Source organism: Marinobacter sp. (genome assembly GCF_034669625.1).
GTDB lineage: Bacteria > Pseudomonadota > Gammaproteobacteria > Pseudomonadales > Oleiphilaceae > Marinobacter.
In genome coordinates this window covers 115344-164090 of sequence record NZ_JAXMOY010000007.1, presented here as the reverse complement: position 1 = coordinate 164090, position 48747 = coordinate 115344, and the positions used below count along the sequence as shown (strand labels likewise).

The 48747-nt window shown below is 55.7% G+C and carries 50 protein-coding genes and 1 other RNA gene (1 of these 51 cut by a window edge); 30 read left to right on the top strand and 21 right to left on the bottom strand.

Annotation, left to right across the window (positions count from 1 at the left end):
• From VOI14_RS08800 to pedF, 4 genes are all read right to left on the bottom strand, one after another.
• Positions 1-554 (bottom strand): aldehyde dehydrogenase family protein (locus tag VOI14_RS08800; protein WP_323751666.1); only part of this gene is annotated, 554 nt, incomplete at its 3' end.
• 206 nt (positions 555-760) lie between these two features.
• Entirely contained in the window at positions 761-2536 is a 1776-nt protein-coding gene (locus tag VOI14_RS08795) for a PQQ-dependent methanol/ethanol family dehydrogenase (RefSeq protein WP_323751665.1), read from the bottom strand.
• Positions 2537-2681: 145 nt separating this feature from the next.
• Entirely contained in the window at positions 2682-3638 is a 957-nt protein-coding gene (locus VOI14_RS08790) for a substrate-binding periplasmic protein (RefSeq protein WP_323751664.1), read from the bottom strand.
• 72 nt (positions 3639-3710) lie between these two features.
• Entirely contained in the window at positions 3711-4139 is a 429-nt protein-coding gene (gene pedF, locus VOI14_RS08785) for a cytochrome c-550 PedF (protein ID WP_416361401.1), read from the bottom strand.
• Positions 4140-4500: 361 nt separating this feature from the next.
• Here pedF and VOI14_RS08780 point away from each other — a divergent pair, with 361 nt between their 5' ends.
• Both VOI14_RS08780 and VOI14_RS08775 read left to right on the top strand, forming a co-directional pair.
• The gene (locus VOI14_RS08780) at positions 4501-6348 is read left to right on the top strand and encodes a methanol/ethanol family PQQ-dependent dehydrogenase (protein ID WP_323751663.1); all 1848 of its coding nucleotides are present in this window, start codon (positions 4501-4503) and stop codon (positions 6346-6348) included.
• Positions 6349-6422: 74 nt separating this feature from the next.
• Complete coding sequence (locus tag VOI14_RS08775; protein ID WP_323751662.1) at positions 6423-7079, top strand: pentapeptide repeat-containing protein; 657 nt, start codon at positions 6423-6425, stop codon at positions 7077-7079.
• Positions 7080-7104: 25 nt separating this feature from the next.
• Here VOI14_RS08775 and VOI14_RS08770 read toward each other — a convergent pair whose 3' ends face one another.
• The gene (locus VOI14_RS08770) at positions 7105-7761 is read right to left on the bottom strand and encodes a response regulator transcription factor (RefSeq protein ID WP_323751661.1); all 657 of its coding nucleotides are present in this window, start codon (positions 7759-7761) and stop codon (positions 7105-7107) included.
• Positions 7758-8972: an ATP-binding protein gene (locus VOI14_RS08765; protein WP_323751660.1), complete on the bottom strand. Its 1215-nt coding sequence runs from the start codon at positions 8970-8972 to the stop codon at positions 7758-7760. Before VOI14_RS08765 ends, VOI14_RS08770 begins: the two co-directional genes overlap by 4 nt.
• A 163-nt stretch (positions 8973-9135) precedes the next feature.
• Between VOI14_RS08765 and VOI14_RS08760 the strand changes: the two genes are divergently transcribed.
• From VOI14_RS08760 to VOI14_RS08740, 5 genes are all read left to right on the top strand, one after another.
• The gene (locus VOI14_RS08760; protein WP_323751659.1) at positions 9136-10323 is read left to right on the top strand and encodes an ABC transporter substrate-binding protein; all 1188 of its coding nucleotides are present in this window, start codon (positions 9136-9138) and stop codon (positions 10321-10323) included.
• A gap of 40 nt (positions 10324-10363) precedes the next feature.
• Positions 10364-11338 (top strand): YVTN family beta-propeller repeat protein, encoded by a 975-nt coding sequence (locus tag VOI14_RS08755; RefSeq protein ID WP_323751658.1) that lies wholly within the window; start codon positions 10364-10366, stop codon positions 11336-11338.
• Positions 11335-12057, top strand: coding sequence for an ABC transporter ATP-binding protein (locus VOI14_RS08750; protein WP_323751657.1), 723 nt, complete (start codon positions 11335-11337; stop codon positions 12055-12057). The genes VOI14_RS08755 and VOI14_RS08750 overlap by 4 nt, the downstream gene beginning before the upstream one ends.
• A 2-nt stretch (positions 12058-12059) precedes the next feature.
• Entirely contained in the window at positions 12060-12863 is an 804-nt protein-coding gene (locus VOI14_RS08745; protein ID WP_323751656.1) for an ABC transporter permease, read from the top strand.
• A 319-nt stretch (positions 12864-13182) separates the two neighbouring features.
• Positions 13183-13860: a response regulator gene (locus VOI14_RS08740; RefSeq protein WP_133007681.1), complete on the top strand. Its 678-nt coding sequence runs from the start codon at positions 13183-13185 to the stop codon at positions 13858-13860.
• A gap of 32 nt (positions 13861-13892) precedes the next feature.
• On the opposite strand, the gene VOI14_RS08735 is transcribed toward VOI14_RS08740, so the two are convergent.
• The 4 genes from VOI14_RS08735 to VOI14_RS08720 form a co-directional block, all read right to left on the bottom strand.
• Positions 13893-16166, bottom strand: a complete 2274-nt coding sequence (locus tag VOI14_RS08735) for a NahK/ErcS family hybrid sensor histidine kinase/response regulator (protein WP_416361400.1) — start codon at positions 16164-16166, stop codon at positions 13893-13895.
• Entirely contained in the window at positions 16141-17301 is a 1161-nt protein-coding gene (gene nosP, locus VOI14_RS08730) for a nitric oxide-sensing protein NosP (RefSeq protein ID WP_416361399.1), read from the bottom strand. The genes VOI14_RS08735 and nosP overlap by 26 nt, the downstream gene beginning before the upstream one ends.
• Before the next feature lie 232 nt (positions 17302-17533).
• The gene (locus tag VOI14_RS08725) at positions 17534-18631 is read right to left on the bottom strand and encodes a porin (protein ID WP_323751654.1); all 1098 of its coding nucleotides are present in this window, start codon (positions 18629-18631) and stop codon (positions 17534-17536) included.
• Positions 18632-18805: 174 nt separating this feature from the next.
• The gene (locus VOI14_RS08720; RefSeq protein ID WP_323751653.1) at positions 18806-20185 is read right to left on the bottom strand and encodes a WS/DGAT domain-containing protein; all 1380 of its coding nucleotides are present in this window, start codon (positions 20183-20185) and stop codon (positions 18806-18808) included.
• A 307-nt stretch (positions 20186-20492) separates the two neighbouring features.
• Here VOI14_RS08720 and VOI14_RS08715 point away from each other — a divergent pair, with 307 nt between their 5' ends.
• Both VOI14_RS08715 and VOI14_RS08710 read left to right on the top strand, forming a co-directional pair.
• Positions 20493-21416 carry an alpha/beta hydrolase gene (locus tag VOI14_RS08715; protein WP_323751652.1) on the top strand — a complete coding sequence of 308 codons (924 nt, stop codon included), beginning with the start codon at positions 20493-20495 and terminating at the stop codon, positions 21414-21416.
• Between the two features lie 83 nt (positions 21417-21499).
• The gene (locus tag VOI14_RS08710; protein ID WP_323751651.1) at positions 21500-22249 is read left to right on the top strand and encodes an FFLEELY motif protein; all 750 of its coding nucleotides are present in this window, start codon (positions 21500-21502) and stop codon (positions 22247-22249) included.
• A 6-nt stretch (positions 22250-22255) separates the two neighbouring features.
• Here the strand turns inward: VOI14_RS08710 and VOI14_RS08705 are convergent, their stop codons facing one another.
• Positions 22256-22534, bottom strand: a complete 279-nt coding sequence (locus VOI14_RS08705; protein ID WP_323751650.1) for a polyhydroxyalkanoic acid system family protein — start codon at positions 22532-22534, stop codon at positions 22256-22258.
• A gap of 116 nt (positions 22535-22650) precedes the next feature.
• Between VOI14_RS08705 and ubiE the strand changes: the two genes are divergently transcribed.
• The 10 genes from ubiE to VOI14_RS08655 all read left to right on the top strand — a co-directional run bounded on the left by ubiE (position 22651) and on the right by VOI14_RS08655 (position 29242).
• Positions 22651-23433: a bifunctional demethylmenaquinone methyltransferase/2-methoxy-6-polyprenyl-1,4-benzoquinol methylase UbiE gene (gene ubiE / locus VOI14_RS08700; RefSeq protein WP_323751649.1), complete on the top strand. Its 783-nt coding sequence runs from the start codon at positions 22651-22653 to the stop codon at positions 23431-23433.
• Positions 23433-24074, top strand: coding sequence for a ubiquinone biosynthesis accessory factor UbiJ (locus tag VOI14_RS08695; RefSeq protein ID WP_323751648.1), 642 nt, complete (start codon positions 23433-23435; stop codon positions 24072-24074). The genes ubiE and VOI14_RS08695 overlap by 1 nt, the downstream gene beginning before the upstream one ends.
• The gene (gene ubiB / locus VOI14_RS08690; RefSeq protein ID WP_323751647.1) at positions 24071-25714 is read left to right on the top strand and encodes a ubiquinone biosynthesis regulatory protein kinase UbiB; all 1644 of its coding nucleotides are present in this window, start codon (positions 24071-24073) and stop codon (positions 25712-25714) included. The genes VOI14_RS08695 and ubiB overlap by 4 nt, the downstream gene beginning before the upstream one ends.
• A gap of 32 nt (positions 25715-25746) precedes the next feature.
• Positions 25747-26211 carry a DUF1643 domain-containing protein gene (locus VOI14_RS08685; protein ID WP_323751646.1) on the top strand — a complete coding sequence of 155 codons (465 nt, stop codon included), beginning with the start codon at positions 25747-25749 and terminating at the stop codon, positions 26209-26211.
• A gap of 54 nt (positions 26212-26265) precedes the next feature.
• Positions 26266-26682, top strand: a complete 417-nt coding sequence (gene hisI / locus VOI14_RS08680; RefSeq protein ID WP_323751645.1) for a phosphoribosyl-AMP cyclohydrolase — start codon at positions 26266-26268, stop codon at positions 26680-26682.
• A gap of 12 nt (positions 26683-26694) precedes the next feature.
• Positions 26695-27024, top strand: a complete 330-nt coding sequence (locus VOI14_RS08675; protein WP_114334747.1) for a phosphoribosyl-ATP diphosphatase — start codon at positions 26695-26697, stop codon at positions 27022-27024.
• Positions 27025-27109: 85 nt separating this feature from the next.
• Positions 27110-27337: a Sec-independent protein translocase subunit TatA gene (gene tatA, locus VOI14_RS08670; RefSeq protein ID WP_323751644.1), complete on the top strand. Its 228-nt coding sequence runs from the start codon at positions 27110-27112 to the stop codon at positions 27335-27337.
• An 11-nt stretch (positions 27338-27348) separates the two neighbouring features.
• Positions 27349-27744, top strand: a complete 396-nt coding sequence (gene tatB, locus VOI14_RS08665; RefSeq protein WP_323751643.1) for a Sec-independent protein translocase protein TatB — start codon at positions 27349-27351, stop codon at positions 27742-27744.
• Positions 27741-28526 carry a twin-arginine translocase subunit TatC gene (gene tatC, locus VOI14_RS08660; protein WP_323751642.1) on the top strand — a complete coding sequence of 262 codons (786 nt, stop codon included), beginning with the start codon at positions 27741-27743 and terminating at the stop codon, positions 28524-28526. The genes tatB and tatC overlap by 4 nt, the downstream gene beginning before the upstream one ends.
• Positions 28523-29242 (top strand): 16S rRNA (uracil(1498)-N(3))-methyltransferase, encoded by a 720-nt coding sequence (locus VOI14_RS08655; protein WP_323751641.1) that lies wholly within the window; start codon positions 28523-28525, stop codon positions 29240-29242. The genes tatC and VOI14_RS08655 overlap by 4 nt, the downstream gene beginning before the upstream one ends.
• Here VOI14_RS08655 and VOI14_RS08650 read toward each other — a convergent pair.
• The 5 genes from VOI14_RS08650 to VOI14_RS08630 all read right to left on the bottom strand — a co-directional run bounded on the left by VOI14_RS08650 (position 29239) and on the right by VOI14_RS08630 (position 34655).
• A complete protein-coding gene (locus VOI14_RS08650; protein ID WP_323751640.1) occupies positions 29239-30153 on the bottom strand; it encodes a DUF808 domain-containing protein in 915 nt (304 codons plus the stop codon). The two genes, VOI14_RS08655 and VOI14_RS08650, sit on opposite strands and share 4 nt — an antisense overlap.
• A gap of 66 nt (positions 30154-30219) precedes the next feature.
• Positions 30220-31443 (bottom strand): FAD-dependent oxidoreductase, encoded by a 1224-nt coding sequence (locus VOI14_RS08645; protein ID WP_323751639.1) that lies wholly within the window; start codon positions 31441-31443, stop codon positions 30220-30222.
• Positions 31433-32704, bottom strand: a complete 1272-nt coding sequence (ubiH, locus tag VOI14_RS08640; RefSeq protein ID WP_323751672.1) for a 2-octaprenyl-6-methoxyphenyl hydroxylase — start codon at positions 32702-32704, stop codon at positions 31433-31435. Before ubiH ends, VOI14_RS08645 begins: the two co-directional genes overlap by 11 nt.
• A gap of 19 nt (positions 32705-32723) precedes the next feature.
• Positions 32724-34043, bottom strand: a complete 1320-nt coding sequence (gene pepP / locus VOI14_RS08635) for a Xaa-Pro aminopeptidase (RefSeq protein ID WP_323751638.1) — start codon at positions 34041-34043, stop codon at positions 32724-32726.
• 12 nt (positions 34044-34055) lie between these two features.
• Positions 34056-34655 (bottom strand): UPF0149 family protein, encoded by a 600-nt coding sequence (locus tag VOI14_RS08630; protein ID WP_323751637.1) that lies wholly within the window; start codon positions 34653-34655, stop codon positions 34056-34058.
• A 181-nt stretch (positions 34656-34836) separates the two neighbouring features.
• Between VOI14_RS08630 and VOI14_RS08625 the strand changes: the two genes are divergently transcribed.
• Positions 34837-35394 (top strand): ZrgA family zinc uptake protein, encoded by a 558-nt coding sequence (locus tag VOI14_RS08625; protein WP_323751636.1) that lies wholly within the window; start codon positions 34837-34839, stop codon positions 35392-35394.
• Between the two features lie 2 nt (positions 35395-35396).
• Here VOI14_RS08625 and VOI14_RS08620 read toward each other — a convergent pair whose 3' ends face one another.
• Entirely contained in the window at positions 35397-35912 is a 516-nt protein-coding gene (locus VOI14_RS08620; RefSeq protein ID WP_323751635.1) for a DUF3299 domain-containing protein, read from the bottom strand.
• 69 nt (positions 35913-35981) lie between these two features.
• Between VOI14_RS08620 and VOI14_RS08615 the strand changes: the two genes are divergently transcribed.
• From VOI14_RS08615 to VOI14_RS08590, 6 genes are all read left to right on the top strand, one after another.
• Complete coding sequence (locus tag VOI14_RS08615) at positions 35982-36683, top strand: ABC transporter ATP-binding protein (protein ID WP_323751634.1); 702 nt, start codon at positions 35982-35984, stop codon at positions 36681-36683.
• Positions 36680-37957, top strand: coding sequence for an ABC transporter permease (locus VOI14_RS08610; RefSeq protein WP_323751633.1), 1278 nt, complete (start codon positions 36680-36682; stop codon positions 37955-37957). The genes VOI14_RS08615 and VOI14_RS08610 overlap by 4 nt, the downstream gene beginning before the upstream one ends.
• Before the next feature lie 119 nt (positions 37958-38076).
• Positions 38077-38283 carry a TIGR02449 family protein gene (locus VOI14_RS08605; RefSeq protein ID WP_323751632.1) on the top strand — a complete coding sequence of 69 codons (207 nt, stop codon included), beginning with the start codon at positions 38077-38079 and terminating at the stop codon, positions 38281-38283.
• Positions 38283-38579, top strand: a complete 297-nt coding sequence (locus VOI14_RS08600) for a cell division protein ZapA (protein WP_323751631.1) — start codon at positions 38283-38285, stop codon at positions 38577-38579. Before VOI14_RS08605 ends, VOI14_RS08600 begins: the two co-directional genes overlap by 1 nt.
• A 61-nt stretch (positions 38580-38640) precedes the next feature.
• Positions 38641-38820: non-coding RNA, 6S RNA (gene ssrS / locus VOI14_RS08595), on the top strand.
• A gap of 4 nt (positions 38821-38824) precedes the next feature.
• Positions 38825-39421 (top strand): 5-formyltetrahydrofolate cyclo-ligase, encoded by a 597-nt coding sequence (locus VOI14_RS08590; RefSeq protein WP_323751630.1) that lies wholly within the window; start codon positions 38825-38827, stop codon positions 39419-39421.
• Here VOI14_RS08590 and VOI14_RS08585 read toward each other — a convergent pair.
• Positions 39406-39570: a hypothetical protein gene (locus VOI14_RS08585; protein WP_323751629.1), complete on the bottom strand. Its 165-nt coding sequence runs from the start codon at positions 39568-39570 to the stop codon at positions 39406-39408. The genes VOI14_RS08590 and VOI14_RS08585 overlap by 16 nt on opposite strands.
• A 253-nt stretch (positions 39571-39823) precedes the next feature.
• Complete coding sequence (gene ilvA, locus VOI14_RS08580; RefSeq protein WP_323751628.1) at positions 39824-41359, bottom strand: threonine ammonia-lyase, biosynthetic; 1536 nt, start codon at positions 41357-41359, stop codon at positions 39824-39826.
• Between the two features lie 133 nt (positions 41360-41492).
• On the opposite strand from ilvA, the gene rpiA reads away from it, so the two are divergent.
• The 3 genes from rpiA to ppa all read left to right on the top strand — a co-directional run bounded on the left by rpiA (position 41493) and on the right by ppa (position 44153).
• On the top strand, positions 41493-42173 hold the full coding sequence (gene rpiA / locus VOI14_RS08575) for a ribose-5-phosphate isomerase RpiA (RefSeq protein ID WP_323751627.1): 681 nt from the start codon (positions 41493-41495) through the stop codon (positions 42171-42173).
• 132 nt (positions 42174-42305) lie between these two features.
• Positions 42306-43445, top strand: a complete 1140-nt coding sequence (locus VOI14_RS08570; protein WP_323751626.1) for an acyl-CoA dehydrogenase family protein — start codon at positions 42306-42308, stop codon at positions 43443-43445.
• 180 nt (positions 43446-43625) lie between these two features.
• Positions 43626-44153 (top strand): inorganic diphosphatase, encoded by a 528-nt coding sequence (ppa, locus tag VOI14_RS08565; protein WP_323751625.1) that lies wholly within the window; start codon positions 43626-43628, stop codon positions 44151-44153.
• 198 nt (positions 44154-44351) lie between these two features.
• On the opposite strand, the gene VOI14_RS08560 is transcribed toward ppa, so the two are convergent.
• Both VOI14_RS08560 and VOI14_RS08555 read right to left on the bottom strand, forming a co-directional pair.
• Positions 44352-45404 (bottom strand): DUF2333 family protein, encoded by a 1053-nt coding sequence (locus VOI14_RS08560; RefSeq protein WP_323751624.1) that lies wholly within the window; start codon positions 45402-45404, stop codon positions 44352-44354.
• Between the two features lie 7 nt (positions 45405-45411).
• The gene (locus VOI14_RS08555) at positions 45412-47412 is read right to left on the bottom strand and encodes an EAL domain-containing protein (protein WP_323751623.1); all 2001 of its coding nucleotides are present in this window, start codon (positions 47410-47412) and stop codon (positions 45412-45414) included.
• A 211-nt stretch (positions 47413-47623) separates the two neighbouring features.
• Between VOI14_RS08555 and VOI14_RS08550 the strand changes: the two genes are divergently transcribed.
• Positions 47624-48747, top strand: the 5' portion of a protein-coding gene (locus tag VOI14_RS08550) for a diguanylate cyclase (protein WP_323751622.1). The gene runs 487 nt beyond the window's last position; 1124 of the gene's 1611 nt are visible here — the first part of the coding sequence; its start codon is at positions 47624-47626; the stop codon falls past the right edge of the window.

Genomic DNA, 48747 nt, shown 5'->3' with positions numbered 1-48747 from the left:
GTGCAGTTACCTGCAGCCAGGCACGGACCCAGTTTCCAGGCGGCCATCAGCAGCGGGAAGTTCCAGGGAATGATCTGTCCAACCACACCCAGCGGCTCGTGGAAATGATAAGCCACGGTGTTGTGGTCGATCTCCCCCATGTGGCCTTCCTGAGCCCGCAGACAGCCGGCGAAGTAACGGAAGTGGTCCGCGGCCAGAGGAATATCGGCATTCAGGGTTTCACGAATCGCCTTACCGTTATCCCAGGTTTCTGCGACCGCGAGGGCTTCAAGGTTGGCTTCAATACGGTCAGCGATTTTCAGCAGAATATTGGAGCGCTCGGTGGGTGAGGTCTTGCCCCAGGCCGGCGCAGCCTTGTGCGCAGCATCCAAAGCCAGCTCAATATCTTCGGCGCCAGAACGCGCCACTTCGCAGAAAACTTCGCCGGTGACAGGTGTGATGTTCTCAAAGTACTGACCTTTCACCGGAGCTACAAATTCACCGCCGATGTAATTTCCATAGCGGGACTTGAATGAAACAACGGAGCCTTCTTTACCGGGTTGTGCGTAGATCATGACGTTGACCTCTTTTGTTGTGTTTGTCGCTTAGTAGCAAAGCTGTTCACGCTTACCTGTTCAATGTAGTCGTGACACTCTGATCCGTGAATGATTCGTTAGAGGGGAACGGCTGGTACCTTGGTAGTAGATGTTCTGAAGCAGATGGTTTCGGCGGCTAAAAAAAGGGCCGCACGAAGGCGGCCCAAAGAGACACAAAACTCAGATCAATTGGCCGCCACTCGATCTTTCGGCAGCTTGAAAGTCCAGACCAGACCACCTTGATTGAAGTTCTTGACCACCTTGGCGACTTCGCCACCCCACAGCGGTACGGCACCACCCCAGCCGGAGAGAACAGAGACGTACTGTTCGCCATCCATAGTCCAGGTCACTGGCGTACCAACAACCCCAGAACCGGTATTGAACTTGTACAGCTCCTCGCCGGTTTTGGCATCAAAGGCTTTCAGGTAGCCTTCCGGGGTGCCGGTGAAGACCAGATTACCGGCGGTGGTCATTACGCCACCCCACAATGGGGCCGGGTTCTCGTAACGCCAGACTTCCTCACCGGTTTTCGGGTCCATCGCCCGGAGCACGCCAATATACTCGTCGTTAGTAGGCTTGATGGTAAAGCCTGCTCCCAGAAAGGCCGCGCCTTTTTTATAGGAAACCGGCTCGTTCCAGATGTCCATAGACCACTCGTTCGACGGTACGTAGAACAGTTCGGTTTCAGGGCTGTAAGCCATGGGCATCCAGTTCTTTCCGCCCAGGAAAGCAGGCTGAGCAACGACGGTTTCGCCTTTACCAGCTTCGGCCTCGGATGGATCACCGGGGCGACCATTCTCCGCATAGATGGGTCGACCGGTGTCTGGGTCCAAACCTTCCGCCCAAGTAATTTTGTCCACAAACGGAAATCCACGGATAAAACCGCCATTCTCGCGATTGAGCACGTAGAAGAAACCATTACGGTCTGCGGTTGCAGCGGCCTTGATGGTCTTACCGTTTTCCTTCAGATCAAACGAGATCAGTTCGTTTACACCATCGTAATCCCAGCCATCGTGGGGCGTGGTCTGGAAGTGCCATTTGATGCTTCCATCGTCGGGATCGATGGCCAAACGGGAGGCGGAGAACAGGTTATCGCCCGGACGCAGGTGGGAGTTCCAGGGCGCGGGGTTGCCGGTACCAAAGAACAGCGAATCGGTTTCTTCATCGTAGGTGCCGCCCAACCAGGTTGCTGCGCCGCCATTTTTCCACATATCACCCGGCCAGGTTTGCCCTGCCTTGCCACCGGAAATGCCATTCTCTATTTTCTTGCCATCCCGGTAGACATACCCCATATGGCCCTCGACCGTGGGGCGAGTCCACACCAAATCACCGGTATTGGCGTCATAGGCTTCGACCTTGCCGACAATCCCGAATTCACCACCCGACACACCCGTGATCAACTTGCCCTTAACAATCAAAGGCGCCGCGGTAATGGCGTAACCGGCCTGGTAATCTGCCACTTTTTTAATCCACATAGGCTTGCCGGTGTCTTTGTTCAAGGCCACGAGCTTTGCATCCAGGGTGCCGAAGATCACCTTGTCGTCATACAGTGCCACACCCCGGTTCACCACATCGCAGCACGGCATGATGCCATCTGGCAAACGGGCATCGTACTGCCAGATTTCCTCGCCGGTTTTCACATCAATCGCATAAACCCTAGAATAAGAGGCGGTTACATACATCACGCCGTCTTTGATCATGGGCTGGGCTTCCTGGCCCCTCATTTTCTCCCCGCCAAAAGCAAAACCCCACACGGGCTGCAGGTGCTTCACGTTGTCTGTGTTCAGATCAGTCAGGGGGCTGAACCGTTGACCTTGCAAGCCCATACCGTAGCTGACGATATCATCAGTGGTCTCGGCATCTCTCAAAATGTCTGCGTCTGTCACCGCGTGGGCGCCGCATGACACAGCCAACGCCAATGCGCTGGCCGCAATGCGAATCCCGAATTTGTTCGATCTCATGGTTGCGCTCTCCTACTCTGTTGTTGTCAGTTGTGAGCCGAACCGGGAAGTTTTCCCGACCCTGAACTGATTTTTCGCAAAGACCGCAAGATCAACAATTACCCCCACGGACAGGTTTTCTCATCACTTGGTAGTACGACCGCCTTTATTCCTGCCCTTCGGCACGAGCGACCGCTTCCTCGCTCAGAAAACTCCGGTAGTAGCCCGGCACGCTGTACGCCAAGTCCATGCCACCGAACAGGTCGTTCAGGGCTCCCTCGGTTACCAATCGATTCACTATGGCCTCGATCGCATAGCCAAGCTGCCGATGGGTGTGTTTGATCGCCATTCCCACATCCCAAACCTGCTTAACAAGACCGGGGAAGCCATTCTGAGCGGCCACAAATCCTTCGTTCTCAGGCTGTGCCAGCTCATGGTGAATCTCTGCCCGCATCCCCATGACCGCACGGACTTCGCCCTGACGCATAGCTTCAAACGCAGCCTTAACGTTGGGGTAGTGGCGCACCTGGTTACGCATGCGACCGCCCAGCGCCGAACTGAAATAAAAGTCCGGCAGGGTATCAATCTCGACACCGATAGCGTGGTACTGGAACACCGCGACCGTATCCACGGCATCAAGCATTGCCGGGTCATATGCTATCTGCCAGGTCTCCTGCTGATAGGGCCCAAACAGCACCACCTGCTCGTTAATATATTCTCCGGTGGAGTCCTGCATGTAGGCATATTGTTTGTCGTAGGGCACGCGCATCATCACATCGGCCAGGCGCTGCTTATCCAGATAATGCCCCTTCCACACGTTGTTCCGAAGATCATCCCCCAGTTCTTCGTCAGGGATGATCCAGTGCACACGAAACTCCACCCCCATTTCTTTTGCGATCAGTTTGCCGAGTTCAACATCAATACCGCGGGGTTCGCCATCCTGCTCATAGGAGTAGGGCGGAAAATCCCGATACACCCCGACTTTCAGATAACCCGACTCCAGAATAATGTCGTAAGTACGATCGGATGGCCGGTTCAGCAGTTCATCGCCATCGTCGACCTCCTGCCCCCAAGCGGCCAGCGACAACAGAAAAGTGATCACAAACGTAAGGATTATTTTCATTATTGGTTTCCCCCAACGACCAAGAGCCGGCACAAGGCCGGCTCTGTTCAGAGCGATTCGAAAGTCATGGTATTACTCAGGCTTGGGCAGAGACTCAACATAGGTCCGGATGGCCCACATTGCGCTCTGATCCATACTTTTCTTCCAGGATGGCATGCCCCGATCTGTGCCGTTACGCACCCGGGTGATGTAGTACTCATCGTCCCACTCGGTCAGCTCCCGCAAATCCGGGGTCAACCCGCCGGACATGGCACGAATACCGTGGCAACTGGCACAGTTACCTGCGTAGGCACTCTCACCGATCTTCACGGCTTCGCCCTGAAACTCGCCCAGCTCGTTACCTTCACGGAACGGATTTTCCATATAAATTTCGTCACCGAGCGCCGGCAAGTTGCCAGTATTTACCGGCTGCGGTGTCACGTTGCCATGAGCCATGGCCAAACCAGCAGCACCTGCCAGCACGGTGGCAATAAACGATGTGATTAAACGCGGCATTGTCATTGTTACTACCTCTGTTTGGTTGCCCCTACGTTGGCTATTGGATTTGTCGTTTACCAACTCGCTGCCAGACAGTCTAAGAATCTGCGTCTCGGTTCCCTATTCCACTTTGGGGGTTTAGGCCTAGTTCCTTGGTAGTACGCGGTCCGAGCAAGAGCGAAAGCACACCCCCCCTTAAAAGCGAACAAAAAAACGCCACTTCTCAACAACAAACCGGCTTTTCGGGAACTTTTCCCGACTTTTCCGCCTATTTTCCCGACTTCCATCTGACTTTTTCCGTCGCTCAACTGCCCCCCACTTGCCAATACTCGGAACGTCAGCGCACAGACCGTGCTGTTCACAACAACAATCATGGGGAACGAATATGAATCGTCGCAAACACCCGCTGATCAGGGGCATCAGCTTGGCTCTCGCCATTGGCACCGCAGGTGCGTTCAGCGTGACCGCACAGGCAAAAGAGGTTACTTGGGAAGATATCGTCAACGATGCCGAAACCACCCAGGATGTTCTCGGATACGGCATCGGGCCAAAGGCCCAGCGCTACAGCCCAATGACCACCATCAACAAGGACAATGTGGAAAGGCTGGTTCCCGCTTGGTCGTTCTCTTTCGGGGACGAGAAGCAACGGGGGCAGGAATCCCAGGCACTGCTGCATGATGGCGTAATCTATGTGACCGGTTCCTATTCGCGCCTGTACGCCCTCGACGCCAGAACCGGCGAAAGACTCTGGGAATATAACCACCGCCTTCCAGAGGGCATTCGCCCCTGCTGTGACGTGGTCAACCGAGGCGCAGCCATCTTTGGCGATAAAGTGTTCTTCGGTACGCTCGATGCAGGCATCGTGGCACTCAACAAAGACACGGGGAAAATCGTCTGGCGCAAGAAGTTCGCCGATCACGAGGCAGGCTACACCATGACCGGCGCCCCGACGCTGGTCAAAGATCAAAAATCCGGCAAGGTTTTGCTGATTCACGGCTCCTCAGGCGATGAGTTTGGTGTCGTAGGCAAACTGTTTGCCCGTGACCCGGACACCGGCGAGGAAGTCTGGATGCGGCCCTTTGTTGAAGGCCATTACGGTCGACTGAATGGTGAGAAAAGCACGCCAACCGGCGACCCCAGAGCCCCCAGCTGGCCTGATGATCCAAACCACCCGACCGGCAAAGTCGAAGCCTGGAGCCATGGCGGCGGTGCACCTTGGCAAAGTGCCAGTTTTGATTCGGCAACCAATACCATCATCGTGGGTGCGGGTAACCCGGCCCCCTGGAATACCTGGGCCAGAACATCCCCCGGTGGCGATCCTGCAGACTACGACAACCTGTATACCTCCGGGCAAGTCGGTGTAGACCCGTCGACCGGCGAAGTGAAGTGGTTCTATCAGCACACCCCGAACGATGCCTGGGACTTCTCCGGCAACAACGAGCTGGTACTCTTCGAATACACGGAAGACGGTGAAAGCGTTGCAGCAACGGCTCACGCGGACCGAAACGGCTTCTTCTACGTGGTGGACCGCACCAACGGCGAGTTCAAGAAGGGCTTTCCGTTTGTAGACAACATCACTTGGGCGAAAGGTATCGACAAGAGCGGCCGCCCAATCGAGGCTGAAGGTCAACGTCCACCACCCGTTGCAGAAGGCGAAACCCGGGGTGAATCCATCGAAGTGTCACCTCCCTTCCTGGGCGGCAAAAACTGGAATCCAATGGCGTACAGCCAGGATACCGGCCTGTTCTACATTCCCGCCAATCACTGGAAAGAAGACTACTGGACCGAAGAAGTCAGCTACAAGAAGGGCGCCGCATACCTGGGTCAGGGTTTCCGCATTAAGCGTATGTACGATGACCACGTCGGCATTCTGAGAGCAATGAATCCGCTCACCGGCGAGATTGAATGGGAGCATAAGGAAAAAATGCCGTTGTGGGCAGGCGTACTGGCCACTAAAGGCGGACTGGTCTTTACCGGCACAGGTAACGGATACCTGAAAGCCTTTGACGCCGAAACCGGTGAGGAACTCTGGAAGTTCCAGACTGGCTCGGGAATCATTTCCCCACCCATCACCTGGGAAATGGACGGTGAGCAGTACATCGGCGTGACCTCGGGCTACGGCGGAGCCGTTCCTTTGTGGGGTGGTGACATGGCGGAACTGACCAAGCCGATCTCCCAAGGCGGATCGTTCTGGGTGTTCAAACTTCCCTCTTGGGCCCAGGCTTCAAACTGATGTTCGCTACCACAAAGGCTCGGCCATGCCGGGCCTTTGTGGTGCCTCGTTATGCATGGCAAAGAGCGCTCAATATGAAAACACTGATCTCAGCAACCCTGTTGGCTATCGCAGCTTTTCCGGCCACGGCCACAGATGACATGGCTCATTTAGACACCGTTCCTGTTATTAACGACTGCAAACTGCAGACAGAAACCGTCTGCCCGAAAGCGGATCTTCAGGGCGCAGACTTGTCGCACATGGACCTCCGCTCTGCAGATTTTCGGGGAGTCAATCTACAAGGTGCCAATCTCAGCCACACAAATCTCCGGGGAGCCAACCTGGACGGCGCCAACCTGGACGGCGCAACTGGCTACCGACTCCAGCTTTACCGCGCGTCGATACGAGGTGCAAAAGCACGCAATGCAACATTACCCGGACTACAGGGAGAGTACCTGTTTGCCCAAGGCGCCGACTTTAGTGGTTCGGATCTGTCAGGCGCCAACTTTGCATTTTCCCGCTTCTCCGGAGCAACGCTCATCGAGACCAAAGCGCCGTTTAGCAGCTTCGAAATAGCGTGGCTCCCGAAAGCCAATCTACAAGGTGCGGACTTGACCGGGTCGGATCTTCAGGAGGCTAAATTCGGGCACGCTAATCTGGCCGGAGCACGGTTATCCGGGGCGAGAATTCATTTTGCCACTTTCGAAGGCACCTTCATGGAGGGCTGCACAGATTGCCCACATGACTGGTAAACGAACAGAAGCGGGCGAGGCCGATTCAGGCTCGCCCGGCGCGACCCTCCTGCCCTAAACGCAACAACCCGGCATCCACCGCCAGATGCACCAGCTCAATCGACGATTCCACCTGCAATTTGCTTTTCAGTAGTGCCAGATGATTGGACACGGTTTTATTACTGATGCACAAGCGCTCTGCCATTTTCGACACTGAGTCTCCACGGGCAAACATGAGCAGAACTTCCATCTCACGCTGAGTCATGTCCCGAAGACGATGATCCACGGGGCGCTCTTGATTTAACGCCAGCCGGGTTGCTATAGGGTGTTCAATGTAGGGTTTCCCCGCGGCCACCCAACGCACTGCCTCGGCCAGCTCCTCCGGCGCGCAGTTCTTGGAAACAAAGCCCATGCCGCCCACTTCCAGCGCCTGCCTGACCATGGGCAGCTCATCATGCATGGTAAAGAACAAAATTGCCGCGCCCCGCCAACGCTGACGAATCCGGCGAGCCACCTCCAGACCGGAGACATCCGGCAAGCCCATATCCAGCAGCAGCACATCAGGCTGTACGCTGCCATACCGAGCAATGGCATCCAGCCCGGCATCCAGCTCGGTGATGGCCACCGCCGGTAAAAGATTTCGCAACAGATTGGCGATGCCCTGCCGAACCACCTGGTGATCATCCACAATCATCAATTTCATACATTAACCTCCGGCATCACCAGTAAGACTCGAGTGCCTTTGCCCGGTTGACTAAGCAGCTTCATCTGGCCTCGCAAACAGCGAGCCCGCTCTCGCATAGAACGCACGCCTAACCCCTTTGAGCCGGCATGCTCACCAACCCCCTGACCGTTATCACAGACCTCCACTTCAAGTGCGCCGTTTGATCGGGACACTGTCAGGGACACCCTCGTGGCTTTGGCATGACGGGATATGTTGTTCAACGCTTCCTGTAAGAAACGGTATAAATGCGTCTGCTGTTCACCGGTCAGAGCCGGCAAACCGTCATCCACCGTCAGGTCACAGTTCAACCGGCTTAGTTGTTGCCATCGTTCAGTCAGGTGCCGGATGGCCGCCCCTAACCCCAGTTGCTCCATCACCAGTGGGTGCAGGTCCTGCAACAAATGGCGAAAATGCTTCTGCACTGTTTCGCAATGCTGCCCCAGCTCGCTCGCCTGTTTTTTCTGTTCACTATTGAGCTCCGGGTCATAGAGCCAGGCACGCGCTTGAGCACGGATGCCGGTTACGTACTGCCCCAGGTCGTCATGCAATACCCGCGCAATATGCTCCCGCTCACGGTCCTGAACCTGCAGCAGCTCGGTCATCAACTCCCGAACGGTGTTCTGTTCTTGCTCCAGAGCTTCCGCCATGGAATTGAAGCGCGACACCAGATCATTCACTTCCTGCAGCTCGTGCCGCTTCAGCCGCGAGGTCAATTGCCCATTCTCAATCGCCACCATGGCCTGACCCAGTTCTGCCAAAGGCCGCAGTCCTTGCCTGACGGCCCAACCTAACGCGGCAAAGCACAGCAACATACCCAAGAGAAAGGCACAGGAGATCAGAACGAAACTTTCCCAGATCTCGCCGACCTCGTCCGAGGGCGCAAGTTGCCAGCCGTTGGTCGTCGGGAGATGGAGATCGCCGGCCAACAAACGGGCAAACCATGCCGGCACGTCACCAGAGAGCTCGACCTCCTGACCACCGACAGTAACCGGTCGAAGGTGCCGTATTTCACGAACCAATTCAGGCGCTAACTGGGCTGGAGCCGGCAAACTACTCGCCAGTTCCATGACAGAAACCAGTTCCCGCTCAATATCCGCCCTCGCCTGCACCGTATAGAACCATCCCCCCACCGAATAAACCAACAGGAAAACGACCAACATCAGCAAGGAAATTTTCCGGTAGGCAGTCATATTCTTATCCATTTGGCGGTATTGAAGAGCTTCACACTCATCCTAATCCGGCCAGATTTCACAGGAATAGTTCTTTAGTACCGGCACTTTCCTACTTTATGAATATTTCCGGGACGATTTCCCTCTCATAAGCTGGAAACAAAACAAGATCCGGGAGAAACCCATGAACGGCTTAAACCGACACAGCCTGATAAAAGCCTTCTCAATCGGCACTCTGGCGGGCGCACTGGCAGTCGCTACGCCTGCCGCTGCTCTGGACATTCGTATCGGTTATATCCAGTTCGTTCCGGATCAGGGGCCGGTGCTCTCCAATGTCATACCGGAACCGGAAAATGCCGGCGCCATCGGCGCGGAACTGGCAGTAAAAGACAACAATACAACCGGGAAATTTCTGGGCCATAACTACACGCTGGAGACCCGTGTGGTTGACTCCGAAGAGTCTGCCCTGATCGCCTTTACCGAACTTCAAAACACCGACATCGATCTGTTCGTTACCCGCGTTCCCCGAACGGTCCTGGGCAACATCAGCGAACACGCTGACGACGACACGCTGTTATTCAACGCGGGAGCAAAGGACGACAGCCTCCGAACCCTCACCTGCCATGCCAATCTGCTACACACCATGCCCAGCCACGCCATGCTGGCTGATGCCCTCGGTCAGTGGTTAAGGCAACGACGCTGGCAAGAGGTCTTCCTCATTACCGGCCCGACAGAGGAAGATCAGGCCTGGGCCGCCGCCTTTCGCCGTGCCAGCCTGCGCTATGGTCTGGACATTGTAAAAGACAAACCCTGGACCTTCGATGCCGACCTGCGCCGGACCGCATCAAAGGAGCTGCCTTTATTCACCCAAGCGAGCGACTACGATGCCGTCGTCGTGGCCGATGTCCGGGGCGACTTTGGCGAATACATTCCCTTCAATACCTGGCTACCACGCCCGGTTGTCGGCACTCAGGGCATGATGCCGGTTGCGTGGCACAGGGTGGTTGAGAGCTGGGGCGCGGCCCAATTGCAGAGCCGCTTTACCGATCTTTCCGGACGTGACATGACCAGCGAAGACTACGCGGCCTGGGCCGCTGTTCGCGCCATTGGTACCGCAGTGACCGCCATCAGCAGTGCAGAAGCCCAAGCCATCAGGACCTTACTGTTCAGCGATGATTTCGATCTTGCCGGCTTCAAAGGCCGGAAGCTCAGCTTCCGGGACTGGAACGGACAGCTGCGCCAACCCATTCCTCTGGTACACCCACGGGGTTTAGTGGCCCAGGCGCCATTCGAAGGTTACCTGCACCCGACCAGCGAGCTCGACACCCTTGGTTACGACAAGCCAGAAAGCAAATGCCGGATCAACAACTGACCGCACCGGCGGCAGCTATCACAACAACAAGGAGTTACCCATGAGAACCGCGTTTACTCAAACAATACTGGCAGCCATGATCGGACTATCAACACCCGCTCTGGCCAGTCTGGCTTACGTTTCCAACGAGAAAGACAACACCCTTTCAATCATTGATACCGAAACTCTTGAGGTCGTAGACACTATCGATGTCGGCCAGCGGCCCCGCGGCATACTGCTGTCCAAGGACTCCAGCAAACTCTATATCTGCGCCAGTGATGATGACACGGTGCAAGTCTTCGACCTGGCTACCCGCAAGATCATCGATACCTTGCCCTCCGGAGAAGACCCTGAGCAATTTTCATTGCACCCCAACAACAAACATCTCTACATCGCCAATGAAGATGATGCCATCGTGACGGTCGTGGATGTTGAGACCAAAGATGTTCTAGCGCAGATTGATGTTGGCATCGAACCCGAAGGCATGGCGGTTAGCCCAAATGGCAAATGGGCTGTGAACACCTCCGAGACCTCCAGCATGCTGCACTGGATCAACACCGAAACCTTTGAGATTGAGAAAAACATCGTCATTGGCCAGCGCCCGCGCCATGTGGAGTTCAGCAAAGACAGCAAAATCGCTTGGGCCTCGGCTGAAATCGGCGGGACGGTTCACATCATAGATGTAGATAAGCTGGAACAAACCCATGAGTTGTCGTTCAAGGTGCCCGGGGTCAGCCCGGATCGCGTTCAGCCGGTTGGCATTGAGCTCACGTCCAACGGCGAGTATGCCTTCGTCGCTCTGGGGCCTTCGAATCACGTTGCGGTAGTGGATGCCAACACTTACGAGGTTCTGGACTATCTGCTGGTCGGCAGCCGGGTATGGCAACTGGATCTGGACAAGGACGAGAAACGCCTCTACACCACCAACGGTGTCTCAGGTGATGTGTCAGTCATCGATGTCGATACGCTGAAAGTCATCAAATCCATTAAAGTAGGCCGCTACCCCTGGGGTGTGGTGGTCGACCCGAATTCATGACTGTCGAGGCCATTAATCTCAGCTTTCGCTACGGAGACAAGACGGTGCTCGATGAGGTCAGTTTCACACTGACCTCTGGCCGCTTTCATGCTCTGTTAGGCCCCAATGGTGCCGGTAAATCGACACTTTTTGGACTGCTCACCCGGCTTTTGGCACTGCACCAGGGGGATGTACGCTTAGCCGGGCAATCCCTGCAGAAACAGCCGGCCGATGCCATGCGCCAGATTGGCGTGGTGTTCCAGCAGAATGCTCTGGACTTAGACCTGACCGTGAGCCAGAACCTGCACTATCATGCCGCGCTACACGGCCTGTCCCGCAAGGAAGCACGCGCGCAAGCAGAACTTGAACTGGAACGTGCCGGCCTGCAAGACCGGGCCAACGACACCGTGCGCACCCTCAATGGAGGCCATCGCCGGCGAGTGGAAATTGCCCGCGCGCTGCTACACCAGCCTTCCTTGCTGTTACTCGACGAGCCCACCGTCGGTCTGGATGTCGCCAGCCGCAAAGCCATTAATAACCATGTCCGAACCCTCTGTGAACAGGATGGCCTGACGGTGCTCTGGGCGACTCATCTGATAGAAGAGGTCCGCCAAGACGATCAGGTGCTGATTTTGCATCAGGGCCGGCTGCTGGCCAATGGCCCTGGCCACACCATCTGCAAAGCCGAGGGCACCTCGAATCTGGCGGAAACTTTCCACGCCCTGACAGGAGCCGGATAACCATGAAAGCCGCTCATTATTGGCGCTGTTTTATCGGCATTCAGGCCCGAGAATGGCTGCGATTCTGGCAACAACGCACTCGCTTCACTAGTGCGCTGGTGCGGCCACTGCTCTGGCTGGTGGTGTTCGCCGCCGGCTTCCGCGCGGTACTGGGCATTTCCATCATTCCGCCCTACCAGACCTACATTACCTACGAAACCTATATCGCCCCTGGCCTCTGCGGCATGATCATTCTGTTCAATAGCATGCAAGGGGCCTTATCGATGGTCTACGACCGGGAATTGGGCAGCATGCGGGTATTGTTGATGAGCCCTATGCCACGGCCATTCCTACTGGTCACCAAACTACTGGCCATGGGGGTAGTGTCGATCGGACAGGTCTATGTGTTCCTGTTGCTGGCACTTCTGGTGGATGTCGAGCCTCCGCTGTGGGGCTATCTGACTGTGTTACCCGCTCTGATTCTCAGCAGCCTGATGCTCGGTGCCTTTGGGTTGCTGATCGCCACGTGGGTCAAGCAGCTGGAGAACTTCGCCGGGGTAATGAACTTTGTCATTTTTCCGATGTTCTTTATGTCCTCGGCACTATACCCGTTGTGGCGTATGAACGAAGCAAGCCCTTGGCTTTACTGGATCTGCCAGTTCAATCCGTTTACCCACGCCGTAGAAGCCATCCGGTTTTCACTCTATTTGGAATGGAACCCCATGGCCTTCGGCATCACAACCGCTGTCACCGTCGTTCTGACGTTACTGGCGACCGCAGGATTCCGGCCCCATCGCACCAAAATACTGGGCACCAAATCAACTTGATCGGACAAAAGCCCAAAACTTGGTCAAATCCGGGTTATAGAAGACAGACTTCTACCTGCGCGACGCCAACGCCGAAGGCCTCAAAAGCATAGTACTTTAGTGCTTGTTTTTTGGTGCGATGGTCGCATTCAACCCAAGGCGCAGATGGCGTGTAATGACACCATCACAATAATAAACAGTGAATCGACACCCTCTCCGGCGATTCTCTGTAACGGAGGCCGCCATGCTGAACAAGCTCGATGCCGCACTCTCTTCCGAAAACCGTTATCATAATTCGGAAGCCATCCCTCATAATGAAAACAAACAGGTAGAACCGCCCATGGAGCCGGCTTACAAGATTCTGATTGCCGACGACCACCCGCTGTTCCGGGAAGCCATCAGCAGTGTCATCGCGTCTGGCTTTGAAGGCAGCGAGATCCTTGAAACCGCGGATCTGGACAGCGCCCTCGAAATCACCCGAGAGAATGACGATCTGGACTTGATTCTGCTCGATCTGAACATGCCGGGCATGCACGGCTTGAATGGGCTGATCACACTGCGCAACGAGGCACCCACCATTCCGGTGGTGATTGTCTCTGCGGAAGAAGACAAGCAAGTGGTGCTTCAGGCGATCACTTATGGCGCGGTCGGTTTTATTACCAAATCGTCTCCCCGCCCCCAGATGACGGAAGCCATCCAGCAGATATTGAATGGTAATGTCTATCTACCTTCAGACATCATTCGTACCGGCAAGGAAAGCACGCAGCGGCGCACCCGCAGCGAGGAGAACTTGATTTCACCGGAACTGCTGAACTCCCTCACTCGCCGCCAGCTGCTGGTACTGGAGCGCATGGCCAAGGGCGAATCCAACAAGCAGATTGCCTATAACCTCAACATCGCAGAAACCACCGTTAAGGCGCATGTATCTGCAATTCTGAGAAAGCTCGGCGTTCATAACCGGGTACAGGCCATCCTGTCGGCAGGCGATGTGGACTTCAGCCAGTACCTCAAACGCTGAAGGCGGCCAGCCTTACCCGCCGGCGGTTGTGCTCAACGGCGAATAACATGGTTGAGCACACTCCGCAGCTTCAAGGGTTTTACCGGCTTGTTCATCAATAGATAACCCAGCTCACGAATGTGCTGTTTCAGTTCATTGCTGTAGTTCGCAGTGATCATCAACACCGGCGCAGGTTGTGAGCGCTGGCCATTAATCACGGCAACGGCATCCACGCCGTTATCATCGTTATCCAAATGATAGTCCGCCAGCACCAAGTCTACCGGGGCATCCGCGACGTCCACCTGTGTTTCCAGATCGTCGGCGGATACCGCGGTAATTACTTGGCAGCCCCAGCCTTCGAGCAGGGTTTTCATGCCTTGGCAGATAGCCAGATCGTTATCGATCACCCAAACTCTGGCGCCGACCAGGCCGCTGTCGTGCACCACTGGCTGAGGCCTTGGCGAAGCTGGCAGCCTGTGCCGGCGTTCACCGACAGGCACCCGCACCGTGAACACCGAGCCCTTGCCTTCCACCGACGACACTGAGACCTCGTGGCCGAGCATACGGGCAATCTTGTCCACGATAGCCAAGCCAAGCCCCAAGCCTTTGTCGGCGGGTGCGCCATTGGGACGAATCCGTTTGAACTCCTGAAAGATCTCGGTGAGCTTGTCGGCGGGAATGCCTGGGCCAGAGTCCCACACCTGCAGCAGCACATGGTCTCCCTGACGACGGCAACCCAGCAGAATTCTGCCTTGGCCCGTGTAGCGAATGGCATTGGTCAGGAAATTCCGGAGGATGCGGGCCAGCAATTGGGAATCGGATCGCACCACCGCAGAGCTGGGCACAAAATCCAACTGCAGCCTCTCGGCTGAAGCCATTTGCCGGAATTCACGGGCAATGTTGTTGAGTAGATCGCGGAGATCAAAGGCGGTGACATCCGGTGTAATTACCCCAGCATCCAGCTTCGAGATATCCACCAACGTACCCAGCAGGTTTTCGACATCGTCCAGAGAGGTGCTGACCGAGCGTACCAACCCTTCGGCTTTCGGCCCGAAACTGTGTTCCAATAAAGCACTGGTGAACAACCGGGCGGCATTCAGCGGTTGCAGCAGGTCATGGCTAACCGCGGCCAGAAATTTGGTTTTGGACAGGTTCGCCTGTTCGGCTTCTTGCTTAGCTTCCCGCAGCCTGGCTTCCACCGCGGAACGCTCGGCAATTTCTTCTCGAAGTTGCTGGTTCAAGCCGGTCAGCGCCGCAGTGCGCTCTCGAACCCGGTGATCCAGATCATCGTAAGCCTGCTCCAAAGCAATCGAGGTCTTGCGCCGATCGGTAATATCCCGAATCAAGACAAAGAAACCAGTCACCGCGCCGGTGCAATCACGATTAGGCACATAAGATCGCAACATAAAGCGTTGCTCTCCGTGCTCGCCCGCTTCCTCAAATTCGAAGTTCACGCTGTGCCCGTCCAGCACTTCCATAATCTGAGGCAGCAGGCGCTGATAAAACTCGTCAGAATGCACTTCCTCGAGGTGTTTCCCCAAAGGCGACACCCCGTTGCGGCCGTACCAGGCCTGATAGACCTTGTTGCAAAACTGAACCCTGAGATCTGCCCCGACATAGGCTATCAACGCCGGCACATGATCGGTAACCACCCGTATCCAGCGCTCGCTTGCTTCGAGTGCCTTGATGCGTCGGGTCATTTCACTGTTTTTGACGTCGGTAATGTCGGAGTACAACACCACCAAGCCCCCCTCACGGGTAGCTCGTTCGGTCATCTGCACCCAGCGGCCGTTGGAGAGCAGGAAAAGTACCCCCTCAGCATCCTCCTGACGATGCTCTTCCACAATCAAACCGGAACTCTCGGCCAGAGCTTTTACCGCATCGATATGAGTGCCCGCTTTCGGCACAGACACACGGGCATGGCGCCAGTAACTCCGAAAACGGCTGTTGGTTTGAATCAGGCGATGATCACAGTCAAACAGTACGAAGCCATCGGCAATGTTCTCAATGGCATCGCTCAGCCGCTGCCTCGAGGTTTCATCCTCTTCCCGAGCCCGGCTCAGCGCTTTATGACTCGCTTTAAGCTCATCCATGGCCAGATTCAGGGCTTCGGTTCGTTCCCGCACCTGCTCGGCAAGAATGACCGAGTGCTCAAACGCTGCATAAGGCGCAGGCTTGTGCCCGGCACCGGATTCCACGCGAACAATCAGGGCATCGCGGATGCTTCGAAGCCGCTGATTCTCCGCTTCCAGCTCGGCAATCCGGCGGTCTTTATCATCCGGCAGGGGCTGCCCGTTCACACTATCCGGGGAAGTCAGGCTGACCAATGACCACCCCCGTAAAAGTCTGGTTTATGTGCATTCCGTTGAACTGCTCCCCGTAGGAGTTAAAACCAACCACCTTATGTTCCCTCAGAAACGCCGAGACGGCATCCGACTGCTCGGTCAGCTCGGCTTCCAGACGCCGTAAAAAACAGTCACAGGCAAGTGTCACCAAAGGCTTACCGACCACCCGCTCGGAGGCATCAAGCTGCGCCCGCACACTCTCAAGCAAAGACCCCGGATTCATGGCGGTCATCACAATGCCGGTCTCAACCGCACAATAAAACGTGAGGCTGCCATCCGGGTTCACTCGCTGTATCGAACGGACAAAATAATTACCCCCGACCTTTACCCCCAAGGGCTGCAACGCAAACACCTTCCGGTCCAGTTGAGCAACGGGAACACCGACGGTGCGAGCGTATACCTCTGCAGCAGGCTCCGCGTTCAACTCAAAGACGGTACGGGTCTCTGGGCAAGCCCGGGTTACCACAAGCTTATCCGCCTGTTCCTGCATGTGGTGCGTCGAAAACACTCGAAAATCCAGCGGCGTATTCACCAGCATCACCGTTGCCGCACTGCTGTGAAAGCGCCCGTCGAAAAACACATGGGTACCAGCCAGGCGTTCATCGTCTCCGGCAGAACCACCGAACTGGGGTATCGAACCCAAAGCCGCATTCAGGGTTGCCAGGACCAGCTCTTCCCGACTCGAAAGGCCATCAAGCATGGTTATCGCGAAGGTATTGCCTTTTACGGGCGCCAAGCGGGCTTCACGACAAGTATTAAGCAACCGGTCAATCACGCTCTGTGCGTTCTGCAGCGTGAAACCGTCAAATTCATCGATCAGCGCGCAATCAATGGCAAAGTAACGGGCATCAAACCCCAGCGCGCTGATGCAACCCCGGTCATACCCCTGCTCGGTGATCTCTCCCGCAGACGTACAGCCGTAAACACGCGCATCCGGAAACGCCGCTTGAATCGCAGGCCCAAGACGTTCCAGATCAAATTCAACAGAGCAAAAGAACAGCACGCACCCGAGGTTTGCATGCTGAAGCTGCTCGGCAAGATGCGCAGCGGCAAGCTCTGGTTCCCGTATGCTGACGCTGGCGGTTCGAACCGCCGGTTCCTGATTGTCTGCGTGCATTGAAAGGGCCCTTGGGCAACGGGGAGATTGCTCCGATTCTACGCCGTTGCCAGAACAGGGAAATTCGACTTCAGTGCTTTTTATTGGTTCGCCAAAACGGTGATAACCCATTGATTATTAACCCCAAAAATCAATGACCGGTGACACAGCCTGGTTTCGGCACAAGAAAACCGGCACTTTAGTCGGAAAAACAGGCGGGTGCCGGTGCCAGAACTGGCACCGGCCGGGCGGATCAGAAGGTTACAATTGCGCCCACAGCCAGGGTGTCAGTATCGACGACAGTGACATCCGATGACTTGGTTTTCTGCTCAAACAGGTTGTATTCGGCCACCAGCTTGAAGCTGCTGTTGACGTCGTGGAACACGGCAAACGAGGTGTTCTCGGTGTCAAAATCGCCCTGTTCCGAATCCGTTTCGCCATAAGACACCACAAACCGGTTCGCGCCCAGCGTGTAAGAACCCTGTAGCAAGTAACCATCCGCATCGTCTTCTGACGCCAGAGCGGAGTCGCTGATCAACACCGGCACATCCCCTTCCGATTTAAAACCGGACGCAGTCACCGAGAAACCCGCTACCGCGGCTTTCAGACCATAACCGACGCCCCGACTGTCAATTTCCGTTGTTGCATTCTCTGAGCTCTGGTGACGACCATTTAACCAGCCGGTCAGAGCCAGCCCTTCAACATCAACACTGTAGGTAACCTCTGCTTCAAAACGAGGAAGCGATTGTTCAGAGCCCGCGCCGGTTGTATTGGCCGGTTCAAAGATACCCGTAGCCACCTTCAAGCCACCCAAGTCCGGTGATCGATAGGTAATCTGCGCCGAAGGGTTTGGATAGGGATAACCGGTGCGGATATTACCGAAGGAGACCCCCGTCGCCGCGCCGGGAGAACCAAACCCCATCAGTAATTCATCAAGGAAAATGTTGGAACGGGCATACAACCCAAAATCCTTACCGATCAGTACCTGACCAAAGTCACCGTCGACCGTGGCGTAGAGCTGGCGCACGTCAATACTGGTGTCGGTAGGCGACTGCAGACTGTCGTTAATGGTGCTCCAGAATGAAGAACGGCCACCAAGAGTCAGATCTCCTACTTCTTTACTGAAGTTGAAGCCGATGGTGTTGGGCAGAAAACCCATTTTGACATCGGAATTGCGAACATCGCCGACCTTGTCATCACGATTCACATAAAAAGCATTGAAATAACCATCTGCGGAAAAAGCGGTTCCATCCTGATTGTAGATCTCAACGGCGGCCTGAGCCCCTGCGCTCCCTCCCATCACTGCGGCTACCGCAAGTAACAACCCTGACTTTCTCATCTTATTGTTCATACATCCCCCGGTTATTGTTTGAAATCTGGGATCAGGAGCCGCCGCACGGAACAGCAGCTCCAGGCACAATTGCGCGCCTGAGGACCATAGTCAGGGAATGGAAAGTCAGAGAATATTGTTCGTGAGAGCAGGTTGCCTGCTCATTTGGGAGGCATGAAATATGGAACTTTCGACTTACGACTCGCCCGAAAGTTGCGCCAATTCAGACAGGCAATCGTCTAAAAACTCATCAGGTGCCATCAGAACAGCCTCATCGGCCACCACACCAAACTGCACCTGATCCGCGTAACTGACAACGCTCACACCCAAGCCGATATCGCCGGCCTGGGGCACCCAGAACATCTGCTCTTTAATGGCGCAACCGGCCAGATACCGAGTTTCCGGCGTGCCTCGCACATTGGAAACCACCGCCGAGGCTTTGCGGAAGAACAAATCGGCCAGCGGTTTTCTACCGACTTCCGGCAACAACGGAGCACAAGCGGTCAGCCCCCAGGAAAGACCCGGCTGAATGCTTTTCTTAAGTTTTCGGGTTTCATGCTTTACGCGGAACAGGCGCTCCGGAGCGCTTTCCCCGTCCACGGGCAGCGGCACGAAGACCGTTCCGAAGCAATTGCCGAGCTCACCGGCTTCCGGCTTTATACCTTTGGGCATCTGAACGCGAATATCCACAGGCACCGCTGCGTGCATCACCGCGTCGTTGAGCTGTTCCGGGGTCATACCGAGCTTGGGGCGAACAGCGGCAGCCACGCAAGCCAACAACACATCGTTGATGGTCGTATGGGTGGCTTTGGCGATCTTTCGGAAGCGCTCCAGTTCAACCGGCGCCGACCAACTGCAGCTGCGGCGCCCAAGTAATGGTTGTTTGAGGTCAGAGGGGGTTTCTTCTTGTTCGATCAAAAACTCACTGATCTTGTGCACAATGCGTGCACCGTTATGCACCGCCTTGCTCACCTGCTTTTGCGCCGAGCCGGCGCCTCCGCCAGGCATGTCGGCGGCTCCTGACTGGGGCAACATGGAACCCAGCCATTGCTGGGCTGTTTCCATCCACTGACCTAGCTTTGGCAGCTCCGGAGCACCGTATAAGGCAGGGTACTGTCTCGGAGAAGACGGACACAATTGATCAAAAACCCCCAAGAGTGACAGGCCATCGGCGTAGCAATGGTGAATTCTCAGTAACAGCGCCGCCCCACCTTCTGCGTTCGGTGCCAGCCAGAACTTCCAGAGGGGTCGATACAAAGGCAAAGGATCATTCAAGCGGGTAGAAACCCAGTGCTTTAGCTCGGTTTGGTTAAACCGATCCTGCACCACATCCAAATGACGAGCGCAGTTGAAGGTGGGGTCAGCCTGCCAATACCAAGCAGGTGCGCGCCAGACGGGACGATAATGAAAGCGCTGCCAAGACGCCCAATACACATTCAAAAACTCCCGGAAGCGACTGGCCGTGAGGCCGTCAACCCGGAGCATGACGGTGATGGTCATGGGGTTATCCGGCTGTTCCAAAGCCAGCCAGGCCGAATCCGAAGGCAGCATTAAATGCGATTGCTCTTGGCTCAAACCTGAAGTTCCCCGATGATTGTCTTGTTATTGCGAGTCCCGCATTGTGCCAGAGTCAGAGTACCGTCTCCATAATCTAACCACCCCGCACGATTACAAAAAATTACGTTACTCTTCGGTTTCACTCTATACTCAAGCTATCGCTTGGTGCGATTGTTATACAATAGGTCAGGAGCACAGCGCTTGACTCAAAATATGGCGCGGCTCGGGCTCAGGTGCCAATTCGCACATGAAACCATCGCGCTATAACGGAAACACAGGCTACCAACAACCAAACAACAGGTAGCTGTGCCGGGAGAAACAAACTATGAAAGCCAGTCACATCCGCAAACTGATCAAACCGATCGATATCGCCTATTCCGAGATGTTCTCGGGACGAGTCTATCGGGTCGGTAAAGGTGCGGTGTCCACTCGCAACCATAGCAGCGCGGCTGAACACACGGTTATTGGCGTGCATGGTTTTCTGGAAAACCATTGTTACTTCACCCAAACATACGATGCCCCGACCACCGAACTCATCCTGCTGACCTGCAGCAACTACCACATTCCAGTCAATGGCGTGACGCCTGAACAGGCGGAGTGGGAAGTGCCCATCAAATTTCTGGAAGGCACCATCGAGTACGATGCCTGCATCCTGAACCAGGCACTGCAAAACCTGCCCACAACCCCCAACATTCGCCTTCATGGCCATTCCCGCGGCGGCGCTGTGATTCTGGAAGCCATTCGTCAGTGGCCCGAGCTGTACGAAGATGTCGAAGTTGTTCTGGAGGCACCCGTGCTTCCGCAAGGCAAGCTGCACGCACTCGTGACAACGTTACTAGAACCCGTCAGCCATGGCATGTGGCCCTGGATCATCCGTCTAATTAACAGTGCCCCGCAATCAGCCTACGGCCAGACCTTTTTTGGCAAAATGAATCCACGCAAGCGCCAGCTTTTAAGTAAGCTGTTCTGTGCCACCAAAGATCACCTGACCATTGTCCGCAATATCGAGGACATCATGGAGTGGATGGCCCGTACAGACTGCTCGGTCTATCAGAACATTCGCTACGGCACCTTCCTGATTCCGGCAACTGACCGTATTCTGGACCGCACAGCCATGCTAGCCAGTGCCAAAACCAGCCCGACCACCATGCGCATTGTCGAGACCAATGCACCCAGCCACTTCGTCACGCTCGACAGCACCGAGTGGCTACCTGACTTCGAACCGATCCCGAAAACCGCTCAGTCCTGACTCCAGGCCGCAAGTGACGGGTGCGCCCGTCGCACAGCTTCGCTAAACTGAGCGCCTTCAAGTTCAGCCTAGTGGAGCCCGGCATGTATCGTGAACGCCTGATCGCAACCGAAGTGCATACCGAAAATGCACACAGGCTTCAGCGTCTGCTGCTCGAGTACCACGATTTCCGCCAGCTCAAATCAAACCATCCACTGCAAGAAGTGACTCTCAAGCTTGCGGATTGGCAGGCTGAACGTCTAAAGAACACCCATCAAGATCTCTATCAACACCCGGGCTACCACAACGGTCTGGAATTCCTGCTGTCTGACCTCTACGCACCCGCCGGTATGACCTGCCGCGATGACAACGTTGACCGGATTTTCCCGAAGATGGTGAAGTGGCTACCCGATCACCTGCTGGGCACCTTTTCGGGGCTCGTCGAGCTGAACCTGGTCACCCAAAGCCTTGATTTAGAGTTGGCGGAATGGTTTCACGACAACCAACGGAACCCCGAACACATCACCATCAAAGACTGGTGCGAAGGCTATCGCGCCAGCGCTCAACTAGAGATTCGAAAACGCCAACTGGAGCTGGTTTCCAGCACCGGCCAGCAGCTGGATCAGTATGTGCGTAATCGAAGCTTGGGGTGGCTGCTGTCGATGACCCGAGGCGCAGCGGAAAGAGCGGAGTTAGGAGATTTGCACAGTTTCCTGCACCGCGGCTACAGCGCTTTTCGGAAGATGGACAAGGTAGATGTGCTGATAGAGCGACTGATCAGCCGAGAACAGAAAGTGATGGAAAACGTACTGGCAGGCCACCCGGAACCCTTCTCGCTCTCGGGTAACCTGTAATTTGGCTTACGCTTTGATGATCTGGTCCAGCTGGGAGTGTATTTCCTGCTCAATGCGAGATTTGAACGGCCGAAGCATCATGCCCAACTCCAGGTGAATGTGCAGATCGGATTCAGCGATATTGAGCTGACCTTTCACGCCACTGCGTTTGAACTTGAGCTGATCGCCTTCCCACAGATAATTCACATCAAACTTCTGCGATAGATCTTTGGCCAAGGTTTCAGCCGCATCGCGAGCGTGTGCTTTGTCCAGCTCATGGGCACGGTGGATATCAATAACAGACATGAATCAGTTTTCTCAGCTATTTGGAAACGGTTTTATAGTGTAAGCCGGTAATAAACTTGTAGCCAACACCTCAACAGTTAGAATACAGCATTCAGATTCTGACAGGACAATCTCCCATGAGCGAGCAGCAAACGCCAGGCACCCCCGGCGACAGCCAGGACGACGTGACCCATTTCGGCTTCCGAAACGTGCCGAAGAGCCAAAAAGCAAGCCAGGTGGCCGAGGTTTTCCACAGCGTCGCGGGCAAGTACGATCTCATGAACGACTTGATGTCTATGGGCATCCATCGTCTGTGGAAGCGTTTCACCATTGAACTGAGCGGCGTTCGCCCCGGCCATCAGGTACTGGACATCGCCGGCGGTACCGGCGACCTGACCATGAAGTTTTCCGATCTGGTGGGGCCATCAGGCAAAGTCGTTCTGGCCGACATCAACGCCTCCATGTTGCAAGTTGGCCGTAGCCGCCTGACCGATCGCGGCTACGCCGGCAACATCGAGTACGTGCAGGCGGATGCCGAACATCTGCCGTTCCCGGACAACAGCTTCAATGCCGTATCCATCGCCTTCGGCCTGCGCAACGTCACCGATAAAGATCAGGCCCTGCGCGACATGACCCGCACCCTGAAGCCCGGTGGCAAATTGATGGTTCTGGAGTTCTCCAAGCCGACCAACCCGCTGCTGAGCAAGGCCTACGACACCTACTCATTCAGTGCGTTGCCGCTGATGGGCCAGTTGTTTGCCGGTGACAGTGAAAGCTACAAGTATCTGGCGGAATCCATCCGTATGCACCCGGATCAGGACACGCTGAAGGGCATGATGGAAAACGCCGGACTGGTGAACTGCAAGTACTACAACATGACCGGCGGCATTGTCGCTCTGCACGTGGGAATCAAGCCCTGATGTTTCCCGGCCCTACGCTCTTGTCTGCGGCCAGCGCCATTGTCGAAACGGCCTTAAACCGGGCATTGGCACTGGACCCCAGCGGTCGTGATGCGTTGTTAAAGGCCCTCGCCGGCCCCGTACAATTCAACATCACCGCCCCGCTTGCCACGAGCTGGACCTTGGGCCGGGTAGGCGAACAGGTGCAGGTGCGAAGCCAACCCGATGATGAGGCCGCGTTAAGCATTTCCGGCAAACCGGTTGCCTTCGCCGCCCTGGCACTGGGAGACGATCGTGTCTTCGCTGACGAACGGTTAAAGGTGATCGGTGACACCGCTCTGGCGCACCAGTTACAGAGGGCTCTGGATCAGCTCGAACCCGACTGGGAAGCCGCCATGGCGCGGCATATTGGCGACCTGCCGGCGCATTTGCTGGGCAAAAGCCTGCGCAACGCTGTGCACTGGAGCCGGAACGCGTTCAACACCATGAACGCCAACGTTGAAGAATACCTCCACGAAGAAAGCCGCGCCCTGCCCGGGCGCCGCGAACTGGAAGCCACTTTTCAGGACATCGACGAGCTTAACCTGCGCACTGAACGTCTCGAAGCCCGCCTGAACCAACTGGAATTGTCCGGTAGCAATACCGATACGGAGAACCTGTGACACGTCTGCAACGCCTGTTCCGAATTGCCTGGGTATTTTGCCGCTATCGGCTGGACACCTTTTTACCTCTGGCGGAACTGCCGACGCCTCTAAAGATTTTTTTCCTGCTGGCCCCCTGGCACCTGTTTCCTCAGCCCAAATTGAGCCGTGGCGATCGATTGCGCTTAGCACTCGAAGAGCTGGGACCAGTGTTCGTAAAGTTTGGCCAAATCCTTTCTACCCGCCGGGATTTGCTGCCCGACGACATGGCCGCATCGCTGAAACAGCTGCAGGACCGGGTGCCGCCTTTCCCCAGCGACCAAGCCCGAGACATCATCGAATCCTCTCTCGGTGCGCCCGTATCAGAGCTCTTTGCCGAATTCGGCGCGGACCCGATGGCCTCTGCCTCTGTGGCTCAGGTTCACCCTGCTACACTGCGCAATGGCCAGAAAGTGGTGGTCAAGGTTCTTCGCCCGGGCATCGAAAAAGTGATTCGCCAGGACCTTGCGCTGATGTACCTTATGGCCGGATTGCTGGAGAAGTATTGGTCCGAAGGTAAGCGCCTGCACCCGGTCGAGGTCGTTGCCGATTACGACGCCACCATCCACGACGAGCTGGACCTGCAACGGGAAGCCGCCAACGCCAGCCAGTTGCGCCGCAACTTTGAAAATTCGCCGCTTATCTACATCCCGTTTATAGATTGGGATTACACCCGCAAGTCCGTGCTGGTGATGGAGCGCATCCACGGCATCCCCATTGCCGACGTAGAGTCGCTTCAAGCCGCTGGCGTGAATATGAAAGTGCTGGCAGAAAAAGGCGTCGAGATCTTCTTTACCCAAGTGTTCCGTGACAGTTTTTTTCACGCCGACATGCACCCGGGCAACATTTTTGTCGACGTATCCAACCCGGCTGACCCGCAATACATCGCCATCGACTTCGGCATTGTCGGTACTCTGGCTCCGGATGATCAAAGCTATCTGGCACGCAACCTGCTCGCGTTCTTCCGACGCGATTACCGCCAGGTCGCTCAGCTGCATGTTCAATCCGGCTGGGTCCCGCCGGAAACTCGCATCAACGAGTTCGAGGCCGCCATCCGCACCGTGTGCGAGCCTATTTTCGAGAAACCACTGAAAGATATCTCGTTCGGGCATTTCCTCTTACGCCTGTTCCAGACCGCTCGGCGTTTCGATATGGAAGTGCAACCGCAATTGGTCCTGCTGCAAAAGACTCTGCTCAACGTGGAAGGACTTGGCCGCCAATTGTATCCAGATCTCGATTTGTGGAGCACCGCGCAACCGTTCCTTGAAAACTGGATGCGTAAGCGGATTGGCCCCTCCGGTCTGATCAAATCGCTACAAACCCACTTGCCATCATGGCTAGAACAGTCGCCGGAAATGCCGCAACTGATTCACGATGCCCTACTTCAATTGCGAAGCGCCGGCCCGACGGAACAACAGAATCAGGACACGCTGGCCTTACTGCGTGAACAGCAGCGCAAAACCGACCGCCGTTGGCGCCGTGGCATCACCGCGCTGGCACTGGTTGGAGTAGCTATCGCCGGAACTCAACCGGGAGCCACAGAATGGGCACAGAACGTGCCACTGTGGTCTTGGGCACTGTTCGCAGCCGCCGGAGCGCTGGTGCTTCGGGGCAGCCGTTAATAATGACCATCGCTACCAATCGCTGAGCCAACATGAATACCCAGACCTATTTTTCTCCCTGTGGACGCTACCGTTATGCTCTTAGCAGGGTTTGGGACAGCGACAAGCCCTGCGTGATGATTATCGGACTGAACCCATCGGAAACCGACGACAACCCCACCATCACCCGCTGCACCAACTTTGCCAACGCCTGGGGCTTTGGTGGCGTTTACGTCACCAACCTGTTTGCCTATCGCGCCGCTACGCCCAATGAGCTGATCACGGCATCCGAACCGGTTGGCGAAGAAAACGATGACTGGCTGGCCCGGTGCGCACAGAAATCGGCACTGACGGTGGCTGCTTGGGGGAATTACGGTTCTCACCTGAAACGCTCAGATCAGGTAAAGCGACTGCTGCCGGACCTACATTGCATTCGGATGAACAAGTCGGGCGAACCCGCTCATCCCTTGTACTTGAAGGCCAGTCTCATGCCTGTAAAACTACCCGTGCAAGATTGATGATACGAACCGCATCTGTCGCGCTTGCACCTACCCTGCTCAGGATTCATAGAAATGAAAGATTTAGCAGATAATCTAGGCTCTCCCAGCTGGTTAGACGACATCCTCTGGACCGAGGACGGCCTGGTACCTGCCATTGCGCAATGCGCCGAAAACGGCGACATCTTGATGATGGCCTGGATGAACCGTGAATCTCTTCAGCTCACGATTGAAGAAGGTCAGGCGGTTTATTGGTCGCGCTCCCGAGGCAAGCTCTGGCGCAAGGGCGAAAGTTCGGGGCATCAGCAGGTCCTCAAAGACATTCGCCTGGACTGCGATGCCGACGTTGTCTTGCTGAAAGTGGAGCAAAAAGGCGGCATTGCCTGTCATACTGGTCGCAGAAGCTGTTTTTACCGGACCCTGAAAGACGGCGAATGGGTCAGTGCCGAGCCGGTACTGAAAGATCCTGACGCGATTTATGGCAGTAACTGAGGAGCAAACACCGTGAGTGATGTACTGGAACGCCTGGCTGAGGTACTCGAGGCACGCAAAGACGCCGCCCCTGACACGTCCTACGTCGCCAGTCTGCACGCCAAAGGCCTGAACAAGATTTTGGAGAAGGTCGGAGAAGAGTGCACTGAAACCCTGCTGGCCGCGAAAGACGCAGAACACTCCGGGGACACCCAGGACGTGATCTATGAAACCGCCGATCTGTGGTTTCACACGATGGTGATGTTGTCCCGCCTCGGTCTGAGTCCGAAAGACGTTACCGATGAACTGGCACGCCGCTTCGATCTATCCGGTCTGGAAGAAAAAGCGTCACGACAATCATAAAGAAGTACCCCGAAGGAGTATTTCCGCCCAAGGCTGTCATTGGCGTACAATGTGAAGCATAGAAACAACTGAACGAGGACCCCTCATGGGTATCAGTATCTGGCAACTTCTTATCGTACTTGGCATCGTTATTTTGCTGTTCGGAACCAAGAAACTTCGGAACATCGGCACCGATCTCGGTGGTGCTATTCGTGGATTCAAGAAATCCATGAGTGACGAAGACGAAAAATCCGGTGAAGCTGACACTTTGGAAAGCCAAAAGGCCGAACAAGCTCAGACTGAAGCGAAAACGCAGGAAAAGCAAAAGAGCTGAGCACCACCTGAATGTTCGATATTGGCTTTGTAGAGCTACTCATTTGCGGCATCATCGCACTGCTCGTCCTCGGTCCGGAGCGGCTGCCTTCTGCTGCCCGGACCGCCGGCCGGTGGGTGGGTGGTGCCCGCCGTATGGTGCGGCAATTCACCTCAGAGCTTGACCGCGAACTGAAAGCGGAAGAACTTCGCGAACAGTTACGCAAAGCCGGTGATGTCGGTCTGGAGGACGTAGAAAAAACCGTCAAAAGCGCTCTGGATGAAGCCAAAAAATACGAAAACATGATTTTGCCAGAGAACAGCCCGGCCAAAACCACGCCCACGCAGTCTGAAAGTGCTCTCTCAGATAACCCGTCAGGTAGCACCCCGGATCAAACCTCAGGGAATTCGTCGGAAAACCGTTCATGAGTTCATCCCCCGATGGCCAACAGGCGTCACACGAGCCGCAGGAAATGCCACTGATCGAGCATTTGCTCGAACTGCGCAACCGTTTGCTGAAAATGGTACTGGCAGTCATCATCTGCTTTGCGGTGATTTACCCCTTTGCCAACGACCTGTACCTGCTGTTGTCGCAGCCATTGCGGGATCTGCTTCCGGAAGGCCAGATGATGATCGCAACCGACATCACCTCGCCGTTTTTCGCACCTCTGAAGCTGGCCTTGGTATTGGCGGTGTTTGCTGCCATCCCCATCATTCTTTACCAGCTCTGGAGCTTTGTCGCACCGGGGCTTTATGCCCATGAGAAGCGATTGGCCTTCCCGCTGCTGTTTACCTCAGTCCTGCTGTTTTATGGCGGCGCCACCTTCGCCTACTTTGTGGTGTTTCCGCTGGTTTTCGGATTTTTTACCGCCATCGGGCCAGAAGGCATCATCGAGCTGCCCGACATCGCCAGCTATCTGAACTTCATCCTGAAGATGTTCTTCGCCTTCGGCGTAGCCTTTGAGATCCCCATTGCCACGGTGCTGGTGATCCTCACCGGCGCGACCACTCCCAACGACCTGGCGGCCAAACGCCCCTATGTGGTGGTTGCCTGCTTCATCATCGGCATGCTGCTGACCCCGCCTGACATCATCTCCCAGACGTTGCTTGCCGTACCCATGTGGATCTTGTTCGAGTTTGGCATTTTATTCGGCCGACTGGCTTACAAAGAGCGACAGGATGGCGACGAGGAAGAGCTGGGCAGCCAATGAATCTGGCCTTGCTGTTTGACGAAGACTTCATCGATACGGACCGCGCACTGTTGCGCGGTCGCCGTTTTGATCATCTGAAAACCGTACTCAAGGCGGGGACCGGTCATCAGCTTCCTGTCGGCCGAGTGAACGGCGCGATGGGCTATGGCGAAGTACTTCGCCTGACCGACACAGAGGTCGAGCTACAGGTCAGCCTGGAGCAACCTGCACCCACCCCCTTGCCGCTGACTCTAATTCTAGCCATGCCCCGCCCCAAAATGTTCCGGCGCACGCTGCAAACCTGCGCTTCGCTGGGCGTCAAAGACATCTGGCTGATCAACAGCTACAAAGTGGAAAAGAGTTTCTGGCAGACGCCCTGGCTGTCCGAGCAAAATCTGCTAGACAACCTGACATTGGGGCTCGAACAAGCCAAAGACACCCTGATGCCACAAGTGCACATTCGTAAACTGTTCAAGCCGTTCGTAGAAGATGAGCTACCGGCTCTACTGGCCGGCAAGCGTGCCCTGGTTGCGCACCCGGGCACGGCTATTCCCTGCCCTACGCATCTGAACCACCCCGCCGCACTGTGCATCGGCCCCGAGGGTGGTTTTACCGATTACGAAGTAGGGAAGCTGGAGGAAGCGGGTTGCCAAAGCGTACACCTTGGCCCTCGCATTCTTCGAGTGGAGACGGCTGTTCCGGTGCTGGTCAGCCGATTATTTGACGCCTGCCTTTAGGCCTTACGCTTCTGCCAGAAGGTGATAACCGGTGTTAGAACCGCCAACAGAATGGCGCCGGCCAGCAGCCCGAACAGGCCATCCCCCAGCGTCGAAACCAGCACACCGCCAATACCCCCGAAACCCTCCGCAAACCCCTTGATGGCCCCAGACACCACCGGAATACCATGGGTAAGAATACCGCCACCCACGAGAAACATGGCGATGGTGCCAACGATCGACAGGGTTTTCATCATATAGGGGGCCAGCCAGAGAATAGCTTCGCCCAAGCGTTTAATCGGCACCGGCTCCTGCTGACTCAGGTACAGACCGCCGTCATCAAGTTTGACGATCCCGGCCACCAGGCCATAAACCACCACCGTTACCCCAACCGCCACAATCGAGAGCACGGCAAACTGCATCTCGATGCTCTGGACCGCCACAATACCCAGGGTGATGGCAATGATCTCCGCGGAAAGAATGAAGTCGGTCCGAATCGCGCCTTTGATTTTGTCCTTCTCCAGCTCTTTCAAGTCCACTTCCGGGCTTTTCAGGGCTTCGTGCAGGTTCTTTTTATGGGCTTCGTTTTCTTCTTTGTGCAGAAATTTGTGCGCCAGTTTTTCGGTCCCCTCAAAGCACAAAAAGGCACCGCCCAACATCAACAACGGCGTGACCAACCAGGGTAGAAAGAAACTGATGGCTACGGCTGCCGGCACCAAAATGCACTTGTTGAGCAGCGAACCTTTGGCGACCGCCCACACCACCGGCAATTCCCGAGCGGGCTTTACGCCAGTGACTTGCTGCGCGTTAAGGGCCAGATCGTCCCCGAGTACTCCCGCCGTTTTTTTGGTGGCGGCTTTGGTCATCAATGCCACATCGTCCAGCACTGTGGCGATGTCATCGAGAAGGGTCAGAAGGCTGGCGCCTGCCATAAACAATTCCTTTATCCGCTGGGGTCGAATTCACTCAAAAAGTTTACGGAATAGTCTTAAGTCGCGCTACCCGTCAATGCCCATGGCCTCGGCCGCAATTCGGGTCTTTAGCGGTGCCAGCTTATCGAACCAACGCATGCCAGCATTACGCAACCAACGAATGGGCAGTTCATCACGAGCAAAGAGCTGTTTGAAGCCTTCCATCGCCGCCATCATGGCGAGGTTCTCGCCTTTGCGGCGACGCTGATACCGGGCCAGCACTAACGCGTCGTCCGGGGCCAAACCGAGCTGTTTCGCACGCCCAAGTTCGTCCAACAGGACGCGCACGTCACCGTAGCCCAGATTTGCGCCCTGCCCCGCCAGCGGATGGATGGTATGGGCGGCATCACCCACCAAGGCCAGTCCATCCGTCACATAATCTTTGGCATGGCGCTGGCGCAGCGGAAAGGCAAATCGTTTGGACACCGCCAATACCTCGCCCAGCTCGCCTTCAATGGCCACTTCCAACTCTTTGCGGAAACGATCGGAGTCCAGCGCCATCAAACGGCGTGCCTCGTCGGTGTCCTGTGACCAGACGAACGAGCAGAAATGCTCGTCACCGGTTTCATTAGCCAATGGCAGAAAGGCCAGCGGTCCGGTGGGGGTAAAACTTTGCCAGGCGGTGTGGCAATGAGATTGGCTGGTGCGGACCGTGCCGACAATCGCTTGCTGGTCGTAATCCCATTCACGGGTAGCCAGACCGCTCCACTGACGTAGACGAGACATCGCGCCATCCGCGCCCACCACCAGATTGGCCGTCAGCAGACGACCGTCTTCCAGCTGAACACCTTCACCGCGAACCCACCCTTGCACCCGCACGCCGTCAAGCAAAGTAACGTCGCTCTCGACCAAGCATTCGAACAAGGCACGGACAATGTTCCGGTTTTCCACAATCGTTCCGAGCGAACGGGCATGGAGTTCGGCAGCATCAAAGTGAATTCGCCCCGTGCCGTCGCCGTCCCACACGATCATCTCGCGGTAGCCGCAATGCCGACCCGCCTGCACCCGAGGCCAGGCCCCCAAGGCTTGCAGCAAGCGCTCGCTGGCCAAAGAAATCGCACTGACTCTTGGCTCGAAACTTTCGACGTTGGCGGCAGTGCCGGAACTCTTCAGCAAGCTATCAACCGGCGCGCCTTCAACAAGCCCCACCTGCCAACCTTGTTGCGACAATCCCAGCGCCAGAGCCGAGCCAATCATGCCGCCCCCGACCACCAAGATGTCAAAACGCTTCACTCCGGACTCATGACTCATGACGAGAGCTCTCCGCGGCGGTGTTAGCGGACAAAATCGCAGGCTTGCGCCCGCCCGTGCCCATGGCTTTACGAGCAAACCAACGCTTGGCTGCGGGCACCAGATCCAGCCCCATCAAGCCCGCGTCACGGGCTAGCGCCAACGGTGGCAGGGCTTGACCGAATACCCGGATCAGCGAATCGGAAAACTGCACCGTTTGCTGCCAATCCTGACGGTGTCGGCGCTGATACTCGCCCAGCACCGACAATGAGCCGATCGACACATCGTTATCGGTGGCCAGACGAAACTGTTCCACCAGCGCCATCAATCCCCGTAATGCGAGGTTGAAACCTTGCCCCGCCACCGGATGCAAGGCATGGGCCGCGTTCCCGACCAGAACCACGCCCGGGCGAACGGCCTCATCCACGGTAGTCAGCTTCAACGGGTAGTGATTGCATTGACCAATGCGGGTGATGCGGCCCAAGCGCCAGCCGAAACGCTCTTGCAACGCACGGCATTTGTCATCATCCGATTGTTCCAGAAGGGCGTCCAGAGCATGGTCGTCCAGCGTCCAGACCAGCGCGGAATCATGCCCGGCGCGCGCAGGCGACCCTTGGGGTAGCATGGCCATGGGGCCTGACTGGGTGAAACGCTCAAACGCGGTGAACTGGTGAGCTTCGCTGGTAGTGACGTTCGCGATCAAGGCATGCTGGCCATAATCCACGGTCCGCGGGAGAAAACCCAGTTTTTCCCGCAACCCGGAACGGCCGCCATCGGCCACGACCAAGCACTGACCGGTTAGCTGCAGCGCTTCGCCATTCTTACGAATGCTGACACGTACACCCTCGCTGAGCGGCGTCATATCCACCACCTCAGCAGGCGCTTCCCAGCGCACATCGGCCGCCAGCAAGGCTCGCATCAGGCAAAGCCCCATCCAGCGATTGTCCGCAACGTAACCCAGGGCTTCCTGGTGATGATCTTTGGCGTGCAGCCGGGTAGCACCAAACCGACCTCGGTCCGAAACATGGATGTGCTGGATCGGCGTAGCATGCTCGGACAATGCCGACCAAAGCCCCAGCTCTTCGAAAATAACCCGGGACCCCCAAGCCAGCGCCGTAGAACGAGCGTCATAACTGGGCTGGTAATCTTCCGGCAGGGCATCCGGCGACAGCGGGAAGCTTTCGACCACCGTCACCCGAAGTTCCGGCACCACGCGAGCCACGGCCAACGCCAAGGTTGCGCCTGCCAAGCCGCCGCCGGCAATGATCAGATCGGTATCCATTCGGGCTTCGGTCACAGGGTCAGTCCGCCATCAAAGCTTCAATATCGGCAACGTTTTTTGGCACACCGTCGGTCAATACACGGCAGCCTTCTTTGGTCACCACCACATCGTCTTCAATGCGAATACCGATTCCGCGCCATTTCTCATCCACGTCCGTGTTGTCCGGCGCGATGTACAAGCCCGGCTCTACGGTGAGCGCCATACCCGGCTCCAGCTCACGCCAGGCATCACCGACTTTGTAATCACCGACATCGTGAACATCCAGTCCCAACCAATGGCCAGTCCTGTGCATGAAAAACGGTTTGTAGGCTTCCTCAGCAATCGCGTCCTCCAAGGTGCCTGACAATAGGCCAAGGTCGATCAACCCTTGGGTCAATACATTCAGGGCCGCTTCGTGGGAATGGTTCCAGTGGTTGCCGGGGCGAACTGCGTCAATCGCGGCATACTGAGCCGCCAATACCACCTCATAGAGGGCTTTCTGCTCTGGGCTGAATTTACCGTTTACAGGGAAGGTGCGGGTAATGTCCGAGGCGTAGCAATCCAGCTCGCAGCCGGCATCGATCAACACCAGATCGCCATCTTTCAGGGGCGCCCCATTTTCGATGTAATGCAAAATACAGCCGTTAGCCCCGCCACCGACAATGGACGGATAAGCCGTTGAGCGCGCACCGTGATCCATAAAGGTGCGAATCAGCTCAGCTTCAAGGTTGTACTCGTAGCCACCCTTGCGAGCGCGTTTCATGGCATTGCAGTGCGCCTCGGCGCTGATCTCGGCCGCTTTAGCCATCATCTTCACTTCACCGGCACTTTTATACAGGCGAAGGTCGTGTAACAGGTGCTCAAGAGCCACAAACTCACCGGGAGGATGCGCACCGGCGCGCACTTTACTTCGGATTACCTTGATCCAATCCATCACTCGAGCATCGAAGGCATCGTCTTTGCCCAGCGGGTAATAAACCCGGCTTCGACCCTCGATCATACCCGGTAAAATGTCATCGATATCGGCAATCGGGAACGCATCATCTAAGCCGTAACGCTCAATGGCCCCCTCGGGGCCCACCAGAAAACCGTCCCAGAGCTCTTTTTCAGGGTTTCGCTCTTTACAGAACAGCACCGCTTCACCGTGCTCCCGCCCCGGAATCAAGGCTAACACCGCTTCCGGTTCGCCAAAGCCGGTCAGGTACTGAAAATCACTGTCTTGGCGAAACGGATGCAGCACGTCCCGATTTCGGACCCGCTCAGGTGCTGCCGGCAAGATCGCAATGCTATCCGGCGCCATAAGCGCCATCAGTTTGCGACGGCGCTCAGCGAACTCTTTGGTCGAAATCGATACAGCCATGATGCCTCCTGGTCAGTGCAAAGTCGGCGCGTTGCCTGCGGGTTTCTCGGGTTCATTAAATTCAGTGAATACGGCCAGAGCACCCAGCCGAACATACTCGGTGATTTCCAACAACTGCTGCTCACTTTCTTCATCCGACTCTTCTTCGTCAGAAAGCTGGCTGATCGCGACCAGATCCTCAATCAACTCACGAATTTCATCCGGAGCCTGGCCCAGAGACGAACCTGCCGCCAGAGCCATGCCTTCCAGAAAACCGCGAACCCAAGACACCAAGGCTTCCAATCGCTGCTCAATCGCGTAATCGTCATCCGGCAATAACGGCTGAAAGCTCATATCCGAAGACTGCAACTGAGCCAGCGTTTTGGCGTAAGCGCCGTTCATGAAAGCCGCGAGGTCTTCAGATTCCTCCAACGTCTGCTCAGCCAACCCCATGTGGTCACAAACCATGGCAAGCCAATCAGGCTCCGAGATGCGGGTGCCTGCTGCCAACTGGCCACACAGTACGCCGTGCAACTCGGACGGATGACTGAAGGCCTTATGGGCGGTGAACATGTTGGCCCATTGCTCGAACTCTGCAGCTCGGGCGGCAGCATTGGTATCGGTTTCAGACATGAAACAGCAGCTTCCTATATCGGGGGAGCTCACCTGCCGGGCAGGTAACTCCGGTAATATTTAGGGCTATATCCTAGCATTCCGCAGCAATTGTGGCACTGCCGGAGCGCTCTGGGGGTTGCTTTTCTCTCGCCCCAGGATAAAAATGTTATAACATATCGAATCTCAAGAAGGGCCCTCGATGAAACCTCAAAAACACCTAGCGCTTACCGGCATTTTGGCACTCGGTCTTTGCTCTGCCTCAGCCTTCGCCCAACAAAATCTGCAGGCCCATCAGCACGGAGTCGCCGAGCTTCAAGTTGCCATTTCAGGGGAACAAATCGACGCTCTACTGCTGTCGCCAGCCTACAACCTGGTAGGCTTTGAACACCCGCCACACTCTTCCGAACAGCAGCAAACGGTAGAATCCGCGGTCGACTGGCTCAAGAACACGGCGCTCGTAAACACAGGCGACCTACAATGTTCGCCAGAGCAATCGCATGTGCATACCAGCTGGAAAGACCAACACGACGATCACCACGAGCATCATGATGATGACCACACGGGCTCTGGGCACAGCGACATCGAGATCACCCAGCGCCTGCACTGCACTGGGCTATCAGAAGCATCAGAATTGAAAACCGAGCTGTTCGAGCGCTTCCCCGGCCTGGAACAGCTAAATGCGCAATGGGTCAGCTCGAAAGGCCAGAGCGGCGCCCGCCTGACACCCGACCAGCATCGCATTCAGCTCAGCCGATAGGATCATTCGGTATAGGGCTCGACCGAGCTGGCCTTGATTGAGTATGAGGACGCACCAATCGCGTTCTCGGTCTTTTCTATGGTCAGCTGCCCTTCAATCCAGACCGGATCGTATAGCGCTTGCAAAGTGAACCCTTCCGGGTATTTCACGTGAATAATCTGATTGGGCGGCGGTGGTGGCACGTGGATGCAGGCCCCGTAGTATGGCACCAAAAAAAATTCTAGAATGCGCATGTCCTTTGTGGTTTTCAGCGGCACCACGAAACCGGGAATCCGACCTTCGACGTTGGCCATTTCAGGCACCACTCGGCCAGTCATGATTTCATCCGGTAGCAAGGCCGGGCCATCTCCGTCATGCTCAACTTCCGGCAGGCTTTCAAGCAAAGCGAGGTCTTCTGCCGGCATCAATTCGAGCCAGTCGATTTCTCTGGGCTTTGCCTCAACCAAACAGGAAACCAAAACAAGCATCACCAGTCCAAGGCTGGCAATCATTACTCGAGCATTTAACTTCAACAACATGAAACGCTGCTCCACTTGGGGTATACCAGACGATTTCGGCCATCATACAACGGAACCAACGCTACGGACATGAACATCAATACAGCACAACAGCCGTCTCGCTCTTGCGCCATTGAAACCCATCAACTCCGGTTTCGCTGGCCCAAGCAGCCGACCCCCCTGCATTTTCCTGACATCCAACTTAACCAGGGCAAGCATCTTTTTTTGCGCGGCCCCAGTGGCACCGGGAAAAGCACGCTGCTGAGTATGCTCGCGGGCATGATGTTGCCGGAAACAGGCTCCGTTAAGCTGCTTGGAACGAGCCTGAGCGAATTGAAAGGCGGCGCGCGCGACCAATTCCGGGCCGACCACATGGGCGTTATTTTCCAGCAGTTCAATCTGGTGCCCTATCTAAGCGCGCTGGCCAATGTCACGCTGCCGTGCCGCTTATCCGGACGGCGCCGACAACAGACCCAAGACAGCCCGGAAGCCGCAGGCACGTCACTGCTGCAACAGCTTTCAATCCCCGAATCACTCTGGCACCGACAAGTCACCGAGATGTCCATCGGCCAACAGCAACGCGTTGCCGCAGCACGCGCCCTGATCGGGTCACCGGAAATCATTCTGGCGGATGAGCCCACCTCGGCACTGGATACAGATAACCGGGATCGTTTCGTGGAACTGCTCTTGAACCTGGCCCACCAACACCGCTGCTCCGTCGTGTTCGTCAGTCACGACCGGAGTCTGGCGAATCACTTCCACCATCACCTGTCACTGGGAGGTGAATCATGAACAAGCTTCGCCTGACCCTGTCACTGGCAACTTCCAGTCTCTGGTACCGGCGCAGAGTCCTTGCCTTGGTGTGCCTGACACTGACTCTCAGCGTCACGCTGCTGCTGGGCATTCAGTACCTGCGTACCGAAGTTCGACAGTCGTTTACCAGCACCATTTCCGGCACCGATCTGATTGTCGGTGCGCGCAGCGGGCAACTCAACCTGTTGCTGTATACGGTGTTCCACATTGGCAACGCCACCAACAACATTCACTGGTCCAGCTTTGACGAAATAAAAAACGATCCGCGTGTGGATTGGGCAGTACCCATTTCGCTGGGAGACAGTTATCAGGGCTACCGAGTGGTAAGCACCAACGAGCAGTTTTTGGAGAGGTTTCAGTACGGCAACGACCAAAAACTGGCACTCGCCCAGGGCCATTGGTTCTCCCACCTGTTCGATGTCACGCTCGGGGCTGACGTCGCCCGCCAACTTCAACACAACCTGGGCGACCAGATTGTGTTGTCACACGGCGGAGGACGCACCAGCTTTTCTAACCACACCGACCTGCCGTTCCAGATCACGGGCATTCTGGAAACCACCGGCACACCGATCGACCAAGCGGTTTATATCAGCCTTGAGGCCATGGAAGCCATACACGTGGGCTGGGAATCCGGCGTTGCGATTCCGGGTAGAACCTTGTCGGCAAGCACGGTCGAGGACCGATCTTTCACGCCGAACGCCATCACAGCGATGCTGCTCGGCTTGAAAAACCCGATTACGACGTTCCAACTGCAACGAGAGTTGAGCCAATTCGCCAAAGAACCCTTATCAGCCATATTACCCGGCGTCGCTCTGAGCGAACTATGGCGCATGATGGGCCAATTTGAGCAGGCTCTGCTGGGCATCAGCGTGTTTGTAGTGGCTACCAGCCTGATCGGTTTGATTGCAGTCTTGTTAACCATTCAGACGCAGCGGCACCGAGAGATCGCCATTTTGCGCGCAGTGGGCACCTCCCCCGGGCTGATCGCCTCGCTCTACAGCCTGGAGTGCGTCATGCTCGCGCTCGTGTCCTGCGCCTTGAGTTTGCTCATGGGCACCGGAGCCATATCCGCCCTCAGCCCTTGGCTGCTGGAGCATTACGGCATTCACATCGGATTGCGCGCACTGAATGCTGACGAATGGCTGCTCCTCAGTATGGTACCGGTGGTCGCCTTCGCCATTTCACTGGTGCCGTCTTGGCATCACTGGAGGAAAACCAGAAAGCTGTCCTTCGGTAGCAGCGGTCACAACTAACCTGACAGCAAAGGCGACATACTTCACGGAGCCCGCGCCATGACAATGCGGTAAATTGACCGTTGTTGTGCGGGCACTTATAGTTACTGCAATCAAAAATTATTCATACTGAGCACGTCATGGAACAGTCCGAAGTACAGTTATTAGCGGACAAGCTGGACAACTTGATCGAGCATTGCAGAAAACTCGAGAAGGACAACGCTTTACTGCGTGAAGCGCAGGACGATTGGAATCGTGAGCGCGCCCAGCTTATGCAAAAAAACGATCTTGCCAAAAACAAGATTGAAGCCATGATTGGCCGCCTTCGGGCACTGGAGCACCACTGATGTCACAGCAGTCAACCACCGTTGAAGTCAGGATCCTCGACAAAGAGTACCTGGTGGCCTGTCCTCAGGAGGAGCAAGAAGCGCTGCTGCGTGCCGCTCGGCATCTGGATAACAAGATGCGAGAAATCCGCTCTACCGGCAAGGTATTCGGCACCGAGCGCATTGCTGTGATGGCCGCACTGAACATCACGCACTCCCTGCTGGAACGAGACACTATGTCTGAAGCCACCAGCAACCTCCTGAAAGCCATGGATGACCGCCTCGACGAGGTTCTGGGCGAGCCCTCTGAGCGTTAATCTCGTAAAGACTCAGCAAAGGGGGTTGCAATTGGGGCCAGCCTTGGCCCTATAATGGTTCAACTTCCTGGGCTGTTCGCTGGTCGGGTACGTCCTCGAGCCGATGCGCTTTACCCAGGTGACCACTTCAGGACATTGTGAGCATGTCCCCTGCGGGGGAAAGCCTAATATGTCACAGCGGTCGCCGACCTTGAACTTTGGGTTCAAGGGCTACATCCGATAACGGCAGCCCGGGAAGCTTTATTTTGAACACCCTTTCCAGAAGCGATCTCCGCAAAGAATTGCGCAGCCTGCGCAACGATCTCTCTTTCGAGCAACAGCAGCAAGCCTCTGAGCACCTCGCACTGAATCTGCTTCGGCATCCGGCTTTGTATCGCGCCAAGCACATTGGTATTTATCTGGCCAATGATGGCGAAATCGATCCACACTTGTTCATCGATCTTGGGCGACGCAAAGGTATTCAGTTCTATTTGCCGGTCCTGCACTCGGTTTATCCCGGCAAGTTGGTTTTCAGCCCCTATCGGGATGGCACAGAGCTGATCCCTAATCGGTTTGGCATCCCTGAGCCCCCATTCCCGGAAGCCAGACGCAGGCCCGCCTGGTCTTTGGATGCGGTTCTGTTTCCGTTGGTCGGCTTTGATGAACGAGGTGGCAGATTAGGTATGGGCGGCGGGTTCTACGATCGTACGTTTGCGTTCAGCAGGATTCGGCCGGCGATGGCACCGAAGTTGATCGGGCTTGCCCATGAATTTCAGAAGGTTTCGTCGTTACCAATCGAACCGTGGGATGTACCTCTCCACGGTGTCGTTACAGATAAGCGGTGTTATCAATTCAAACGCTGATCGATTGACTGAATAAAACTGGTTGCGGGCACACCTCTGACAGAACGGTTATCTTCAGAGGCCTGAATGGTTGTGGTCACACCGGTAATTACCAGACCGACAGCAAAGATGAACACAATGGTGCGGATGATGTCTGGCTTGTTACCCATGGAGCACATTCCCGTTATTCGTCGCATTAAATGACTGGAAAATCAGCTGGCTATTCTTGATATCAAGAATTAGACGAAAGACTAACATGTAATCTTACTTTTACAATTTTTGGCAGGTTACCATTACGTAAGGGTTTACCCTAATAGTCAGCCGCCCCACGCAAAGACGGCAGCTTTTTCTGAACGCTCGCCTTCAAGCCTTTCTTCTACAACGTGAAAGCCCTCGTACACCGAGGGCTTTCACGTGGCGAGATTATTTGGGTTTGCAGTTACCCGCCCCCAAGAACAGCTTGTACGCCTCGTTGTCCGTCATGTTCTCGTAACGGAAGCCAACTTTTTCCAACATTTCTTCAAAGGCCTTGGTTTCGTCAGCATTCACTTGGGCGCCAAGCAGCACTCGACTGTATGCCGCACCATGGTTGCGGTAGTGGAACAAGGAGATGTTCCAGCGGGTGCCGAGAGACATGAGGAATTTCAACAGCGCGCCCGGGCGTTCGGGGAATTCGAACTGGTAGACCACTTCGTTGGTGATCGAGGGCGCGTGGCCGCCGACGAGGTGGCGGATGTGCTGTTTCGCCATGTCGCTGTCGGTGAGGTCGGTCACTGAGTAGCCGATTTCTCTCAGGTCTTGCAGCAATTCTTCCCGACCCAGCCCTCCGGCCTGGATCTGGATGCCCACGAAGATCACCGCTTGCTGGTCATCGGCGTAACGGTAATTGAACTCGGTGATACTGCGTTTGTGCAAGGCCTTGATGAACGCTTTAAAGGCGCCGGGTTGTTCCGGGATGGTCACGGCCAGAACGGCTTCGCGCTTTTCACCGATTTCGGTACGCTCCGAGATGTAGCGCAGGCGGTCGAAGTTCATGTTGGCGCCACTGAGCACGCCGGCCAGGTTTTCGCCTTCCAGATTTTCCCGCTCGATGTATTTTTTGATACCGGCCACGGACAGAGCACCGGCAGGCTCGGCAATAGAGCGGGTATCCTCAAAGACATCTTTGATGGCTGCGCAGATTTCGTCGGTACTGACGGTAATCACTTCGTCGACGGCGTCTTTGCAGATATTCCAGGGCTCTTCACCGATCTGTTTCACCGCAACGCCGTCCGCGAAGATGCCCACTTCGTCCAGCACCACTCGCTCACCCGCGGCCAGCGCAGCTTGCAGGCAATTGGAGTCTTCCGGCTCCACACCGATGATTTTGATGTCCGGGCGCAGATATTTGATGTACGCCGCCATGCCGGCAATCAAACCACCACCGCCGACCGGGATGAATACCGCGTGTAAAGGCTGCGAGTATTGCCACATCATTTCCATCGCCACGGTGCCCTGACCGGCAATCACATCGGGGTCATCGTAGGGCGGGATGTAGGTGTAGCCATGTTTGGCAATCAGTTCCTGGGCGTGCGCAGCGGCTTCGTCAAAGGCATCCCCTTTGAGCACCACTTTCGCTCCACGTTCCCGAACGGATTTTACTTTGATGTCTGGCGTGGTTTGCGGCATCACGATGATGGCTTTGATGCCCAGTTTTTTCGCCGACATGGCCACACCCTGAGCATGATTGCCCGCGGAGGCACAAATCACGCCTTTGGCTTTCTGCTCTTCAGAGAGCTGTGCAATCCGGTTGTATGCGCCACGAATCTTGAAGGAAAACACCGGCTGAAGATCTTCGCGCTTGAGCATAATGTTGTTGCCAAAGCGAGCGGACAGACTACGGGCTTCAGTTAGCGGTGTCTCGATGGCGATGTCATAGACCCGCGCATCGAGGATCTTCTTGATGTAGCGTTGCGGCATGATGGTTCCGGTTGCTGATGATGGGCTGGAAAAAACGTACAGTGTAGGAACTTTGCACGGTTGCCGTCTATAAGCAGAACGCCTGCGAGCGTATAATGCTGATAAATCCATCCGATCTCACCCGGAGCGCCGCATGACTCAGGACGAACTGAAAAAAGCCGTGGCAAAAGCCGCAATGGACCATATTGCCCCACACCTGAACCGAAAAAGCGTCATTGGGGTCGGTACCGGCAGCACCGCCAACTTCTTTATCGATTTTCTGGCCGACTACAAAAACGAGTTTGACGGCGCAGTCGCCTCTTCCGAAGCCACCGCCGAGCGTTTGAAGGGGCACGGCATTCCGGTGTACGACCTGAACGCGATCGACGAACTGGAGTTTTACGTCGACGGCGCAGATGAAACCAACGAACGATTGGAACTCATTAAAGGCGGCGGAGCGGCTCTCACCCGCGAAAAAATCGTCGCCGCCGTGGCGAAAACCTTCATCTGCATTGCTGATGAGTCGAAAAAAGTCGATATTCTGGGCGCCTTCCCTCTGCCCGTTGAAGTCATTCCCATGGCCCGCAGCCACGTTGGCCGTGAGATTGTGAAACTCGGCGGTGACCCGGTGTATCGCGACGGCGTCACCACCGACAACGGCAACATCATCATCGACATCCACAACATGGACATCTCCCGCCCGATTCAAATCGAAGAGAAAATCAACAATATTGTGGGCGTGGTCACCAATGGTCTGTTCGCACGTCGCCCTGCCGACCTGCTGTTGCTGGGCACCAGCGAAGGCGTACAAAGCATTCCTCGCCAAGACAGCTAATACCGCTGCGAAAGGCCCCAAAGCCGACTGATCAGTCGGCTTTTTTACACTCCACCCACAAACCAAGCGCTTGCTTGGTATCGATATTTGAGCGACACTCGGCCTACCCCAAGAACAAGAAGGAAAGCCAAAGTGTCTGACTACTTTAACGAAACCCACGAACAGGTGCGCCTGACTGCCCGTAAATTCATAGACACCCACGTCCGCCCTAATATCGACGAATGGGAAGAAGCGGGCGAGTTTCCGCGGGAGATCTATCAAAAGGCTGGCGAAGCGGGCCTTCTCGGCATCGGATTTCCGGAAGCACTGGGCGGCATTAGTGAAGGCGACATTTTCCTGAAGGTAGCCGTCTCCGAAGAACTGATGTGCTCCACTTCCGGTGGCTTCGTGGCCAGCATCGGCTCCCTCGACATCGGCCTGCCACCGGTGGCCAAATGGGCAAAACAGGAAATCCGGGAACAGATCGTACCCCCGGTGCTACGCGGTGAAAAAATCTCTGCCCTCGCCGTCACCGAGCCGGGAGGCGGCTCCGACGTTGCCAACATCAAAACCCGCGCGGTTCGCGACGGCGACCATTACATCGTCAACGGCAGCAAAACCTTCATCACCAGCGGCAGCCGCGCCGACCACTACACCGTTGCTGTACGCACCGGCGGCGAAGGCCACGCCGGCATCAGCCTGCTGCTGATCGACCGCGACATGCCCGGCTTTTCCAACGGCAACAAACTTCGCAAAATGGGTTGGTGGGCCAGCGACACCGCCGAACTCTTCTTCGAAGACTGCCGAGTCCCTGCCGACCGCCTGATCGGCGCTGAAAACGCCGGCTTCATCGCCATCATGAGCAACTTCCTGGCCGAACGCCTGAGCCTGTCAATCATGGCCTACATGACCGCTCAACTGGCCTACGAAGCCGCGCTGGACTACACCAAACAACGCCAGGCTTTCGGCCGCCCGGTCTCCGGCTTTCAGGTCACGCGCCACAAACTCGTCGACATGGCCACCCAGATCGACATTGCCCGAGAGTACACCTATCGCTGTGCGGCGCTGATGCAAGCGGGCAAGAACCCCATCAAGCAAGTCGCTATGGCTAAAAACTTCTCGGTGGATGTCTGCGAAAAAGTCACCCGCGAAGCCGTGCAACTATTCGGTGGCATGGGCTTCATGCGCGAATCCGTGGTCGATCGCCTGTACCGCGACGCCAAGATCCTCTCCATCGGCGGCGGCACCACTGAAATCATGAAAGAACTAATCGCCAAACAGATCCGGCTATAGACAAAAATTTTAAGCAAATACGGGCCCTTGCGGCGGAAGCCCTCCCAAAACCGTTGAGGGCTTTCGCTTTGGCCACCACGCCTACCAACGTTTAGTTTCGAATGCCTGTAGAGTTCCGTATAATTGCGTCCACTTTTCGAACACCGTTAAACGAACCTAACCTATCAGGAAGGAACTCACATGCAATTCGATAACATCCCAGCGGGCAAAAACCCGCCAGAAGATATCTACGTAGCCATCGAAATCCCGGCTAACAGCTCCCCAGTCAAGTACGAACTCGACAAAGACATGGGCGCCCTGCTGGTAGACCGTTTCATGGCCACGCCAATGTTCTACCCGGCCAACTACGGCTTCATCCCTCACACCCTGGCTGACGACGGCGACCCGCTGGACGTACTGGTTGTGACCCCTTACCCAATCCAGGCTGGCTCCGTCATTCGCTGCCGCCCGGTTGGCGTACTGAACATGGAAGACGAAGCCGGTGGCGACGCCAAGCTGGTCGCTGTACCGCACGACAAACTGACCACCATTTACCAGGACGTTAAAGAAATTGACGACCTGCCAAGTCTTCTGCGCGACCAGATTCGTCACTTCTTCGAGAACTACAAAACTCTCGAGTCTGGCAAATGGGTAAAAGTACAAGGCTGGGGCAACGCTGCCGAAGCCAAGCAGGCCATCGTAGACTCGGTTAACGCCTACAAAGGCTAATCGCGTTTCGGGCAGGAAAACTGAACGGCTCCGGAGAACCCTTGCTCCGGAGCCGTTTTTTTGGTTTCGCAACCACTCGGTGCGGTCCAGCACCCCCATTACAGAAAACCCCCGCCAAATTGGCGAGGGTTTGTCAGTAATCCAGGGGCCTCTGCAGGAGTGCCCGTTTTATTGATTCGATCACATGCCAAACGGGCATTAACCCCGTGACAACAGATCCCGCATGTCGCTGATCGCCGCGTTAGCCCGCGACAAATACGCCGCCATCGTCAACGAGTGGTTGGCCAACAACCCAAACCCGCTACCGTTCAGGATCACCGGGCTCCACATGGACTCCTGAGTGCCCTCCAACTCAATGATGATCTGCTGCACACTCGCCATCGCGTTCTTGTCCTGCAGTACCTTTCGGAAGTCCACTTCCATCGCCCGGAAAATATGCAACAAGGCCCACGCGGTGCCGCGCGCTTCATAGAACACATCGTCGATTCTCGTCCAATCGGTCTTCACATCCTCGCCGCTCACCGCTTCAGACAGTGGATCGTTCTCATCAACGTTCGACATGGTTTCGCCAACAGAGGCTTTACCCACGCTTTCGCTCAAGGTTCTGGACAGGCTGCCCAAACGCGTTTCAAGATCGGCCAGCCAATTATTCAGGTTGTCCGCACGAGCAAAAAACTGGGCATTGCTTTGCTGCGGGTCCGACAGACGATTCAAGTAACGCTTGAGCGCATTAATGCCACGGCGGTATTCGTTTTCAGTGGAGGGAATCGCCCAGCTCTCGCTGTCAAAATGCAACTGAGGCTCCGCAATGATCAGATCAGGATCTTCCGCAGACTGACTCTGAGACCGGCTTATGTCTTTGCGAAGAGCCCGGGACAGATCACGCAACTGAACCAATACGCCGTATTCCCAGTTCGGCATGTTGTCCATCCAGAGTCCGGGAGGAAAGATATCATTCGAGATATAGCCACCCGGCTTATCCAAAAGCGTCTCAGCCAAACGAACCATGGTGGCGGTGGTTGCAAACCCGGCAACAGGTTCGCGCTCCATGGAACTGGCCAAAGTGCGGGTATGCTCCCGTACCGAAAAACTGTCGGGCTCACTACTCCAGATGATCCCCAACACAATGGTAATCAGCAGGTACACCACCAGCAGCGCCAAGATAAATTTTCCGATTACACCACTGCCACCGGTGTAATCCTGAACATCTTCTTTCTTGTCCTTGAAGTACTGTCTGATTTTGCCCGGCATATAACGTTTACTCTCCAGTTGATTTCTCATCGGCCGCGAAGGGGCGCCCAAGATGGTAGCCCATGGCACCATCAATGCCCAATTTACAGAGTACCGAGTATTCCTCACTTCTTTCTACACCCGTGGCGAAAACTTTCACCCCCCGGCTGCGCGCAATACCGACAACCGACTCGAGCCAGAATCGATTATCCTCGTGGCTATCCAGGTCATGAACAAAACTGTTATCGACACGCAAACCGCTCAACGGCAAGTTGCGCAGATAATTGAAGGGTACGCCCCCAACACCAAAGCGATCCACAATCACCGGGACGCCCAGCTTGACCAACGCTCGAATCAGTTGACTCGCCTGCGCCCGATGGTGATGCAGCGTCATTTCCGAAATGCCGACCCATAGGCGACCATTCAAGGCGCTTGCCGCTCCGAGCATGGCCAGCACATCTTTCGTGAAGGTTTTATCGGCTACCGATGCTGAGCCCAACGAAATCGCAAGATGCTCTGTAGGTTTGCTCTCCAGTCGCTCTAACACACTGGCAACCAGAACCCGATCAATATCGGCGATCAGGCCGAGACGCTCGGCCATGGGCACAAAGGCTCCCGCTTTCAGAACACCGTCAGGCGTACAAATCCGGGAAAATACCTGAAAATACTCCAATGCCTGATCCAGACCTTTCACCATTGGCTGCAGCCACAACGACAAGCTCTGATCACGAATTGCATCGCTGATGATGTCGCGCCAGGTTTCCATCGTGTGGTATGTATCGGCACTAGCATCCTTAATCCAGCAACAGGATTCGTCACGTTGTTGGGCCATCCGCAACGCTGAGTCTGCGGCTGCCATCAAGTCGCGGACACCCGCCTCGGGGGATGCGACGGCAAGCCCCGCATGAACACTGGTTTCAACCGGTGCAGCTAGATCCGAATAAAGCCCATCCAGTTTCTCGATTAACGCCTCCGACCACACTTTGACATCTACTGCCGAGGCACCCGGAAGATAGACCGCAAACTGAGCCCCTGTTCTGCGCCCAGCAAACGCCCCTCCATGCTTCTTCACAAACGCGTTGATCATCTTGGCGACTCGCTTCAATAACTCGTCGCCCTCCTCGCGACCATGGCTCTGGTTGTATTCGCCAAAACAAGTAAGTTGAAGCATCATCAGCACCCCCGGCGCCGACTTTTCCTCTGACTCAACCTCCACTTTCAATCGCTGCTCAAATGCACTGCGGCTTGCCAGCCCCGTCACTGCGTCTTCGTTATTCACTTTGCGTAAATGCTGGATCAGCTTGCCCTGACCCGCAAACAGCTGCCCCAGGTCATCCGCCATCTGATTCATGGCTTCGGTCACCTGATTCAGCTCACGAGTAGAACGCATCCTCACCCGTTTCCTGAAATCCCTCCGGCTCAGCGCTCGGGCCTGTTTCTCCAGCTCTTTCAGCGGACGGAGTAAGCGTCGCAGCAAAAACCATAACGCCAGCATTCCGACACCGCCAATCAATATCACCGCAGCCAGCAAACCCACGGTGATTCGCCACAGGTCGTCGTAGGCTCTGCCTAGGTTGCTGACCACCTGCACAGTTCCCAGCTGGGCCCACCCTCGAACGACTTGCGCCATCCCCTCCGGCTTTGGCAGTGCCACTATCCGGACAAACCAATCGGGTGCTACCACCGTTCGCAAGGGCATTACCCTACCCGCAAGCATGATGCCTTCATGGCCGACAAACTTCACTGAAAGGTAACTACCACTATCGAACACTGCGTCAATCAAAGACGAGGCCGCCACAATATCGGAGGCATCTACAGCCTTAGACAGCGATACGCCGGTCGCCGTTGCGGCGTCTTGAGCGTGCTCTAAATGCTGCGAGGAAACATAATTTCGGAACGTACTGAAACTCACCGAAAAAATGGCCAACAAAATCAGCACTAACAAACTTCCGGTGAAGACCAACAGCAACGCCCGAAGGCTCAGCATGCCGTATTGCCGTCGGCTGCTCTTAACCTGCATCTCTGCCATAAAGATCCAAGACCTCGGGCCGAATTTAAAGACGCATCAAACTCTGTGACCGCCATCAAGAGTTGACAAAGATTTACAAAGTGTCGCCTACGTCAACAACATTAAACACTATAGACTCTACCCAAGGACTATGAAGCCTCTGTACAACGTGACAACAAAATAAGTTCGCCCTGCCGGATAGAAAAACCTATAACAGAAAGGCCCGAGCACAATGAACGACGAAAGCCAGAAGGAAAAACTCAGACAACATTTTGCGCGCCGAGTGACCACCCAAGCCCGCGTCGTTCTGGATACCTGGCAAAAGATTCACGACGACTCAATACAAGCCCCGTCTTACAGAAGTGCATTCGAAACAGCGGCCGACAAACTGGTTCGATACGCGCGCCGTTTCGAGATGGAAAAGCACGCACGCGCTGGCGACCTTATTCTGGAACGACTGGCAAGTTGGCGCCCTGACACCCCGCTCAGTGGCGACCAACAACAGGCTCTGGAAGAGTCGATGGAAGCTCTTCGACACTGCACCCAACGACGCAGTGATGAAAACAACGACGCCCCACACCCATTCCGTCGAACTCCGGTCTACCTTGCGCTCGCCGACGCAGAGTCCGCGACCAGAATGATTAAACAACTCGAGTTTTTCGGTTTTCGTGCCTCGGCCTACAACACACCCAATGAACTGATCGCAGCTTGCGCACTGAGCAAACCCGAAACCATCCTCATCGATATCAACTTTGGGGGCAGAACGTCGTCCGGGATAGCCACGATTGAGCATCTGCAAGAACAGCACGACACCCCCATTCCCATTATTTTCCTGAGCGACGAAGACGGCTCTATAGAAACCCGGCTGAGGGCTTCCCGTTGCGGTGGTGAAGAGTTTTTCTACCCGGCCGCAGATCCTGGTCAGCTGATCGAGAAAATAGAAACCTACACCCATGGTAATACGGTCGAGCCTTATCGGGTGTTGGTTCTCGACGATTCCCGGGCTCAGGCCAAATTTATGGAAACGGTGCTGAAGAAAGCAGGCATGAATGCCTATATCATCACCGACCCGATGCAAATCATTGCGGCACTGGATGATTTCTCTCCAGAAATAATCCTGCTCGACATGTACATGCCCGGTTGTACAGGCATGGAGATCGCACGCGTTATTCGGCAACAGGACAGATTTCACAGCGTACCGATCATCTACTTGTCGGCCGAAGACGACGTCGGCAAACAATTGCACGCTATGAGCCTGGGTGGCGATGATTTTCTGACCAAACCGGTTGACCCCAAGCACTTGATAGCCACGCTGCACAACCGGGGGCGCCGCGCCCGTTCGTTGCTGGCGCTGAT

Bases quoted from the DNA above. Each gene is read 5' to 3' on its own strand.
- VOI14_RS08610 (WP_323751633.1), top strand. From the start codon at position 36,680: ATGAACAAGCTTCGCCTGACCCTGTCACTGGCAACTTCCAGTCTCTGG.
- VOI14_RS08655 (WP_323751641.1), top strand. From the start codon at position 28,523: ATGAATCTGGCCTTGCTGTTTGACGAAGACTTCATCGATACGGACCGC.
- VOI14_RS08605 (WP_323751632.1), top strand. From the start codon at position 38,077: ATGGAACAGTCCGAAGTACAGTTATTAGCGGACAAGCTGGACAACTTG.
- VOI14_RS08765 (WP_323751660.1), bottom strand. From the start codon at position 8,972: ATGACTGCCTACCGGAAAATTTCCTTGCTGATGTTGGTCGTTTTCCTG.
- VOI14_RS08770 (WP_323751661.1), bottom strand. From the start codon at position 7,761: ATGAAATTGATGATTGTGGATGATCACCAGGTGGTTCGGCAGGGCATC.
- tatA (WP_323751644.1), top strand. From the start codon at position 27,110: ATGGGTATCAGTATCTGGCAACTTCTTATCGTACTTGGCATCGTTATT.
- VOI14_RS08795 (WP_323751665.1), bottom strand. From the start codon at position 2,536: ATGAGATCGAACAAATTCGGGATTCGCATTGCGGCCAGCGCATTGGCG.
- pepP (WP_323751638.1), bottom strand. From the start codon at position 34,043: ATGGCTGTATCGATTTCGACCAAAGAGTTCGCTGAGCGCCGTCGCAAA.
- VOI14_RS08780 (WP_323751663.1), top strand. From the start codon at position 4,501: ATGAATCGTCGCAAACACCCGCTGATCAGGGGCATCAGCTTGGCTCTC.
- tatC (WP_323751642.1), top strand. From the start codon at position 27,741: ATGAGTTCATCCCCCGATGGCCAACAGGCGTCACACGAGCCGCAGGAA.
- VOI14_RS08615 (WP_323751634.1), top strand. From the start codon at position 35,982: ATGAACATCAATACAGCACAACAGCCGTCTCGCTCTTGCGCCATTGAA.
- VOI14_RS08715 (WP_323751652.1), top strand. From the start codon at position 20,493: ATGAAAGCCAGTCACATCCGCAAACTGATCAAACCGATCGATATCGCC.
- VOI14_RS08695 (WP_323751648.1), top strand. From the start codon at position 23,433: ATGTTTCCCGGCCCTACGCTCTTGTCTGCGGCCAGCGCCATTGTCGAA.
- VOI14_RS08790 (WP_323751664.1), bottom strand. From the start codon at position 3,638: ATGAAAATAATCCTTACGTTTGTGATCACTTTTCTGTTGTCGCTGGCC.
- VOI14_RS08600 (WP_323751631.1), top strand. From the start codon at position 38,283: ATGTCACAGCAGTCAACCACCGTTGAAGTCAGGATCCTCGACAAAGAG.
- VOI14_RS08620 (WP_323751635.1), bottom strand. From the start codon at position 35,912: ATGTTGTTGAAGTTAAATGCTCGAGTAATGATTGCCAGCCTTGGACTG.
- VOI14_RS08745 (WP_323751656.1), top strand. From the start codon at position 12,060: ATGAAAGCCGCTCATTATTGGCGCTGTTTTATCGGCATTCAGGCCCGA.
- VOI14_RS08625 (WP_323751636.1), top strand. From the start codon at position 34,837: ATGAAACCTCAAAAACACCTAGCGCTTACCGGCATTTTGGCACTCGGT.
- ilvA (WP_323751628.1), bottom strand. From the start codon at position 41,359: ATGCCGCAACGCTACATCAAGAAGATCCTCGATGCGCGGGTCTATGAC.
- VOI14_RS08760 (WP_323751659.1), top strand. From the start codon at position 9,136: ATGAACGGCTTAAACCGACACAGCCTGATAAAAGCCTTCTCAATCGGC.
- VOI14_RS08585 (WP_323751629.1), bottom strand. From the start codon at position 39,570: ATGGGTAACAAGCCAGACATCATCCGCACCATTGTGTTCATCTTTGCT.
- VOI14_RS08725 (WP_323751654.1), bottom strand. From the start codon at position 18,631: ATGAACAATAAGATGAGAAAGTCAGGGTTGTTACTTGCGGTAGCCGCA.
- VOI14_RS08710 (WP_323751651.1), top strand. From the start codon at position 21,500: ATGTATCGTGAACGCCTGATCGCAACCGAAGTGCATACCGAAAATGCA.
- ubiH (WP_323751672.1), bottom strand. From the start codon at position 32,704: ATGGATACCGATCTGATCATTGCCGGCGGCGGCTTGGCAGGCGCAACC.
- ubiE (WP_323751649.1), top strand. From the start codon at position 22,651: ATGAGCGAGCAGCAAACGCCAGGCACCCCCGGCGACAGCCAGGACGAC.
- VOI14_RS08775 (WP_323751662.1), top strand. From the start codon at position 6,423: ATGAAAACACTGATCTCAGCAACCCTGTTGGCTATCGCAGCTTTTCCG.
- tatB (WP_323751643.1), top strand. From the start codon at position 27,349: ATGTTCGATATTGGCTTTGTAGAGCTACTCATTTGCGGCATCATCGCA.
- nosP (WP_416361399.1), bottom strand. From the start codon at position 17,301: ATGCACGCAGACAATCAGGAACCGGCGGTTCGAACCGCCAGCGTCAGC.
- hisI (WP_323751645.1), top strand. From the start codon at position 26,266: ATGAAAGATTTAGCAGATAATCTAGGCTCTCCCAGCTGGTTAGACGAC.
- VOI14_RS08555 (WP_323751623.1), bottom strand. From the start codon at position 47,412: ATGGCAGAGATGCAGGTTAAGAGCAGCCGACGGCAATACGGCATGCTG.
- VOI14_RS08705 (WP_323751650.1), bottom strand. From the start codon at position 22,534: ATGTCTGTTATTGATATCCACCGTGCCCATGAGCTGGACAAAGCACAC.
- VOI14_RS08645 (WP_323751639.1), bottom strand. From the start codon at position 31,443: ATGAGTCATGAGTCCGGAGTGAAGCGTTTTGACATCTTGGTGGTCGGG.
- VOI14_RS08740 (WP_133007681.1), top strand. From the start codon at position 13,183: ATGGAGCCGGCTTACAAGATTCTGATTGCCGACGACCACCCGCTGTTC.
- rpiA (WP_323751627.1), top strand. From the start codon at position 41,493: ATGACTCAGGACGAACTGAAAAAAGCCGTGGCAAAAGCCGCAATGGAC.
- VOI14_RS08650 (WP_323751640.1), bottom strand. From the start codon at position 30,153: ATGGCAGGCGCCAGCCTTCTGACCCTTCTCGATGACATCGCCACAGTG.
- pedF (WP_416361401.1), bottom strand. From the start codon at position 4,139: ATGACAATGCCGCGTTTAATCACATCGTTTATTGCCACCGTGCTGGCA.
- VOI14_RS08750 (WP_323751657.1), top strand. From the start codon at position 11,335: ATGACTGTCGAGGCCATTAATCTCAGCTTTCGCTACGGAGACAAGACG.
- VOI14_RS08630 (WP_323751637.1), bottom strand. From the start codon at position 34,655: ATGTCTGAAACCGATACCAATGCTGCCGCCCGAGCTGCAGAGTTCGAG.
- VOI14_RS08560 (WP_323751624.1), bottom strand. From the start codon at position 45,404: ATGCCGGGCAAAATCAGACAGTACTTCAAGGACAAGAAAGAAGATGTT.
- VOI14_RS08685 (WP_323751646.1), top strand. From the start codon at position 25,747: ATGAATACCCAGACCTATTTTTCTCCCTGTGGACGCTACCGTTATGCT.
- ppa (WP_323751625.1), top strand. From the start codon at position 43,626: ATGCAATTCGATAACATCCCAGCGGGCAAAAACCCGCCAGAAGATATC.
- VOI14_RS08755 (WP_323751658.1), top strand. From the start codon at position 10,364: ATGAGAACCGCGTTTACTCAAACAATACTGGCAGCCATGATCGGACTA.